General features: G+C 67.5%; 53 protein-coding genes and 1 pseudogene. 9 read left to right on the forward strand and 45 right to left on the reverse strand.

Annotated features, from left to right (window positions below; all coding sequences use genetic code 11):
• Window positions 1–161: pseudogene (locus GOALK_RS24565) on the forward strand (TetR/AcrR family transcriptional regulator); the annotation flags it as partial.
• A gap of 1 nt (window position 162) precedes the next feature.
• Here the strand turns inward: GOALK_RS24565 and dprA are convergent.
• The 3 genes from dprA to GOALK_RS24020 all read right to left on the reverse strand — a co-directional run bounded on the left by dprA (window position 163) and on the right by GOALK_RS24020 (window position 3,056).
• Window positions 163–1,275: a DNA-processing protein DprA gene (gene dprA, locus GOALK_RS05970; protein WP_196222050.1), complete on the reverse strand. Its 1,113-nt coding sequence runs from the start codon at window positions 1,273–1,275 to the stop codon at window positions 163–165.
• 20 nt (window positions 1,276–1,295) lie between these two features.
• Window positions 1,296–2,804 (reverse strand): YifB family Mg chelatase-like AAA ATPase, encoded by a 1,509-nt coding sequence (locus GOALK_RS05975; protein WP_006357904.1) that lies wholly within the window; start codon window positions 2,802–2,804, stop codon window positions 1,296–1,298.
• A gap of 96 nt (window positions 2,805–2,900) precedes the next feature.
• Window positions 2,901–3,056 carry a hypothetical protein gene (locus GOALK_RS24020; protein ID WP_006357905.1) on the reverse strand — a complete coding sequence of 52 codons (156 nt, stop codon included), beginning with the start codon at window positions 3,054–3,056 and terminating at the stop codon, window positions 2,901–2,903.
• 200 nt (window positions 3,057–3,256) lie between these two features.
• On the opposite strand from GOALK_RS24020, the gene GOALK_RS05980 reads away from it, so the two are divergent.
• From GOALK_RS05980 to GOALK_RS05990, 3 genes are all read left to right on the forward strand, one after another.
• Window positions 3,257–4,876, forward strand: coding sequence for a DUF222 domain-containing protein (locus GOALK_RS05980; RefSeq protein WP_006357906.1), 1,620 nt, complete (start codon window positions 3,257–3,259; stop codon window positions 4,874–4,876).
• 29 nt (window positions 4,877–4,905) lie between these two features.
• Window positions 4,906–5,544, forward strand: a complete 639-nt coding sequence (gene bluB, locus GOALK_RS05985) for a 5,6-dimethylbenzimidazole synthase (protein ID WP_006357907.1) — start codon at window positions 4,906–4,908, stop codon at window positions 5,542–5,544.
• A 98-nt stretch (window positions 5,545–5,642) separates the two neighbouring features.
• Window positions 5,643–6,950, forward strand: coding sequence for a glycoside hydrolase family 183 protein (locus GOALK_RS05990; protein WP_006357908.1), 1,308 nt, complete (start codon window positions 5,643–5,645; stop codon window positions 6,948–6,950).
• A gap of 16 nt (window positions 6,951–6,966) precedes the next feature.
• Here GOALK_RS05990 and GOALK_RS05995 read toward each other — a convergent pair whose 3' ends face one another.
• The 29 genes from GOALK_RS05995 to rsmD all read right to left on the reverse strand — a co-directional run bounded on the left by GOALK_RS05995 (window position 6,967) and on the right by rsmD (window position 35,672).
• On the reverse strand, window positions 6,967–7,359 hold the full coding sequence (locus GOALK_RS05995) for a YraN family protein (protein WP_006357909.1): 393 nt from the start codon (window positions 7,357–7,359) through the stop codon (window positions 6,967–6,969).
• A gap of 114 nt (window positions 7,360–7,473) precedes the next feature.
• Entirely contained in the window at window positions 7,474–7,785 is a 312-nt protein-coding gene (locus GOALK_RS06000; protein ID WP_005198978.1) for a DUF2469 domain-containing protein, read from the reverse strand.
• Window positions 7,782–8,468, reverse strand: coding sequence for a ribonuclease HII (locus GOALK_RS06005; RefSeq protein WP_035754153.1), 687 nt, complete (start codon window positions 8,466–8,468; stop codon window positions 7,782–7,784). The genes GOALK_RS06000 and GOALK_RS06005 overlap by 4 nt, the downstream gene beginning before the upstream one ends.
• Window positions 8,469–8,490: 22 nt before the next feature.
• Window positions 8,491–9,342 carry a signal peptidase I gene (lepB, locus tag GOALK_RS06010; protein WP_006357911.1) on the reverse strand — a complete coding sequence of 284 codons (852 nt, stop codon included), beginning with the start codon at window positions 9,340–9,342 and terminating at the stop codon, window positions 8,491–8,493.
• An 18-nt stretch (window positions 9,343–9,360) separates the two neighbouring features.
• Entirely contained in the window at window positions 9,361–9,702 is a 342-nt protein-coding gene (rplS, locus tag GOALK_RS06015) for a 50S ribosomal protein L19 (protein ID WP_005198975.1), read from the reverse strand.
• 156 nt (window positions 9,703–9,858) lie between these two features.
• Window positions 9,859–10,860: a hypothetical protein gene (locus GOALK_RS06020; RefSeq protein WP_006357912.1), complete on the reverse strand. Its 1,002-nt coding sequence runs from the start codon at window positions 10,858–10,860 to the stop codon at window positions 9,859–9,861.
• A complete protein-coding gene (locus tag GOALK_RS06025; RefSeq protein ID WP_006357913.1) occupies window positions 10,857–11,192 on the reverse strand; it encodes a hypothetical protein in 336 nt (111 codons plus the stop codon). The genes GOALK_RS06020 and GOALK_RS06025 overlap by 4 nt, the downstream gene beginning before the upstream one ends.
• Window positions 11,189–11,527 (reverse strand): YbaB/EbfC family nucleoid-associated protein, encoded by a 339-nt coding sequence (locus GOALK_RS06030; protein WP_006357914.1) that lies wholly within the window; start codon window positions 11,525–11,527, stop codon window positions 11,189–11,191. The genes GOALK_RS06025 and GOALK_RS06030 overlap by 4 nt, the downstream gene beginning before the upstream one ends.
• Window positions 11,528–11,562: 35 nt before the next feature.
• Window positions 11,563–12,282, reverse strand: coding sequence for a tRNA (guanosine(37)-N1)-methyltransferase TrmD (gene trmD / locus GOALK_RS06035; protein WP_006357915.1), 720 nt, complete (start codon window positions 12,280–12,282; stop codon window positions 11,563–11,565).
• Complete coding sequence (gene rimM, locus GOALK_RS06040; RefSeq protein WP_006357916.1) at window positions 12,282–12,815, reverse strand: ribosome maturation factor RimM; 534 nt, start codon at window positions 12,813–12,815, stop codon at window positions 12,282–12,284. The genes trmD and rimM overlap by 1 nt, the downstream gene beginning before the upstream one ends.
• Window positions 12,816–12,841: 26 nt before the next feature.
• Complete coding sequence (locus GOALK_RS06045) at window positions 12,842–13,084, reverse strand: RNA-binding protein (protein ID WP_006357917.1); 243 nt, start codon at window positions 13,082–13,084, stop codon at window positions 12,842–12,844.
• Window positions 13,081–13,533 carry a 30S ribosomal protein S16 gene (rpsP, locus tag GOALK_RS06050; protein WP_006357918.1) on the reverse strand — a complete coding sequence of 151 codons (453 nt, stop codon included), beginning with the start codon at window positions 13,531–13,533 and terminating at the stop codon, window positions 13,081–13,083. The genes GOALK_RS06045 and rpsP overlap by 4 nt, the downstream gene beginning before the upstream one ends.
• 401 nt (window positions 13,534–13,934) lie before the next feature.
• Entirely contained in the window at window positions 13,935–15,029 is a 1,095-nt protein-coding gene (locus GOALK_RS06055) for an amidohydrolase family protein (protein ID WP_006357919.1), read from the reverse strand.
• A gap of 3 nt (window positions 15,030–15,032) precedes the next feature.
• Window positions 15,033–16,592 (reverse strand): signal recognition particle protein, encoded by a 1,560-nt coding sequence (ffh, locus tag GOALK_RS06060; RefSeq protein WP_006357920.1) that lies wholly within the window; start codon window positions 16,590–16,592, stop codon window positions 15,033–15,035.
• Window positions 16,593–16,630: 38 nt separating this feature from the next.
• On the reverse strand, window positions 16,631–19,171 hold the full coding sequence (locus GOALK_RS06065) for a [protein-PII] uridylyltransferase (RefSeq protein ID WP_075862614.1): 2,541 nt from the start codon (window positions 19,169–19,171) through the stop codon (window positions 16,631–16,633).
• A gap of 115 nt (window positions 19,172–19,286) precedes the next feature.
• Window positions 19,287–19,625 (reverse strand): P-II family nitrogen regulator, encoded by a 339-nt coding sequence (locus GOALK_RS06070; protein ID WP_005198965.1) that lies wholly within the window; start codon window positions 19,623–19,625, stop codon window positions 19,287–19,289.
• A 50-nt stretch (window positions 19,626–19,675) separates the two neighbouring features.
• Window positions 19,676–21,025 carry an ammonium transporter gene (locus GOALK_RS06075; protein WP_006357922.1) on the reverse strand — a complete coding sequence of 450 codons (1,350 nt, stop codon included), beginning with the start codon at window positions 21,023–21,025 and terminating at the stop codon, window positions 19,676–19,678.
• Window positions 21,026–21,235: 210 nt separating this feature from the next.
• Complete coding sequence (gene ftsY / locus GOALK_RS06080) at window positions 21,236–22,783, reverse strand: signal recognition particle-docking protein FtsY (protein WP_006357923.1); 1,548 nt, start codon at window positions 22,781–22,783, stop codon at window positions 21,236–21,238.
• Entirely contained in the window at window positions 22,780–26,388 is a 3,609-nt protein-coding gene (gene smc / locus GOALK_RS06085; RefSeq protein WP_006357924.1) for a chromosome segregation protein SMC, read from the reverse strand. The genes ftsY and smc overlap by 4 nt, the downstream gene beginning before the upstream one ends.
• Before the next feature lie 58 nt (window positions 26,389–26,446).
• The gene (locus tag GOALK_RS06090) at window positions 26,447–26,728 is read right to left on the reverse strand and encodes an acylphosphatase (RefSeq protein ID WP_006357925.1); all 282 of its coding nucleotides are present in this window, start codon (window positions 26,726–26,728) and stop codon (window positions 26,447–26,449) included.
• A gap of 4 nt (window positions 26,729–26,732) precedes the next feature.
• Window positions 26,733–27,191, reverse strand: a complete 459-nt coding sequence (locus tag GOALK_RS06095; RefSeq protein WP_035754092.1) for an OsmC family protein — start codon at window positions 27,189–27,191, stop codon at window positions 26,733–26,735.
• 474 nt (window positions 27,192–27,665) lie between these two features.
• Complete coding sequence (locus GOALK_RS24630) at window positions 27,666–30,158, reverse strand: S8 family peptidase (RefSeq protein ID WP_081474322.1); 2,493 nt, start codon at window positions 30,156–30,158, stop codon at window positions 27,666–27,668.
• Window positions 30,151–31,128: an AAA family ATPase gene (locus GOALK_RS06110; protein ID WP_006357929.1), complete on the reverse strand. Its 978-nt coding sequence runs from the start codon at window positions 31,126–31,128 to the stop codon at window positions 30,151–30,153. The genes GOALK_RS24630 and GOALK_RS06110 overlap by 8 nt, the downstream gene beginning before the upstream one ends.
• A 235-nt stretch (window positions 31,129–31,363) precedes the next feature.
• Window positions 31,364–32,215 carry a bifunctional DNA-formamidopyrimidine glycosylase/DNA-(apurinic or apyrimidinic site) lyase gene (gene mutM, locus GOALK_RS06115; RefSeq protein WP_006357930.1) on the reverse strand — a complete coding sequence of 284 codons (852 nt, stop codon included), beginning with the start codon at window positions 32,213–32,215 and terminating at the stop codon, window positions 31,364–31,366.
• 26 nt (window positions 32,216–32,241) lie between these two features.
• Window positions 32,242–32,967, reverse strand: coding sequence for a ribonuclease III (gene rnc / locus GOALK_RS06120; RefSeq protein WP_006357931.1), 726 nt, complete (start codon window positions 32,965–32,967; stop codon window positions 32,242–32,244).
• A complete protein-coding gene (locus tag GOALK_RS06125) occupies window positions 32,960–33,616 on the reverse strand; it encodes a YceD family protein (RefSeq protein WP_006357932.1) in 657 nt (218 codons plus the stop codon). Before GOALK_RS06125 ends, rnc begins: the two co-directional genes overlap by 8 nt.
• A gap of 42 nt (window positions 33,617–33,658) precedes the next feature.
• Window positions 33,659–34,462, reverse strand: coding sequence for a DivIVA domain-containing protein (locus GOALK_RS06130; protein ID WP_006357933.1), 804 nt, complete (start codon window positions 34,460–34,462; stop codon window positions 33,659–33,661).
• A 122-nt stretch (window positions 34,463–34,584) separates the two neighbouring features.
• Window positions 34,585–35,073 carry a pantetheine-phosphate adenylyltransferase gene (gene coaD / locus GOALK_RS06135; protein WP_006357934.1) on the reverse strand — a complete coding sequence of 163 codons (489 nt, stop codon included), beginning with the start codon at window positions 35,071–35,073 and terminating at the stop codon, window positions 34,585–34,587.
• 38 nt (window positions 35,074–35,111) lie between these two features.
• Entirely contained in the window at window positions 35,112–35,672 is a 561-nt protein-coding gene (gene rsmD / locus GOALK_RS06140) for a 16S rRNA (guanine(966)-N(2))-methyltransferase RsmD (RefSeq protein ID WP_006357935.1), read from the reverse strand.
• Window positions 35,673–35,836: 164 nt separating this feature from the next.
• On the opposite strand from rsmD, the gene ectA reads away from it, so the two are divergent.
• From ectA to GOALK_RS06155, 3 genes are all read left to right on the forward strand, one after another.
• A complete protein-coding gene (gene ectA, locus GOALK_RS06145) occupies window positions 35,837–36,364 on the forward strand; it encodes a diaminobutyrate acetyltransferase (protein WP_040004039.1) in 528 nt (175 codons plus the stop codon).
• A 218-nt stretch (window positions 36,365–36,582) separates the two neighbouring features.
• Entirely contained in the window at window positions 36,583–37,872 is a 1,290-nt protein-coding gene (ectB, locus tag GOALK_RS06150; RefSeq protein ID WP_006357937.1) for a diaminobutyrate--2-oxoglutarate transaminase, read from the forward strand.
• Window positions 37,869–38,309, forward strand: coding sequence for an ectoine synthase (locus GOALK_RS06155; protein ID WP_006357938.1), 441 nt, complete (start codon window positions 37,869–37,871; stop codon window positions 38,307–38,309). The genes ectB and GOALK_RS06155 overlap by 4 nt, the downstream gene beginning before the upstream one ends.
• A gap of 49 nt (window positions 38,310–38,358) precedes the next feature.
• On the opposite strand, the gene GOALK_RS06160 is transcribed toward GOALK_RS06155, so the two are convergent.
• On the reverse strand, window positions 38,359–39,210 hold the full coding sequence (locus GOALK_RS06160; RefSeq protein WP_006357939.1) for an alpha/beta fold hydrolase: 852 nt from the start codon (window positions 39,208–39,210) through the stop codon (window positions 38,359–38,361).
• Window positions 39,211–39,330: 120 nt separating this feature from the next.
• Here GOALK_RS06160 and GOALK_RS06165 point away from each other — a divergent pair, with 120 nt between their 5' ends.
• Both GOALK_RS06165 and GOALK_RS06170 read left to right on the forward strand, forming a co-directional pair.
• Window positions 39,331–39,918 (forward strand): TetR/AcrR family transcriptional regulator, encoded by a 588-nt coding sequence (locus GOALK_RS06165; protein WP_006357940.1) that lies wholly within the window; start codon window positions 39,331–39,333, stop codon window positions 39,916–39,918.
• Between the two features lie 21 nt (window positions 39,919–39,939).
• Window positions 39,940–40,818, forward strand: a complete 879-nt coding sequence (locus tag GOALK_RS06170) for a Sir2 family NAD-dependent protein deacetylase (RefSeq protein ID WP_006357941.1) — start codon at window positions 39,940–39,942, stop codon at window positions 40,816–40,818.
• Window positions 40,819–40,837: 19 nt separating this feature from the next.
• Here the strand turns inward: GOALK_RS06170 and proB are convergent, their stop codons facing one another.
• The 12 genes from proB to mobA all read right to left on the reverse strand — a co-directional run.
• The gene (gene proB / locus GOALK_RS06175; protein WP_006357942.1) at window positions 40,838–41,983 is read right to left on the reverse strand and encodes a glutamate 5-kinase; all 1,146 of its coding nucleotides are present in this window, start codon (window positions 41,981–41,983) and stop codon (window positions 40,838–40,840) included.
• Window positions 41,980–43,446, reverse strand: a complete 1,467-nt coding sequence (gene obgE, locus GOALK_RS06180) for a GTPase ObgE (RefSeq protein WP_006357943.1) — start codon at window positions 43,444–43,446, stop codon at window positions 41,980–41,982. Before obgE ends, proB begins: the two co-directional genes overlap by 4 nt.
• Window positions 43,447–43,541: 95 nt before the next feature.
• Entirely contained in the window at window positions 43,542–43,805 is a 264-nt protein-coding gene (gene rpmA / locus GOALK_RS06185; protein ID WP_005198946.1) for a 50S ribosomal protein L27, read from the reverse strand.
• 38 nt (window positions 43,806–43,843) lie between these two features.
• Entirely contained in the window at window positions 43,844–44,155 is a 312-nt protein-coding gene (rplU, locus tag GOALK_RS06190) for a 50S ribosomal protein L21 (RefSeq protein WP_006357944.1), read from the reverse strand.
• 281 nt (window positions 44,156–44,436) lie between these two features.
• Window positions 44,437–47,784 (reverse strand): translation initiation factor IF-2 N-terminal domain-containing protein, encoded by a 3,348-nt coding sequence (locus GOALK_RS06195; protein ID WP_006357945.1) that lies wholly within the window; start codon window positions 47,782–47,784, stop codon window positions 44,437–44,439.
• Between the two features lie 436 nt (window positions 47,785–48,220).
• Window positions 48,221–48,637 carry a nucleoside-diphosphate kinase gene (ndk, locus tag GOALK_RS06200; protein ID WP_006357946.1) on the reverse strand — a complete coding sequence of 139 codons (417 nt, stop codon included), beginning with the start codon at window positions 48,635–48,637 and terminating at the stop codon, window positions 48,221–48,223.
• A 38-nt stretch (window positions 48,638–48,675) separates the two neighbouring features.
• Complete coding sequence (locus tag GOALK_RS06205; protein ID WP_006357947.1) at window positions 48,676–49,152, reverse strand: hypothetical protein; 477 nt, start codon at window positions 49,150–49,152, stop codon at window positions 48,676–48,678.
• A 206-nt stretch (window positions 49,153–49,358) separates the two neighbouring features.
• Entirely contained in the window at window positions 49,359–49,748 is a 390-nt protein-coding gene (locus GOALK_RS06210; RefSeq protein WP_006357948.1) for a DUF4233 domain-containing protein, read from the reverse strand.
• Window positions 49,745–51,271 carry a bifunctional tetrahydrofolate synthase/dihydrofolate synthase gene (gene folC / locus GOALK_RS06215; protein ID WP_006357949.1) on the reverse strand — a complete coding sequence of 509 codons (1,527 nt, stop codon included), beginning with the start codon at window positions 51,269–51,271 and terminating at the stop codon, window positions 49,745–49,747. The genes GOALK_RS06210 and folC overlap by 4 nt, the downstream gene beginning before the upstream one ends.
• Window positions 51,268–53,940, reverse strand: coding sequence for a valine--tRNA ligase (locus GOALK_RS06220; RefSeq protein ID WP_006357950.1), 2,673 nt, complete (start codon window positions 53,938–53,940; stop codon window positions 51,268–51,270). The genes folC and GOALK_RS06220 overlap by 4 nt, the downstream gene beginning before the upstream one ends.
• A 52-nt stretch (window positions 53,941–53,992) precedes the next feature.
• Entirely contained in the window at window positions 53,993–54,160 is a 168-nt protein-coding gene (locus GOALK_RS06225) for an SDR family oxidoreductase (protein ID WP_006357951.1), read from the reverse strand.
• A 36-nt stretch (window positions 54,161–54,196) separates the two neighbouring features.
• Window positions 54,197–54,497, reverse strand: a 301-nt coding sequence (gene mobA, locus GOALK_RS06230) for a molybdenum cofactor guanylyltransferase (protein ID WP_040004040.1), incomplete at its 5' end; no start/stop codon positions are given.

Raw genomic sequence — 54,497 nt, forward strand, 5'->3', positions numbered from 1 at the left:
ATCAGGCGATGCGGGAACTCGGCTTCGACGAGGCCGAGGCCCACGCCCGCGCCACCACGCTGCTCTACGCAGGTATCGGCTTCGTGCACGCTCACGGACGGCTCGGCGAGGCAACGGCCGACGATCTGCGCATCTTCCTGGACATCCTGACGCGGAAGTGAGTCACCCGGTGGCCAGCCGCCACTGACCGCCGACGTTTTCCACCAGCCCGTCGATGTCCAGCCGTGCCAACGCCGCCCGGACGGCCGGCACCTCGAGCCCCGCCGCGAAGGCGATCTCCTGAATACCCACGCCACCCCTACCCGGAATCGCGTCGTGCACGCGCAACTGCTCGGCGCTGAGCCCGTCGGTCGGTTTCGCCCTCCCCCGACCGATGTCTCCCCCGCCGTCGGGCCGGACGAGGTTCACCGCCGACGCGACGTCGGAGACCAGCACCGCCAGTCCGTCGGCGATCATCCGATGACACCCGACCGACGTCGCCGACGTCACCGGCCCGGGCACCGCACCCAGCGGTCGGCCGAGTTTCCGCGCCCAGGCGGCCGTGTTCGCCGCGCCCGAACGTCTGCCGGCCTCTACGACGACGGTCGCACCCGACAGTGACGCGACCAGCCGGTTACGGGTGAGGAAGCGATGTTTGGCGGCGGTCGTGCCCGGCGGGTACTCGCTGATGATCGCGCCGGTCCGGGCGATCTCCGCCAACAGCGCGGAGTGCGCAGCCGGATAGTCGCGGTCGATACCACAGGCCATCACGGCCGCGGTCACCCCACCGGCCGCGACGACGGCGCGGTGCGCCACCCCGTCTATGCCGAAGGCGCCACCGGAGATCACCGCGAAGCCCTCGCCCGAGAGCCCCGATGCCAACATCTGCGTGACGTGCCCGCCGTACGGCGACGCCGCGCGGGACCCGATGAGCGCGACCGATGCGGTGGCGAGGTCGTCGAGCCGGGCGGGGCCACGCACCCAGAGCGCCAGTGGCTCGCCGCCGCGTGCGGCGGTGTCGGCCTGGCCGAGGGCGAGGAGCGCCCAGGCCGGCCACTCCGGATCGGATCTGGTGACCAGCCGTGCACCGATCGCGGCGGCCGCGTCGAGATCCTCGGTCGCACGGTCGGATTCGTGTCGGGCTGCCGTCGCGGCCAGGACCGGTTCGTGACCGTCCGGGACAGCCCGGTTGCGGATCGCCGATGCTGCGTCCACCGGACCGACCTGATCCACCAGCGCGATCACGTCCGCACACGGCGGCTCGGCCACGCGCGCCAGGTACGCCCATGCCGTCATCTCCGCCGGGTACTTGCCACTCACCACGTTGCTCCTCGGTCTCGGTACAGAAGTGCTTGCGCGACATCATCTTCGACGGGTTGATCAGTGCCGCGTAGATCGCTCAGGGTCCAGGCCAGTCGCAGCGCGCGGTCGGCGCCACGGGCCGTCACGCGCCCGTCGCGGAGAAACAACTCGATGGGCCGGAGAACATCGGGCGGGAGCCGGAACTTCTGCCGGAGTGCGGCTCCCGGCACCTCGGCGTTGGTTCGCCAGCCGAACTCGGACCATCGCTCGACCGCTGCCGCACGCGCCGCGGTGACCCGGGCACGGACCTCGGCACTCGACTCCCCCGTCCCGCTCATCAGCGCGGCGTTGCCCGGCGGATCCATGCGGACGCGGATGTCGACACGGTCGAGCAGCGGCCCCGACAGCTTGCCGAGGTACCGGCGTCGCACGACTGCGGTGCATACACAGTCGACATCGTGCGCGGGTGCGCATGGGCACGGATTCGCGGCGAGGATGAGCTGGAACCGCGCCGGGTACGACGCGACGCCGTCCCGCCTCGGCACCCGCACCTCGCCGTCTTCGAGGGGTTCCCGCAGGGATTCGAGGACTTTCGCGCTCATCTCGGCGCATTCGTCGAGGAACAAGACGCCCCGGTGTGCCTTGGAGACCGCGCCCGGCCGGGCGAATCCGGTTCCGCCGCCGAGCAGCGCCGTCGTCGAGGAACTGTGGTGCGGCGCGACGAACGGCGGCTCGGTGATCAGCGGGCGTCCCGGTGACAACTCCCCGACCAGCGAGTGGATCGCCGTCACTTCTAGCGAGTCCTCGATGCCCAGCGGTGGCAGTATGCCCGGGAGCCGACGTGCGAGCATGGTCTTCCCGATGCCGGGCGACCCGGTCATGAGAACGTGATGTGCTCCTGCCGCTGCGATCTCGAGTGCATGCCGCGCCTCGTGCTGACCCACCACGTCGGCCATGTCCGGTATCGGCGGCGGCTTCGTGGGCGGCGTCCGCTGAAAATTGTCCAGTACGAGGTCACCGGCGAGCCAGGCGGCCACCTCCTTGAGACTCGACGCTCCCCCGACGTCCACCCCCTCGACCAGCGTCGCCTCGGCCACGGTCTCGATCGGCACCACCGCACGTCGATAACCCGCCTGACGGGCGGCGATCACCGCGGGCAGTACTCCCGGGATCGGCCGGACGTTCCCGTCGAGCCCGAGCTCACCGAGGAAGATCGTCGACGTCAGCTTCTCCGACGACACCTGTTCTGTCGCAGCAAGAATCGCGACTGCCATGGACAGATCGAAACCCGAACCGACCTTCGGCATGTCCGCCGGCGACAACGCCACCGTCACCTTCAGGTCGGGGAATTTGAACCCCGAGTTCTTGACCGCCGCCCGCACCCGGTCGCGCGCCTCACGCACCGACGGGTCCGGGTTACCGGTCACCGCGAAACCCGGTAACCCCGACCCGACGCTCGCCTGCACGTCAACGACCCGCGCCGCAAAGGCATTGAGCCCCACCGACTGTGTTTGCCCCAACATGCGAGTCAGTCTCTTCGGGAATCGCGGATTGAAACGGCGTAGCGACTCCCCGACGCGCTATCTGTGGAAGGAAGACGGGTTGTCCACCGCCCCGGACTATGGCTTGGGATCGTCGACGAAGACCTTGAGCGTCCGGCCGTCGTCCTGATAGCTCAGTTCGATCGAGACGTCGTGCCTGCTGTAGACGCGACCGCGACCACCGGTCGTGTGATCGATGACCTCGAAGCGTGTGACCTTCTCGTACTCGGACATCGGGCAATTGTCGCGCCTGCATACCTCCGAGTCGAGCGGTTTTCTCCGACTCCGGCTCGGTGAATACCGTTGATGCACAACTCCGTAACGAGGAGACGGCTGTGGATCAGAATCGAATCTTGTCGGTGGCCGGGTTTACATTGGTTGTCAGCAGGTGAGGCGGCCGACCAGGCCGGTACTGCAACACTTCTGGGGGCAGGGTGTCGGGGAAGCGGATTGATCCATCGGGCGAGGTTCTCGCCGGGATCGATTCTGCCCACCCCTACGACCCCGCCCACCCCTACGACGCCGACATGTACTCCCTTATGGACGAACTCAAAGCGTCCCAGCGTCGCGAATCTCACGAGCAGTGGATCCGCTATCAGACGGTGCACGCGATCGCCGAACGCTGCATAAGCACCCGCAACACCTTCGACGGCGGGATCGTCGTCACCGGTGAGGCCGACTGCGTCCAGCGGGTGTCGCGCCAGTTGTCTTTGACACGACGCCAAGCCGAGATCCTCATCGACGAAACCATCACCCTGCACGAGAACCTGCCCGAGGTACTCGACACCCTGCGCGATGGCATCACGACCCGTTGGCAGCTGCAGGTGATCGCATCCCGCACCGCACTCATCCCCGCCGACTCGTCGATCATCCCGATCCTCGACGCCGACATCGCCGCCAACCTCCGCACCAAGAAGGGCGCGTGGAGCCGCGCACGCCTGCGAGACATGGTCGACCGCCTGGTGTTCCGCCACGACCCCGACCTGGTACGCGAACGCCGCAAAGAAGCCCTCGACAACCGGGGCATGTGGATCGACATCCTCGACGACGGCACCGGCGTGTTCTCCGCGGTCATGTCCGCGGAAAACACCCGCATCGCTGCCAAAGCCGTCCGCGCACTCGCGGACTCGGTGTGCAAACACGACGGCCGCACCGTCGGGCAACGCAACTCCGATGCGGTATTCGCCCTGTGTACGGGCACCGCGTTCGAATGCCTCTGCGGTCGCGACGACTGCACCGCCCAGGTCCGTGACCTCGGGGACGTCGTCGCGTCGGTTAGCTCCGAGGTCCGCATCCACGTGGTCACCGACGCAGCCACACTGAACGGCGCACCCGGGATCGGCTGGATGGACGGACACGGCGTCGTCATCGACGAACATGTCCGTGACCTCGCCGCCCGACCCGATGCCGTCATCACACCGCTGACCCCGGTCAGGACCCCTCCGATGGGCGTGGTCGCCGAGACCGACGGTCCCGACACAGACGACACTCCCGCGCCGTCGACCGAGCTGGTCATCGTCTACCCGGGCTCCCTGCCGTCAGATCCGTACCGGCCAACCCAAGCGTGCGCGGATTTCGTGCGCAGCCGGCACGGCTACTGTGGCGAACCCTTCTGCGACCACTCGGCATTCGACTCAGACCTCGACCACGTCGCCGAATTCGACCGCCAGAACCCCTCCCGGGGCGGCGCGACTTCGAGCGAGAACCTCAACCCAAAATGCCGGTACGGGCACCTGCACAAGACCTTCGGCGACTGGATCGACGTCCAGTACCGCGACGAAGACGGCCGCCTGATCACCGAGTGCATCACCCCCGAGGGACACCGCATCCTCGGTGACGCCGAAACCCTGGAAGACCTCTTCCCCAACCTGCGCCGCATCCGCTTCGAGCAACCCGCCCAGGCCCCACCCACCCCGCGGGTCATCACCGGTGACGACACCCCGCCACCGAACAACCGAACCGCCGCGAAGCACGCCCGGCGGAGGGCCGAACGTGCCCGTAACCGGCGCGAACGCGAACGCCGCGGGCAAATCGACGGACCGGCGCCGTTCTGATCGATCGCCCTCGCTAGGCTCGACAACCGATGAGTGACGGAACTTTCGACGACGCGTTCGTCGACGACCTGAACCGACTCTTCCGTTGGCGCCGCGACGTCCGCCGGTTCAGTCGTGAACCGCTCGAGCCGCATCTCCTCCCCCAGATCCTCGAAGCGGCAGAGCTCTCACCGTCCGTCGGCAACAGTCAGCCCTGGCGGTGGGTCGAGGTGCAGACCTGGTCGGCGCGGGAGGCCGTGCGCGACAGCTTCGTCCGCTGCAACGCCGAAGCGCTCGACGGGTACACCGGCGAACGCGCACAGCTGTACTCGTCACTCAAACTCGCCGGCCTCGACGACGCTCCGGTCCACCTGGCCGTGTTCTGCGAGCCCGATGCCGACCAGGGCCACGGCTTGGGTCGCCAGACCGTGCCGGAGACACTCGAGTACTCCGTCGTCACAGCAATCACCACGATGTGGCTGGCGGCTCGGGCCCGTGGCGTCGGCATCGGGTGGGTGTCCATCCTCGAGCCCGACGAGGTGGCCGCCGCCCTCGCGGTCCCGTCCACCTGGAAGCTCGTGGCCTACCTCTGCGTCGGATATCCCGAACAGAAGAACGACATTCCAGAACTCGAACGCGTCGGCTGGCAGTCGCGCACCGAGTCGGAGAAGCGGCACCTCATCCGCTGACACCGGATCGTGACCCATCTCGGGGCCTTCTGTGACACAACTCTAGTAACAATAGTCACGTCCACAACTTCAGCAACACCTGTCACACGGAGGTCTGAGTGCCCAGCCGTTTCACCAAGGGTGTCCGACTGGCGCTGGCGGGAGCTTTCGCACTCGGTACCTCCGCGATCGTCCTGACCGCCGGTACCGGCGTCGCCGAGGCCGCACCGTGCGGCAACCCCGGTGCGGGGTCCGGCTTGTTCGGTTCCTCGGGTTCGTCCGGAAGTTCCACCAGCCCCGAGCGTGGGCCGCAGGGCCCGCTCCCCGTCTACAACGGGAACATCTCGAAGGTTCTCAGCTGGGTCACCGGGCCGCGCAGCAACAACGACACCTACGACCGCTTCGGCATCAGCGGCACCGACCTCGGCATCGCCTGGGACAACGGCCGGGGGCAGACGTTGATGGCGTTCGGCGACACCTTCGGCAATTGCAGTGTCGCCGGTCAGGAATGGCGGCACAACGTCCTGCTGCGCACGAACGACGACGACTTCACCGACGGGAAGATCACCATCCCCGACGGCGTCGCCGGCGACGTGAACTCGGGCACCGTGATCAGGGGTCGAGCGAACTACGCCGAGGAACTCATCCCCTCGCTGGGCATCGCGAACATCGAGGTCACCACGATCCCCACCGCGGCCATCTCGCTCCCCCACGACAACGGATTCCGGCAGTACATCAACTACATGTCGGTACGGTCCTGGGGCTCGGCAGGCAACTGGATCACCAACTACTCGGGTATCGCCTACTCCGACGACAACGGTCAGACGTGGAACAGCGACCCTGACACCATCCTCATCAACGCGCCGATCGACCTCGCCCTCCCCGGCAACCTCCGCGCGATCGACGTCAACAACGGAAAGTTCCAGCAGAACGCGTACATGCGCGGACGCCCCGACACCGCCAACGAAGCGAAGTACGTCTACCAGTTCGGTACGCCCAACGGCCGTTTCGGCGCCGCATTCCTGGCGCGGTTCGAACCCGGCGACATCCGCAACCTGGACAACTACGAGTATTGGTCGGGCGAGCGGATCGGATGGGTTGACGACATCAGCAAGATCCATGACACCGAAGGGGTCGTCGTCCGCCAGCCGGTCAGCGAACTGTCCGTGGCGTGGAGCCCCTCCCTGAACAAATACCTCATGCTCGACGGGGACAACGGGATCCGGCTCCGCACCGCGGACCATCCGGAAGGCCCATGGAGCTCGCCGCGCAACATCGTGGCCCCCGGCAACCCGGTGGTCTACGGACCGATGATGTTGCCGAGCTCGCCGGCACTGACGGGCACGGGAAAAGAGTTGTACTTCAACGCCTCCCGCTGGAGCGACTACAACGTCATGCTGATCCGCTCCGACCTCGGCAAGTTGTAGCCCACGCTTCGAAGACTCACTCGTGGACTCCGCGGTGGTGCCTCACACGCACCGCCGCGGCGTCGTCGGGAGTGAAGCCATCCAATTGCACGCTGATGACGTCGAACCGGATCTGATGCCATCGTCGTTCCTGCCCCGTGAGCCAGGTCCGGGCGAGCCGGCGCATCCGGGCGAGCTTGTCCGGGGTCACGGCCATCACGGCGTCGTCGAAGGTGCGGCTGGCACGCGTCTTCACCTCGACGACCACCAGCGTGGGACCGGCCCGGTCTTGCGGGTCGACGGCGATCAGGTCGAGCTCGCCATACCGGTTGCGCCAGTTGCGCTCCAGCACAACCCAACCGAGTGAGCCGACGAACTCGGCGGCGATGTCCTCCCCCAGCTTGCCCACGTGCGCGCGGCGATTGCTCATGCGCTGAAGGTTCCCCGAACACGACTCGGCCGCGGCGGGAACACACCCGCCGCGGCCGAATCTGTGGAGAACCACCCCACCACGCACAGGGTGGCCGGATCACCCCATGAGAGTTCAGGGCTCGTCGGGAAGCCGTAGCTCCGGCTTCTCGAGCTCCTCGATGTTGACGTCCTTGAAGGTGATCACCCGAACCTGCTTGACGAAACGCGCCGGCCGGTACATGTCCCAGACCCAGGCGTCACTCATCCGAAGCTCGAAGTACACCTCGCCGTCGGTGTTGCGGGGAATCATCTCGACCGCGTTGGCAAGGTAGAAGCGCCGCTCGGTCTCCACCACATAGGTGAACTGGCCGACAATGTCCTTGTACTCGCGGTACAGAGAGAGTTCCATCTCGGTTTCGTACTTCTCGAGATCCTCAGCACTCATCCTGTAAGCCTATCTCTGTCGTCGTTTGCGCTGGAGACCACTCGTGCCGCGACGTTCCGGTACGACATGCGGTGTTGTGGTGACGGTCCCGCCGCATCGATGCGGGACATGTGAAGAGCAGTGCTGTATCCCTTGTGGATCGCGAAATCATAGCCGGGCAGGTCGGCGTCCATCGCGACCATGATCCGATCCCGCGTCACCTTCGCGATGATGCTCGCGGCCGCGATGCAGGCCGCGGCCCCGTCACCGCCGATCACGGGGAGTGACGGCGCGGTCAGACCGGGGACCACGAATCCGTCGGACAGCACGTATCCGGGAGTCACGTCGAGTGCGGCGACCGCTCGGCGCATCCCCTCGATGTTCGCGACATGGATGCCGATCCGGTCGATCTCGGCGGCGTCGATGATCACCGCGCTCCAGGCGTGCGCGTACCGGGTCACCGACTGGTACAGCGTCTCACGGGTCTTCTCGGTGAGCCGCTTGGAGTCGTCGAGGTCGGCGAGGGAGGCCAGCTGCGTCGGTTTCAGCACGCATGCCGCGACCACCAGCGGCCCGGCGCACGCACCGCGACCGGCCTCGTCGACCCCCGCGACCGGGCCGAGGCCCTGCCGGTGGAGCGCGAACTCGAAGGTCCGCAGTCCGGCTGCCCGACGGACGGGCGAACGCGGTGGCCAGCGGCTCATGGTGTCTGCAATCCCCACACGGTCATTGCTGAGGATTGATCGACCCGACACCACCGATCCGCGAGAAGGGATAGATGATGGTCCGGACCTTGCCGCGAATGTCGCTGACCGGAACGGTGCCCTGGTACTGGTCGTCGACGTGGTACCGCGAGTCCTGCGAGTTGAGGCGGTTGTCGCCCATCACCCACACGTTGCCCTCGGGCACCTTGATCGGACCGAAGTCGGGGCCGAGGCACGGCGGCAGCTTGTCGCTGACCCCGGAAGCGGGCCCGAAGGCCGCCAGGGTCTCGCGCTGCAGCTCCATGTTGATGTACGGCTCGCGCAACGGCTTGCCGTCGACCTTCACGCCGACACCCTCGTCGTTGCGGCACTCGATGGTCTGCCCGCCGGTCGCGATCACGCGCTTGACCAGATTGTTCTCGTCGGGCGGTGCGAAACCGAACCACGACAGCGCATCCTGCATCTTGTGCATGACCGGGTTGGTCGATCGCGGGGACACCCAGGCACCGTTCCATGATTCCGACGGTCCCTTGAAGACGACGACGTCACCGGGCTCGGGGTCCCCGAAGCGGTAGACCAACTTGTCGATGACGATGCGATCGTTGGTGCACCCGTCGCAACCGATCAGAGTCGACTCCATCGACTCCGACGGGATGACGTACTGCCGGCCGATGAAGGTCTGCAGCAGCCAGGTGAGGAGCAGGACGCACCCCACGATGATCGCGACCTCGCGCAAGAACGAGCCGGAACCCGACTTGCGATTGCCGTCCTCGGCCTCGTCCGGATCGGACTTCAACCGCCAGGGACGCTTCTCACCGTCGTTGCCTTCGGTGTCAAGGTCGCGATCGTCGCTGGGTCGCTGTGTGTCGGCCACCTCGTCAGGGTAGACGCGTCAGCGCTTTTCCTTGATCTTTGCGGCCTTGCCGCGCAGATCACGCAGGTAGTAGAGCTTGGCGCGACGGACGTCACCGCGGGTGAGGACGTCGATCTTGGCGATGTTCGGGCTGTGCACCGGGAAGGTGCGCTCAACGCCGACGCCGAAGGACACCTTGCGGACGGTGAAGGTCTCGCGGACGCCGCCACCCTGGCGACGGATCACGACACCCTTGAACACCTGGACGCGTTCCTTGCTGCCCTCGATGACCTTGACGTGGACGTCGAGGGTGTCGCCGGGGCCGAACTCCGGGACATCGTCGCGAAGGGACTGCTTGTCGAGGAAGTCGAGCGTGTTCATTGGTTGGGTCCTATTCTGGCGTGAACGTTGAGCAGAGGAACCTGGCGGGCCTTGCGGCTTCGGACCGGTTCATACTCCGAGTCGTCGGTGCCCGTCACACGGGACAGGCAACCCGACTATTGTGCCAGAGACACCCCGGTCGGACGAAATCGCCGGTCAGCGCTGTGAACCGGGCGCCATCGCGACCACGTCGGCGGCCCGCAGCGCCGACACGGTGGCCGAGTCCATCGGGGTGGCTGCGGCGATCGCCGTGGGAGTGATCCCCGAGCTCGTCATGTGTTCGACGATCGCGAGTTCGGGTGCGCGCCCGTTCGCGGTCAGCGCCTCGTCGTCGGCGAGTTCGAGCCCCGCGCGCTGGTACGGCTGCGGATCGTTGGTCCCGACGACGACCACGCGGCGCCCACGGGCTCCGACGCCGACGCCGACCGCGGTCCGGAACCAGCCCGCGATGGTCGGCGGCACCGTCGACTGCAGGGCGTCGGCGCGGCGGCGCAACCAGGTGAGGTCTCCCCCGGCGGTGTCCCGGTCGGCGCCCGACGCGGCGGCGCCCACTGCGGCACCCAGGCCCGCGGCCATCGCTCCGGCACCGCCCATCGCACCCATCGGGGCGAACGGCATCATCCCGCTGGTCGCCGCGGGCGGGGTTCCGCCGGCGGATTGTCCGGCCTCCTCGGATCGTTGGGTGTAGTCGTCGCCGGCAGCCGTCAGGGCCAGACGTCCGGCGCTTGCCGCACTCACCCGCCACGAATCGTCCCCGACCTCGGCGAAGACCTCCGCACGATGCCGGTCACGGTCGGCGACGAGGGCGATCGTCGTCAGCTGCTGCTCGGTCTCCACGACGACATCGGCATAGGTGTCCAATGACGCGGCCATGGCGCGAAGCCGTTCGGCGACGTGGGGCAGGGACTGTGGTCCGGCGCCGGTGACCTCGGCCAGCCCGTCGACGACGGCGTCGCCGAACTCCCCCTCGACGGCCGCGCCGCCGGCGGCCGGCGATGAGTACGCGGCGGTGGCCGAGACGACCACGTCGGTCACCCGTTCCACGGATTCGGCGAGGGCGCGTGCCCGTCGTGCGGCCTCACGGAGCGACCTCGGGTCCGCGCCCGGCCACACCCCCGGTGCGAGTTCGTCCGCGATCTGTCGGGGCGCAGAGTTCACCGCGGGTCACCGAGTTCGAAGGCTGCTGCGGCGTCGGTATCGGCGGCGGCGAGCGACTCGACACCGGAGGTCAGCGCCCGCCGATGTTCGGCGAGGCGCGCGACCGCGGTCCGCAGCAGGTCACTCGACTCGATGCTCGCGGGACCGAAACCCCGGCGGAAGGCCATCGCCCCCTCCCCGACCCCGACCGCGGTGTCGATGTCGGCGAGCAGTTCGACGAGTTCGGAGTGCACCGCACCCAGCCGCGACTCGGCGTTGGCCAGGCGCGCGGACAGATCCGCCGCGGTGCCCACGTCCGCGGCGATCCGGTTCCGGCGCCCTCCGGCCGTCATCGGGTGGTCCGGGCGGTGTCGAGACGGGCGTCGGCGTAGTCCACTCCGGAACCCGTTGCGGCAGCGAGAAGTTCACTGCGCCGGGTACTCAGCGCATGATCGGCTTCGGCGATGAGGGTGGTGAGGAGTTCGGAGAGCTGATCCGCACGGTAGCGACGCAACGCGGTGGGATCGATCGAGATGTCGACGGCGAGGCCGCGTGCATTGACGGTGACGGCGACGAGCCGGTCGCGACTGATCGCACGGGAGGTCAACGCCGACAGCGCGGCACGGGTCTGCGCGAGTTCGGCACGTTGACGGTCGAGTTCGTCGACCATGGCCTCATAGCCCTGCATCTGCCCTCCCCCGTGCGCTCGAGTTGTGCCGAATCCTAGCGGGGATCGGACTCGGGGCCATCGTGGGGATTCACAGGCTCGGAGAGAAGATCCGGCCGGCGGGCACGGGTCCGTTCGAGAGCCTGCTCGTGCCGCCACCGCGCGACCTTCGCATGATCGCCGCTGAGCAGCACCGGCGGGACGTCGAGCCCGCGCCAGCTCACCGGGCGCGTGTAGCTTGGCCCTTCGAGGAGCCCGTCGGAGAACGAATCCTCTTGGTGCGAGCGAGGATTCCCGAGGACACCGTCGATCAGCCGGACCGTCGCCTCGATCATCGCCATGACCGCGACCTCGCCGCCGATGAGGACGAAGTCGCCGAGAGACACCTCTTCGACACGCACCCGGCGCGCCGCGTCGTCGAAGACACGCTGGTCGATGCCCTCATAGCGGCCGCAGGCGAAGACGAGATGTCTCTCGGCGCTCCACCGCTGAGCGGTCGCCTGGGTGAACGGCACACCGGCCGGGGTCGGGACGACGAGAAGCGCGCCGTCGGGGCACACGTCGTCGAGACACGGCCCCCACACCTCGGGCTTCATGACCATGCCGGGTCCGCCGCCGTACGGCGAGTCGTCGACGCTGCGGTGCACATCGTGTGTCCAGTCGCGCAGGTCGTGGACGTCGACGCTGATGCGGCCGGCGTCGATTGCCTTGCCCAGCAATGCAACCCGGAGCGGATCGAGATATTCGGGGAAGATCGAGACGACGTCGAGGCGCATCACTGCGCGCCGTCGGCCGAGTCCGGATCGAGGAGACCCTCGGGCGGGTCGATCACGATGAGTTCGCGGGTCACCGTCGGGACGATCTGCCGCACGAACGGGATGAGGACCTCACGTCTGTCGGGGGTGCGCACCGACAACAGTTCGCCGCCGGGCATGTGCAGGACCGATTCGACGACACCCACCTCGGTCCCGTCGGTGAGCTGCACGGGAACGCCTTCGAGTTCATGGTCGTAGAACTCGTCCGGATCGTCGGACGGTTCGACCTCCGAGGAGTCGATGAGAAACAGGGTGCCGCGCAGGGCGTCGGCCGCATCGCGGCCGGCGACGCCCTCGAGAGACACCAACAGCCGCCCGGAATGTTCCCGGGCGGCTGTCACGGTGAATCCACGTTCTCCGCCACCGCGCGGCAGTCGGCCGCGCAGCACCGAGCCGCGAGCGAAACGCAGTTCGGGTTCGTCGGTACGGACGTCGACGACGAGTTCGCCACGAATGCCGTGCGACTTCACGACGCGTCCGACGACGAGATCCACGATGCGTTCGTCCTGCGAGTCGGCCGTCAGCGGTCGGTGTCGACGATGTCGACGCGCATGCCGCGTCCGCCGATACCGGAGACGAGGGTGCGCAGGGCGGTGGCCGTCCGACCGTTGCGGCCGATGACCTTACCCAGATCGTCGGGGCTCACGTGGACCTCGACGAGCCGGCCGCGACGACCGGTGACGAGGTCGACCCGGACGTCGTCAGGGTTCGAGACGATTCCGCGGACGAGATGCTCGACCGCGTCGGCGACCACAGCGCTCACGCGTCACCCTCGGCGGCAGGAGCCTCGGCGGCAGCTTCCTCTGCCGGGGCCTCGTCCTTCTTGGCGGCCTTCTTCTTCGGGGTGGTGGCCGCGGCGACCGGCTCGTTCTCGGCGGCGGCGAGCGCAGCGTTGAACACGTCGAGCTTGGACGGCTTCGCCTCGGCGGTCTTCAGGGTGCCCTCGGCGCCCGGCAGGCCCTTGAACTTCTGCCAGTCACCGGTGACCTTGAGGATCGCGGCCACAGGCTCGGTCGGCTGTGCGCCGACACCCAGCCAGTACTGGGCGCGCTCGGAGTCGACCTCGATCAGCGAGGGCTCTTCCTTCGGGTGGTACTTGCCGATGGTCTCGATCACCCGGCCGTTGCGGCGGGTCCGAGCGTCGGCGACGACGATGCGGTACTGCGGGTTGCGGATCTTGCCGAGCCGCGTGAGCTTGATCTTGACAGCCATGACTTCTTCTACTTTCGTGTGGTCACTGCGCAATTCTGCGACCCACCCGGAATGGTGGACCCGGTTTTGCGTCTGTTTCGGTGTGACCGTCGGGCGGCCGTGACCGCATCCGACGAACCGTCGAGCCATTCTGCCAGACCAGAGGCTCCGGAAAGAAATCCGGCATGTGGTTGTCCACCCCGCGAGAACAACCACATGCCGTACGTCGCCAACGCCACTTGCCTACCGATGAATTCGGCCCCCAGGCTTGCGCGACCCTCACCGAAACCCCGTTTTCACCCCCGGTTTCGGCGGGGTCTGCACTGAGCTGATCGGTTCGTCCCCTTACGAACCTGTGCAACGCGGTTGCTACCTTACGCGGCAGTAGGTAAACGCAACCAGCAGTCACCTTGTGGCGTTGCTCACAGAATGTTTCGGCCCGACGACACCACTGCCTGCGGATGACGCAGGACCCCCAGGTCATCGCAAGGGTTCTCGCCGTAGACCACGAAATCGGCGCGGTCGCCGTCGGCCAGGAGGTCGGCGCCGAGCCACTGTCGAGGTTGCACGGACGCTGCTGCGATCGCCCCGGCGTTGCCCAGACCGACCTTCGAGAGCGCCTCGATCTCGTCGACGATGCGCCCGTGCTCGACGAACCCGCCGGCGTCGGTCCCGGCGAAGATCGCGACCCCGGCCTCGCGGGCGGATTCGAACACCTTCGGCGCGTCGGCGTGCAACCGGCGCATGTGGGCGGCGTAGGTCGGGAACCGCTCGGCGCCGTCGGCGATGCCCGGGAAGTTCTCCACCTGGATCATGGTGGGCACCAACGCGATCGAGCGTTCGACGAGCTGATCGATCAGATCGGCGGTGAGCCCGGTGCCGTGTTCGATGCAGTCGACACCGGCTCCGATGAGGTCGACGAGGGCGTCGGTGCCGAAGACGTGCGCGGTGATCCGGGCGCCGTGTTCGTGTGCGACGGCGACGGCGGCCTCGATCTGGTCCCGCGTCCACAGCGGCGCGAGGTCGCCGGCGTCGCGGTCGATCCAGTCCCCCACGATCTTCACCCAGCCGTCGCCGGCCCGCGCCTGGCGTGCCACCTCGGCGGCCAGCTCGTCTGGGTCGTCGAGGTCGACTCCGTAGTCGCGCAGATAGCGCTTGGGCCGGGCGATGTGCTTGCCGGAGCGGATGAACCGCGGACACGCCGGATCATCGTCGAGCGGGTGGGTGTCGAGCGGTGAGCCGACCTCGCGGATCAGGAGCGTCCCGGCCCGGGCGTCGGCGTACGCGAAACCGCGGGCCTGCTCGATGTCGACGCCGAGGCCGGGTGCGATGCCGACGTGATTGTGGGCGTCGACGAGACCGGGCAGAATCCAGCCGCCGTCGACAGCGGTCTCGGCATCGGCGATGGCCGTGTGGCTGATGGTCTCACCGGACACCCAGAACTCGATCGGTTCGCCGGTGAGCGGATCGGTGCCGCGGTAGTGGCGGGCCGTGTCACCCTCCGCCGTGCCGCCCATCGGCTACTTCTTCTTCTTGGGCTGGAACTGGGAGACGTCGATGCCCTCGAGGCCCGGCGGCAGCTGGTCGAGTCCGGCGGGCATGTTGGACAGGTCCGGGAAGCCGGCGGGCATACCACCCGGCATCCCCGGGAAGCCACCGCGCACCTTCGGCGGCGTGGGACCGCGTCCCTTGCCCTTCTTCCCCTTCTTGCCCTTGCGGTTGGACTTCCGGTTCATCCCGCCCATGCCCATGCGCCCCGACATCTGGGCCATCATCTTGCGGGCCTCGAAAAAGCGGTCGACGAGCTGGTTGACCTCACTGACGGTCACGCCCGAACCGTTGGCGATACGCAGGCGGCGCGAGGCGTTGATGATCTTCGGGTTGTCCCGCTCGGCGGGGGTCATGCCGCGGATGATCGCCTGGACCCGGTCGAGCTGCTTGTCGTCGACCTGCGACAGCGCGTCCTTCATCTGGCCCGCGCCGGGGAGCATGCCCAGGATGTTGCCGATGGGTCCCATCTTGCGGATCATCAGCATCTGTTCGAGGAAGTCCTCGAGGGTCAGCTCACCCTGCGTGATCTTGGCCGCGGCGGCCTCGGCCTGCTCGGCGTCCCAGTGCTGCTCGGCCTGCTCGATGAGGCTGAGCACGTCGCCCATGCCGAGGATCCGGCTGGCCATGCGGTCGGGGTGGAAAACGTCGAAGTCCTCGAGCTTCTCGCCGGAGGACGCGAACATGATCGGCTGACCGGTGACCTCGCGTACCGACAGGGCGGCACCGCCGCGGGCGTCGCCGTCGAGTTTGGTCAGCACGACACCGGTGAAACCGACGCCGTCGGCGAAGGCCTCGGCGGTGGTGACCGCGTCCTGACCGATCATCGCGTCGACGACGAACAGCACTTCGTCGGGCGTGGTGGCGTCGCGGATGTCGGAGGCCTGCTTCATAAGCTCGGCGTCGATACCGAGGCGGCCCGCGGTGTCGATGACGACGACGTCGTAGTGCTTGGCCTTCGCCTCCTCGACACCGGCTCGGGCGACCGAGACCGGGTCGCCGGAGGTGACGCCGAGTGTTCCCTCGCCGCCGACGCCCGTGCCGGGGTGCGGCGCGAAGACCGGCACGCCCGCACGCTCGCCGACGATCTGCAGCTGCGAGACCGCGCCCGGACGCTGGAGGTCACAGGCCACCAGCAGCGGCGTGTGTCCCTGCTGCTTGAGCCAGTTGCCCAGCTTGCCGGCGAGGGTCGTCTTACCGGCGCCCTGCAGACCGGCCAACATGATGACCGTGGGCGGGTTCTTCGCGAACCGCACCCGGCGGGTCTCGCCGCCGAGGATGCCGATGAGTTCCTCGTTGACGATCTTGACGACCGTCTGGGCCGGGTTCAGCGCCGCGGAGACCTCCGCACCCTTCGCCCGTTCCTTGATCCGCGCGATGAAGGCGCGCACCACCGGCAGCGAGACGTCGGCCTCGAGCAGGGCGAGCCGGATCTCGCGGCAGGTGCGGTCGATGTCGGCATCGGAGAGCCGCCCCTTGCCGCGGAGGTCCTTCAGGGCACCGGTCAACCGGTCGGAGAGGGAATCGAACATGGGTCCCATCCTTCCATGTGGTTCCCCGGTCATTCCATTTAGGAGATCGGCACTCCGGACCGTCCCGTCCCGCCGGGCGTCTGCGGGCCGTCCTCCTCGTCACGCTTGGGCTGCGGCGGCGGGCACACCGCGATGATCGCGTCGGTGATCGTCGCACGCAACTGCTCGGTGTCGGCGGTTTCGGCATTCGGGGCCAACCGCAGGCTGAAGATGTCGACGACGGTCGCACCCAGGGTCGAGACCTTCGCCCACCGGATGTCGGCACCGAACTTCTCCAGCACCGAACTCACTCGGCTCAGCAACCCGATCCGGTCGTCGGACCGGACCTCGAGCAGCACCGCACCCTCGGCGGCGTCGGGCTCCGGGGCATCGAGCCAGGTCACCCGCGGCGGCGCGACCGCGAACAGTGCGGGCACGGCGTTCTTCGGGTGACCCGCCCCGTCGACGTCGGGATCGGTGCTGCCGGCACTCGCCCCGAGGCTCACCATCGTCCCAGGGAGAGTGCTGACCGAGGCGATCGTGGGTATCGGCGAATCCCGCTCGCGCGCGTCGAGACGCGCGAGGACGTCGAGCTTGCCGTTCACCGCGGCGATGAGCTGCTGGCGGAGCAGACCCGCGTCGGGCGGACTGCCGAACATCGGCACGACGATGAAGGAGTTGATCGCCTTGCCGTCGACGCTCTGGGCGCAGGCCTTGTGCGAGCGCAGACCGCCGAGCGCGAGCACCCCGGCCATCTTCGACAGCAGACCGGGCTGGTCCGGTGCCACCATCGTGACGTCGTAGGTGTGCTGACCGTCGGCGCGGACGAGCCGGACCGCGTAGTCCCCCTCGGCGGCGATCGCCAACTGCTCGGGGGTGAGCGGCTCGGGCACCGCGGGCGGGATGCCGTCGATGTGGCGCATGGACCGCCGGACGAGCTCGCCGATGAGTGAGGCCTTCCATTCTCCCCACACGCCGGGACCCGTTGCCAGCGAATCCGCTTCGGCCAGTGCCGCAAGGAGTTCCAGCAGCACCCGGTTGTGACCCAGGGTGGTGGCGACGAATTCGGCGGTGGCCGGGTCGTCGAGGTCGCGGCGCGTCGCGACCTGCGGCAGCAGCAGGTGGTGCCGCACCATGTCGGACAGGATCGTCACATCCTGCGGCCACAGGCCGAAGCGATTGCCGATCTGGACGGCGAGCTCGGCGCCGACGATGCTGTGGTCGGCGCCGCGCCCCTTCCCGAGGTCGTGGATGAGCGCGCCGAGAACGAGGAGATCGGGCCGCGAGACCCGCGTCGTCATCGAACTCGCATATGCCGCCGTCTCCACGAGGTGACGGTCGACTGTCCAGGTGTGGATCGCGTCGCGCGGCGGGAGGTCGCGAACCGCACCCCATTCCGGGAGCAGTCTGCCCCACAGTCCGGTGCGGTCGAGCGCCTCGATCGGGTCGACCATGTGGTGACCCGAGCTGAGCAGGACCAGCAGGTCGCTCAACGCCTCGACCGGCCACGGCTCCCGCAGTTCCGGTGCGTAGTCGGCCAGTCGGCTCAGGGTCGATGCGCTGATCGGCAGACCCGTCCGCGCCGACGCGGCGGCCACCCGGAGGATGAGTCCGGGGTCCTTGCTCGGAATCGCGTTGCGCGCCAACACGATCTCACCGTTGTGCTCGACCACGCCCTCGTCGAGCGGCCGACGCAGCGGTGAACGGCGCAGCTTGGCCAGCCCGCGACGCGGGAGAGCATTCCCCGCGGTCCGCAGACCGACGTCGATGGAATAGCTGATGGTTCGGGCGGAGTCGCTGATGACGCGCGCCAGGTCGAACCGGTCCCCGATCCGCAGCGCGGCACCGATCTCGTCGGCGTCCTGGGCGCGGACCTGCTCGCGCGGGCGACCAGCTATGCGGTGCAGCTCGGTCCGGATGTCGAGGAGACGCTCGTACGCGACCTGCGGTCCGGCGCCGGGGGAATCCGGCCGCAGATTCGCCATTCCGTCGGTGAGCTGGGCGATCGCCAGGGCACCGAGGAGCTGGACGTCGCGCAGCCCTCCTCGACCGTTCTTCAGGTCGGGTTCCGCGCGGTGCGCGATGTCGCCGGCACGACGCCAGCGATCCTGCGCATGGGCGACCACGTCGGGGAAACGATTACGGATGTCGTTGCGCCACTGCTGGCGTACGCCACCGATCAGCAGGCTCGACAGGTCCTCGTCGCCTGCGATGTGGCGGGCCTCGAGCAGGCCGAGGGCGGCGGTCACGTCCTCGCCTGCGACCTGCAGCGCCTGCGGCACGGTCCGGACGCTGTGGTCAAGGGGAATGTTGGCGTCCCACAACGGATACCAGAGCCCGTCGGCGACCTCGGACACCCGCTCGACGGGCATGTCGTCGTGCAGCAGGATCAGGTCGAGGTCGGAGTACGGCAGCAGTTCGCCGCGTCCCAGACCGCCGACCGCGACGATCGCGAATCCGCTGTGGGACTTGATGCCGAGCTCGGCGCCCTTGCTGGTGAGCCAGAACTCGTGCAGGTCGACGAGCACCTGGCGGAGCGCCGGTGCGTCGAGTTTCCCGTTCCGGCTCGACTCGGTGAGCTGCCGGCGGGTCTTGGCCAGGTCGGTGGCGGCTACGGGAGGCTCCTCGGTCTCGGGGGTTGAACGGTGCGGCCCCGCGCCCGACTCGTCGTCGGACGCGGGGCCGCGCTGGGGTTCAGAAAGGGCACGAGCTCACTTACAGAGCGTCGCCGCCGCGCTCGCCGGTGCGGACGCGCACCACCGACTCGACCGGCGAGACCCACACCTTGCCGTCACCGATCTTGCCGGTACGGGCGGCCTCGACAATCACGTCGACGACCTTGTCCACGGCCGAGTCGTCGACGACGACCTCGACGCGGACCTTCGGCACGAAGTCGACCGAGTACTCGGCGCCGCGGTAGACCTCGGTGTGGCCCTTCTGGCGTCCGTAACCCTGGACCTCGCTGACGGTCATACCCAGGATTCCCGCCTGCTCCAGGCCGGCTTTGACGTCCTCGAGCGTGAACGGCTTGACGATTGCAGTGATCAGCTTCATTTGTTATCCCTCTCCACGGGTGTCAGCGTAGTAGCGATTTGGCGTGAGCGTCATGCCAGCTCGTAGGCAGTCTCGGCGTGTTCTGCCTCGTCGATGCCGCTCTTCTCGTCCTCATCGCTGACACGCCAGCCGAGCGGCTTGAGGGCGAAGGCGATGATCGCGGTGAGCACAGCGGTGAAGGCCAGCGCGAAGAAGGCGATGACCGCCTGCACCACGAGCTGCTTGTAATCGCCACCCCAGAGGAGACCGACGTCCTTGCCCAGGAGACCGATGGCGAGGGTGCCCCACAGGCCGGCGACCAGGTGGACGCCGACGACGTCGAGCGAGTCGTCGTAGCCGAACTTGTTCTTCATGCCGATGGCGAGGGCAGCCAGAGCACCGGCGATGACACCCAGGATCAGCGAGCCGACCGGGGTCAGCGCACCACAGGCCGGGGTGATCGCGACCAGGCCGGCCACGATGCCCGACGCGGCGCCGACGCTGGTGGCGTGCTTGTCGCGGATGAGTTCGACTGCGAGCCAGCCGATGATCGCGGCGGCGGTCGCTGCGGTCGTGTTGACCCACACCTGGCCGGCGAGAAGGTCGGCACCCAGCTCGGACCCGACGTTGAAACCGAACCAGCCGAACCACAGGAGTGCCGCGCCGAGCATCACGAACGGGATGTTGTGCGGGCGGTAGGCGGTGCGACCGAAGCCGACTCGCTTGCCGATGATGAGGACCAGCACCAGCGCCGCGATACCGGCGTTGATGTGCACGACGGTGCCACCCGCGAAGTCGATCGGTGCGACATTCGCCTCACCGTCGGTGGTTCCGAACAGTTTCGCCGCGATGCTGTCCTCGCCGGCGCCGAGGAGTCCGCCACCACCGACGAGTCCGCCCCACACCATGTGGGACAGCGGGAAGTAGACGATCGTCGACCAGATGACGGTGAAGACCATCCAGGTCGAGAACTTGACGCGCTCGGCGAGCGCACCGGAGATGAGGGCGACGGTGATGACCGCGAAGGTCAGCTGGAATCCCATGAAGATGACGGCGGGCACCGACAGTCCGGCAGTGACGTACTGCTCGGTGTCTCCCTCGCCGATCGTGCTCATGAGCTGATCTGAGCCGAACAGCGCGAACGGGTTGGCGAAGAGACCGAGAATATCGCTCTCACCGGTGATGCCGTCGCTGAACGACATCGAGAAGCCCCACAGGACGTAGACGACGCTGATCGACGCCAACGCACCGAACGACATCATCATCATGTTCAGGACGGACTTGCCGCGCGCCAACCCCCCGTAGAAGAACGCGAGACCTGGGGCCATCAGCAACACAAGCGCGGCCGACACAAGCATGAATGCCGTGTTGCCCGTGTCGATCGGGCCAAACGATTCGTTTGGCAACTGAGCCAAAACCACTGTGAAAACCTCCTCAGGATGCGCCGACGGCTCGGCGCCTCCCAAGACTTTGTCGGCACTCGGTTTCGGCAGTGGTGCCTTGACGTTTCGGGCACGTAACCCGATGAACGATTTATATTTCGCTCAGGTAAAATACGAGGTTGCCTCTGAGGCCTGTCTCAGTTTCATCCCGGCACTACTGCGCCCCGGTTTGCCGATCGTGAATCGACTTCACAGCAGTGCGTCGACGAACGCCTCCGGCTCGAACGGTGCCAGATCGTCCGCGCCCTCGCCCAGACCCACCAGTTTCACCGGCACCCCGAGCTCCTTCTGGACATGGAAGACGATGCCGCCCTTGGCCGTGCCGTCGAGCTTGGTCAGCACCACGCCGGTGATGTCGACGACCTCGGCGAACACCCGCGCCTGCATCAGACCGTTCTGGCCGACGGTGGCGTCGAGCACGAGCAGCACCTCGTCGACGGGCGCCTTCTTCTCCACCACTCGCTTGACCTTGCCCAGCTCGTCCATCAGGCCGGTCTTGGTGTGCAGTCGGCCCGCGGTGTCGATCATGACGACGTCGACACCCGTGGCGATCCCGCGGTCGACCGCGTCGAATGCCACGGCGGCCGGATCGGCCTGCTCCTTGCCGCGCACGATCTCCGCTCCGACCCGCTCACCCCAGGTCTGCAGCTGATCGGCGGCGGCCGCACGGAAGGTGTCGGCGGCCCCCAGCAGTACGCGACGCCCGTCGGCGACGAGAACACGGGCCAGCTTGCCGGTGGTCGTGGTCTTTCCGGTGCCGTTGACCCCGACCACCAGCACGACGGCCGGACGCCCCGCATGCGGCAGCGCGCGGATCGACCGGTCCAGGGTCGGATCGAGCTGCTCGACGAGCACCCGTTTCAGGAGAGCCCGCGCCTCCCCCGCGTTCTTCACCGGGTTGGCGGCCAGTTCCGTACGGAGGTTCTCGACGACGGTCATGGTGGTGGCCGTACCGAGGTCGGCCATCAGCAGGGTGTCCTCGATCTCCTCCCAGCTGTCCTCGTCGAGGTCACCCGCGCCGAGCAGACCGAGCACGCTCTTGCCGATCGCACCCTGCGACCGCGACAGCCGTCCGCGCAGCTTGCCCAGACGCCCCGCAGTCGGCGCGATCTCCTCGCGCGGCGGTGCCGCCACCGCGCCCGACGCGTCGTCGGGAGTCTCGACCACCGGCTCCTCGACCACCGGCTCTTCGACCGCCGGGGCCTGGGCTGCCTCCGGCGCCGCCGTCTCGGGTTCTGCGGCCAGCGCCTCCGGCTCGGTCGTCTCCGGCTCGGTCGTCTCCGGTTGGGTCGTCTCCGGTTGGGCGGCTTCCGGTTCTGCCTCGGCCGGTTCGATCACGTCCGGGAGGGACACCTCGGTGATCCCGCGGCGATGGGAGTCACGCGGCACCGCGGCGTCGTCGCCGATCGCTGGCTGGCCGTCGACGTCGGTGCGCTCCGCCACCGGCTGGACCGGCGCTTCCGGCTTGGGCTGCGGTTCCGGCTCACGCGGTGGTTCCGGCTTGCGGGCCGGCGGTTCGGCCAGAGCCGTGTCACCGCGACTGAAGCTGAAGCCCGACCCCGCCTGGTATCCCCCGGACCGGTCGACCTGACGGGTGGTGCCGTCGACGATCTCCGGCTGCGTCGTCGTGTCGGACAGCGAGATGCGACGACGACGCGCCAGCACCAGTCCGAGCACGATCAGCGCGGCGATGACGACCACCGCGATGACGATCCCGATGATGATTCCGGTGTTCACTGGCTGGTGTCCTCCTGTTGAGCCACGGGCATGTTCACGCCGCGCATGCGCTGCGAGATGACGGTCGTGATGCCGTCCCCGCGCATGCTGACGCCGTAGAGGGCGTCGGCGATCTGCATCGTGGGCTTCTGATGTGTGATGACGATCAGCTGCGATTTCTCCCGCAGCTGCTCGAACAGCTTGATGAGTCGGCGCAGGTTGGTGTCGTCGAGCGCCGCCTCGACCTCGTCCATGACGTAGAACGGCGACGGGCGGGCGCGGAAGATCGCCACGAGCATCGCGACCGCGGTCAGGGACTTCTCCCCGCCCGACAGCAGCGACAGCCTCTTCACCTTCTTACCCGGCGGCCGGGCCTCCACCTCGATGCCGGTGGTGAGCATGTCGTTGGGCTCGGTCAGCACCAGGCGGCCCTCACCGCCGGGGAACAGCGTCTGGAAGACCTGGCCGAACTCTCGCTCGACATCGGCGTAGGCCTCGGTGAACACCTGCAGGATGCGGGCGTCCACCTCCTCGATGACGTCGAGCAGGTCCTTGCGGGCGGCCTTGATGTCCTCGAGCTGCGAGGACAGGAAGTTGTAGCGCTCCTCCAGCGCCGCGAACTCCTCGAGCGCGAGCGGGTTGACCCGGCCGAGGGTGTTGAGGTCCTTCTGCGCCTTCTTCGCGCGCGCCTCCTGGGTGGCGCGGTCGTACGGCATCGGCGCCGGGGCCACCACCTGGTCGCCGCGCGCCTTGGCCTCCTCGTACTCCTGCATCTCCAGTGCCGAGGGCGGCATCGGTACGTCGGGACCGTATTCGGCGATCAGGTCGTCGGGTGACATCGCGAACGTCTCGAGGATCTGCTCCTCGAGCTGCTCGATGCGCAGTGCCACCTGGGCGCGGGCCACCTCGTCGCGATGCACGGTGTCGCGCAACGAGTTCAGCGTGGTGGTCAGTTCACCGGCCCGCACGCGCAGCTCGTCGAGAGTCGCCGACCGCGCGATCCGGATCTCCTCGAGTTCGTCGCGACCCGCCTGCGCCGACGCGACCGCCGCCGCGAGACGTTCGGCGACCCGGGCACCGGCCCGCTCGACCGCCGCCGCGACACCCGCGGCCTGCCGGCGGATCTCGTCCTGACGACGCGCCCGTTCCCGTGCTTCCCGCTCACGCTGGGCGGCTCGACGCAACGAGTCGGCCTTCCCACGCACCGAGGCGAGACGTTCCTCGGCGGTGCGCAGTGCCAGACGGGCCTCCATCTCGGTGCCGCGGGCGATCCCGACCGCTGCCGCGGCCGTGGACCGCTCGGAGTCGTCGGCCGCCATCTCCGGTCCGGAATCCGACTCGTCGCGGGCCAGCCGCAACCGTTCCTCGAGTTCGTGCAGGGATTCCAGGGTCTCGGCGCGACCCTTTTCCAAGAGGTTGCGTTGACGCGTGAAGCGATCGGCCTCCGCACGGGCGGTGCGGATCTCGTGGCCGAGCCGGGCCATCTGCTCATAGGCGGCGCCGACACTGGAATCCGATTCGTGCAGCGCGGCGAGCGCTTCCTCCGCCGCTTCGCGGCGTTCGCGCTGTTCGGTGAGAGCACCGTCGAGTGCCGCCTCCAGCTCTTCGACGCGGCGGCGGGTGGCGGCGAGTTCCTCGGTCGCGGCGTCGATGGCCGACTGCACCTCGAGCGTCGACGGGCGACGCGACGAGCCACCCTCGATCGACGCGGGGCCGATGCGGTCGCCGGCGTGGGTGACCACGCGCACGCCGTGGCGACGGGCGATCTCGAGTCCCTGGGCCGGATCGTCGACGACGACGGTGTCGGCGAGGACGGTGTCGATCGCGTTGCGGATCTCCGGCCCGCAGGTCACCGCCGAAGCCGCCCACCGCACACCGTCGGGCAGTGCGACGTCTCGTGGTCGGACGGATTCGGTGAGGCCACCGCAGATCAGCGCGGCCCGTCCCCCGTCGCCGGATTTGAGGGCCTCGAGCGCACGGATGGCCGCCATGCCGTCAACGGTGACGATGCCGTCGACCGCGGGGCCGAGGGCGCCGGCGATCGCGGTCTCGAAACCGGGCTCGACGGTGAGCAGTTCCGACATCGGTCCGAGTAACCCGTCGGGCGCGTTGTCGAGCAGCCAGGCACCGCCGTCGTTGCGCTCGAGACCCATGGCGAGGGCTTCCACGCGCGCCGACAGCGAGGCGATGGACTGCTCGGCTTCGCGGTGCTCGGCCTGCAGGGTCGCGACGCGTTCGTTGGACAGGTTCAGCGCGGCGACGCACCGTTCGTGGTGTTCGTCGAGGGCCTGCTCGGAGGATTCCAGCTGCGCGAGTTCACTGGCCGCCGAATCTTGTTGTGAGGCAGCATTTTCCGCACGCTCGGTGGCGTGGGCGATGGCAGCGGTCAAGCGGTCGGCCTCGGCGTCGACCGATTCCGACCGCGTCCGCAGGTTGTCGACCTGGCCCTCCAGACGGGCCAGACCCTCCCGACGGTCGGCGATGGCCTGGACGGCGGCCAGGTGTGCCGCTTCCGCGGCCTCGGCGATCGATTCGCGCTCGCGGAGCACCTCGCGTGCCGTCTCGAGCTGTTCGGCGGCGATCTCGACGCCCTCGGTCAGTTCGGCCTCGAGTTCGGCGGCTTCGAGGGCCTGTTCCTCGAGTTCCTCGGGATCGGGTCCGGTGGCCTCGGTGGCGGTCTCGCTGAGGTAGCGGCTGCGTTCGGCGGCGACCCGGCGGGTCGCGTCGACGCGTTCGGCCAGCGCCGACAGCCGGAACCAGGCGCGGCTCGCCGCCGCGGCGGCCGGGGTGACCTCGGCGAGATGCTGTTCGTGTTCGGTGACCTGCGCGTTGGCCTCGTCGAGTTGCTCGGCCACCTCGTCCTGGCGGCGCCGGACCTCGTCCTCGACGGCGGCGTGTTCGGCCATCTCGGCTCGGCGGATCACCAGGTCGTCGGCGGCGAGGCGCAGCCGGGCGTCGCGGAGATCGGCCTGCACGGTCTGCGCCCGGCGGGCGACCTCGGCCTGTCGGCCGAGCGGCTTGAGCTGACGCCGTAGCTCGGCGGTGAGGTCGGTGAGGCGCGCCAGGTTGGCCTGCATCGCGTCGAGCTTGCGGACCGCTTTTTCCTTGCGTTTGCGGTGTTTGAGGACGCCTGCGGCCTCCTCGATGAACGCGCGACGGTCCTCGGGACGCGACTCCAGGATCGCCGACAGGCGGCCCTGGCCGACGATGACGTGCATCTCGCGGCCGATACCGGAGTCGGAGAGCAGTTCCTGCACGTCCATGAGGCGGCAGGTGCTGCCGTTGATCTCGTACTCGCCGGCGCCGTCGCGGAACATGCGGCGGGTGATCGAGACCTCGGAGTATTCGATGGGCAGCGCACCGTCGGCGTTGTCGATGGTGAGCGTGACCTCCGCACGTCCCAGCGGCGGACGTCCGGAGGTGCCGGCGAAGATCACGTCCTGCATCTTCCCGCCGCGCAGCGCCTTGGCGCCTTGTTCGCCCATGACCCAGGTCAGGGCGTCGACGACGTTGGACTTACCCGAGCCGTTGGGACCGACGACGCACGTGATACCCGGCTCGAAGCGCAGGGTCGTCGCCGAGGCGAACGACTTGAAGCCCTTCAGGGTCAGGCTTTTGAGGTGCACGACGGTACAGAGTACTCACCATCGCGATGCGTTTCGGGCAACGCTCACCGTTCAGCGCTCACCGTTCGAGGAAGCCGGTCAGGTCTCCGCGTGCCGACTCGAGACTGTCGACGACCAGATCCACCCGGCCCGGGGTCTCTCCGGACCGGAGCGCGTCGAGCAACGCCGCCACTGTGTCGCGGGGCCCCTCGGCCACGACGTGCACCCGTCCGTCGGCCTGATTGGACGCGTAGCCGACCAGACCGAGTTCTAGGGCCCGCGACCGCGTCCACCATCGGAAGCCCACACCCTGGACGTGGCCGTGCACGAACGCCGACAGTCGGACCCGGTCGGTCGTCATGGTGTCAGTCCGTCTCGATCTTCAGGTCGACCTCGGCGCCGGCCTTGATGGTGCGGCCGACCGTGCACACCGCGTCGATGGCGCGCTCGACGACGACGAGCAGGCGCTGCGCGGCATCGGGGTCGAGTTCGGAGAGGTCGACCTCGAGGATCTCGGAGATCCGCGGGTACACCTCGTTCTCACGGTCGGCGTCACCGCTGACGCGGATCGTCGCGTCGTAGTCGTCGCCGAGGCGGCGCGAAAGCGGACGGTCCGACGACATGCCGGTGCACGCCGCGAGCGCGATCTTGAGCAGTTCGCCCGGGGTGAAGACCCCGTCGACGTCCTGCGAACCGATTTTCACCTCGGCACCCCGTGAACTGCGCCCCGTGTAGAGCCGGGTCCCGGTGCGCTCGACCCAGAGGTCGGTGTGCGCGGGCTCCGCGGTCGCGGCCGGGGCGGCGGTGTTCTGTTCGATCGTCATGCTGGGATGAGTCCTCTCAGGCGGCGGGGCGGCGCTGACACCGCTGACCATTGTAAGAGCCGTGGATCATGGAAGATTCCCTGCAGGCACGAGTAGGAGACCGTCGCTACCGCCTTCGGCATGGTTCGCAGAACGGGACACACTACCGTGACCCGCCGGCCGGTGACCCCGATGTGGGCGCCCTGCAGCATCGGTGACTGCGGACCGTCCATCGACCCGCCAACCCGGGCTCGGGTTCCTGGCGACGCCGGACACGACAGGCACCGAGGTTGGTGATCGTGATTGCACGAACACGAGGAGCTGCGGCTCGTCACTCTGCAGTGACCGACCGCCAGCATGGTCGACGACATGGCCAGACTGTCGGAAGGCAGCCCGCCCGACAACGACGACACAGCAAGTCCCTCGAGTCCATACGCGTTAAGTGAGTACTCGACGCACCTCGACTGGCCCTGGATCTTTGACGCCCGACGTATCTTACGGGCCCGGGGCGATCACGACGGGCGCAGCGACCTGTTGCTGTACCTGGTTGTATACGTCCACGCCGAGCTCAGGCGCGACCCACAGCGACAACGCAACGGCGAAATCCACGCGATTTCCGGACAGTCCGCCAGCCTGTTCCTTGCAGTGCACCGTGAGGTCTATGGTGTTTCCCACTCCCACGCCAATCGCTCGGTTTACCTCCCAGACGGCGTGCTGCAGCGTTCCGCGCTTCGAACGTTCGCTGTTGACGTCGATCGCTACACCGAGTTCGGTGAAGCCCGTCGGCTTTGAAAAATCGAGCGCAGCTTGCCTGTACTGTCGGTGCAGCCAGTTCACCGGCGACATCCAGGCGAGAGTCGCGGTTACTCGTTTCAATCCGAGTTGTTCCAAACCGTTTGGTAGCGGGAAAGACAAAGTCACCTGTTCATTTGCGGCGATATTTCCGACGAATAGGACGCTGGCCTCGTGTGACTCGCATCCGTCTGCGAGCGTCCGGACCGATGCACCATAGCCGTGGGCATATGGACGCAACCCTTCGTCTACCCGGAGACCATCCGGAACACGGGTCGAATGCGCGACGATAGCCTTTGTTGCGACAGCAATTTCGGAGCGCGTCAAAGCTCGATCCGCGATACCGAGGATCGTGTCGACGACTCGCGCCGCCTCCCGAGCGACCATCGCTGAGGCCGGACTGGTGCCCATTGTGAAAGCTTCATCTGCACCGCCCGGCGCCGCGACTCTGACACCAGGACCCAGGGCGCTCTGGGGCGCAGGACGGAGTTCAGTCTCACTAGCCATCATCGGGGTCTGGAACAAGGCTCGACCGCCCGGTGCGAGCAGATCGGGCTTTACTGACCGGCGGAGTCCCGGGCCTAAGGCGCTCAGAGGATTGACGATGAGCTGACCATCGGCTGGGTCAAACCGGTACCCACCACTCATGGATCCCGCTCCGTCTACGTTCAACGCTCCGGCAGTAAGGGCGTTGATAGATTCCGCTGGCGAGAGCAAACTGCGACGCGGAATCGTGTTAGCGACAACAGCGTTGACGGAATCGGCACGATCACTGCCGCTCCGCCCAGTCAGCATCTCAACTCCAGAAGGGACCGGAAGTGAACGGTGGTTCCCTGCAGAGACCACGACGACCACACCATATTCCGCTGACAGCCAGTCGATGGTCCTCGCCCAGGACGAAATAATGCCGTCGAACGGAGATGACGGATCGCCCACAGACAAGTTCAATACAACGATCGATGAACCAACAGGGTCAACGCTTTCGGTTCCTTCGAACAGTTCACGGAACACCCTGCGCATAAGATCCGGTACAAGGTCGTTGTTTCGGATCTCCTCGAACTTGTCCACTGTGTCGTCCGCCGGGGTAAGGATGGGACGGACCAGCACCGGCCTAGCCGCTGGGGGCTCGCTGGCTGAGAGGTCGCCCCACACGCACACAGACGTCATCGCCGTCCCGTGACGACGTAGGTGGGTTTCAGACGCTGTACTTGCTGCTAGATCATCCGGATCATGGACTATGACCCGCCCGGCGAGCCGAGGATGATTAGCTGCAGGGACGCCGTCCAGCACGCACAGGACGGGTTCACCTTCCGGGGGCGCACCGTGAGTCGCGGCTCCCCCGGGCACTCCATCGGAGAAGGAGTACGACTGGCCCGTGGCCCTCATGTACATCACGTGGCTCGATTTCACGGCCATGACCGCATCTACATCGCCGTCCGCCAAGCGCTGGAGCAGTTCGAGCGGTACTAGACACTTCATGCCGTGATACCCGATTTCGTCGACCCGCGCGACTGCAAGTACTTCGCCACCGCTTCGTTCGACGAGAGCCGCGACTTCGTCCTGAGCCTTCTTGCGCATTGCCTCGGAGCGTCGGTACCACAATTCAATTTCAATCGAGTGGTCCCCGGGCAGCATTCCCGACAGGGCCTGAGCAAGCTCGCTAGTTCGGAGCCTGTCCTGAGGCCCCCAGGGTCTCACATCCCGCAAGTGAGCAAAGATGTCTCGGAGAGGCGCGTAGCCACGGCCAACTTCTCCGGTGCGACTCCATCGCCGCCACTGTCCCAGGATGTTGTCTCGGGACTGCTCGGTGATACAGACTGCGTGCAAGCACCCTGTGACCGGCAAATTCTTATTGACAGTCCTTCTTGGAAAGTTGGGGTCCGCCTCGAAGCTCTCTTCGGTCTCTGTCAGGACTTCCAAACCAGCGAGTTCAGCCACTCTCGATAATTCAGCACGCTCATCGATTGCTTCAAACACGACTACTAACTGCGGGTCGGTCGCCCCAAGTGACTGTGTGAGGGTCACCTGTTCTGTGAACGCGTCGTCAAGATCGCGGAATCGACCCCCTAACCTCTCCCCCTGAGCGCTGTGAGAGGGCACATCTACGGTCGGCTGCCCCCCGTTTGGAGCTCTGTATGGAACAGGGGCCTTCAAGGCACCCCATAACACGGGCCGTTCAATCGGACCGTCAGCCATCGGTGTCCGGCCGCGCTCGGTTCACCCATGCCTTCAGCACACCTTCGGTCACCGAGGCGGGATCGCTGTCGAAACCGCCGAGGATCTGGCGGCGCTGCACGTCAGTTGCGAAGTCCTCCAGTTCTGCGTAGCTCACATCCCGTAGACGGTCTGCGATCGTCCGCTCTGTCTTCCCAAATACGACGCCTGTACGGGTAGACCACGCTCTAAGCCATTCGATCTTTCCAGAACGACTTGCGCTCGGAAGGGACAACCGAATCTGCATCCGCCGCCACACCGCACGATCAAGCAGCTCAGCATGGTTGGTCGCTGCGATCACGATGACGTGACTGGGCAATCTGTCGACCTGCAGCAGCAACGAGCTGACGACGCGTTTGATTTCGCCAGTCTCATGGGTGTCGCCTCGTTCCTTTGCGACCGCATCAAACTCATCGAAGAAGAGCACACACGGGCGCGTACGTACCGCTGAAAAAAGTGCGTCAAGTCTGGACGCAGTCTCGCCCAGGAACGATCCGATCAGCCCTTCGTAGCGGACTGTCAGCAGTGGGACCGCGATTTCAGACGCGATCGCCTCGGCTAGCGTCGTCTTGCCACTTCCGGGCGGTCCTTCGAGGAGAACCCTATGCCGTGGCTCGACACCGTGACTCCTTAGCAGATCGCGCCGGTGGTGCTCCTCGACAAGTCCATTCGCGGACTGGCGCACTAGTGACGGCAGGACTAGGTCAGTGAGACGCCGCATGGGCTCGATCTCGTGGAACAGACCGGCAGATTCCTGGGGTCGGGACAGCGGCGAGACCGTCGCCCCTGACGCCCTTCTTTTAGTCAGGGCGTCACTTAGTTGCGACGCTAAGACCTTGTGCTTCTTAGCATTTTCCTCAGCGATGAGAGCCTCCGCGGCACGACGAAAGGCCAGTTCGTCCCCACCAGCGCCGGATCGGACCAACGCGAGAAGTAGGTCTGCACGCGCCATTCACGTTCCTCTCGTCGCTGACGATTCTCGCAGACCTATCCGTCACTTGGACTCGGCACGCCAGATCGGATCACCACGAACCATCGAGCTCGACCGGTGTTAGACGTGCCGAAGTCTAGTCGGTCACCACCACCGCCTTCGACACCCCGCTGAGGATCGGCCGGCGTCCCCACTATGGAGGTAATGGCCCCTCGAGGTGCGGGATTCGTGTCGGCGAGGGTCTCGTTACGCGCGTCTAGCGTGATTGGCGACGCTGGCACCGCGGACAATAGTACGAGCTGCGGTTCATGAACGATTCCCGTCGCATGATCGCCCCGCAGCGACGGCACGGCTGCCCTTCGCGCCCATAGGCGTTGAGCGACCGTTCGAAGTACCCCGACTGACCGTTGACGTTCACGTACAGGGCGTCGAAGGACGTGCCCCCCACCTCCACCGCTTCGCTCATCACCGCAGTGGCCGCGTCGATCAGTTCGAGGATCTTCTTTCGCGAGATCGTCTCGGCGATGCGTGCACCGTGCAGCCGGGCGCGCCACAGCGCCTCGTCGGCGTAGATGTTGCCGACGCCGGAGATGACGGTCTGGTCGAGCAGGACCCGCTTGATCTCGGAGTGCTTGGCGCGCATACGCGTTACGACGGCCGCCGCGTCGAAAGCCGGATCGAACGGGTCGGGAGCGATGTGCGCCACCGACACCGGGATGTCATCCACATAGTCGTCGAGGTGCCAGCCGCCGAAGGTGCGCTGGTCGACGAACCGCAGTTCGTTGTCGTCGTCGAGGTGTGCGCGGATGCGGAGATGGGTGTGGTCGGGCGCCCCGTCGCGGGCGATCAGCATCTGCCCGCTCATGCCGAGATGCACGACGAGAGCGGCACGGTCGGTGTCGTCGGCGACGTCGATCCACATGTACTTGCCGCGACGCCGCACTCCGGTGACGTGTTTGCCCGCGAGGCGACCGATGAGGTCGGGCTCGCCGCCGAGGTGGCGGCGGGCCGCACGCGGATGCAGCACCTCGACCGCGGTCACGGTCCGTCCGGTCAGATGCTTCTCGAGACCCATGCGGACGGTCTCGACCTCGGGCAGTTCAGGCATGAAGAGTTGTTGTCACGACGCTGTTGTCACGACGACGCTTCGGCGCGTTCGGTGAGCGCCTTCCACGCGTGGGCCGCCGCCTGCTGCTCGGCCTCTTTCTTGGTGCGTCCGACGCCCTCGCCGAGGTTCTCCCCCGCGATCATCGCGATCGCGGTGAACTCTTTGTTGTGATCCGGGCCGGTGGACGAGATCTGGTACTGCGGTGGGCCATAGCCGCGTTCGGAGCTCAGCTCCTGCAGCGAGGTCTTCCAGTCCAGACCGGCGCCGAGCTGTCCGGCCTTCTCGATGCGTTCGTCGAAGAGGCGCAGGATGATCCGCTGCGAGGTCTCCAGGCCGTGGCTGAGAAACACCGCGCCGAACAGGGATTCGAGACCGTCGGCGAGGATCGAGTCCTTGTCTCGACCGCCCGTCATCTCCTCGCCACGGCCGAGATACAGGTACTTGCCCAGGCCACCCTCGTCGCCGAGACCGCGTGCCACGTCGGCGAGCGCGTGCATGTTGACCACGCTCGCACGGATCTTCGCGAGTTCACCCTCGGGACGGTCGGGGAAATGCAGGTACAGGCGCTCGGTGATCACCACGCCCAGGACGGAGTCACCGAGGAACTCGAGGCGCTCGTTGGTCGGCAGACCGCCGTGCTCGTAGGCGTACGAGCGGTGCGTGAGCGCCAGCGTCAGAAGGTCTTCGGGGATGTCGGTGTCGAGTGCGGCGAGCAGCGCCCGCCGACCCTCCTCACGTGTGCTTTCAGTCACGACTTTCCTGGTCGTCCGGGTTCCCGTCTTCTGCGAGTTCGGAGAACTTGTTCTCGAGACCGGCCCAGCGGGGATCGATCAGTTCGTGCGCATGGCCCGGTTCGGCGACCGCGAGACGGATGCCACACACCTGGCACAGTCCCGGGCAGTCCTCCGAGCACAGCGGGGACATCGGCAGTTCCAGCGCGACCGCGTCGATGATCGACTGCTCGAGGTCGATGCGGTCGTCGACGATGCGATGCACGTCGTCTTCCTCGGTGGTCTGCTCGGTCACACTGTCGGGGTACGCGAAGAGCTCGGTCAGGAAGACAGTCACCGTGCCGTCGATCGGTTCGATGCAGCGCGAACACTGACCGGCGGTCTCACCGCACGCGGTGCCGGTCACCAGGATTCCCTCGCTCACCGACTCGAGCCGGAGGTCGAGATCGACATCCGAGCCGGCCGGGATGCCGATCATCTCGACCCCGAGCTTGTCGGGGGTCGTGACCGTCCGGTGCACCTCGGACATGGTGCCCGGGCGCCGACCCAGCGGCCGGACGTCGAGGACGAAGGGATCGCGACGCGACGCCGAATCGGGACCGTGCGACGCTTCTGATGTCACAGCATGATCAGACACAAACTGCACCATACGCTCGCGATCGCGAATCATCGACTGACGCCACGGTATGCGCCGGATCGGCCGTCGGGCAGGTCACACCGCCAGCGGGGATCCCTGGTCGCGGTCGTAGGAGTTGCGGGTCGCTTCGTCGACGCTGCGGGGGTATTCGACGTAGTCGTGCATGCCCGCACCGGTGCGCAGCTGGTGACGTCCACGGTTCACCGAACGCAGTGTGCCGGTGAGGATCTCCTCGAACTGGGCCAGCTTCTCGTCCACGTACACGTCGCAGTCGCCGCGCAGGCGATCCGCCTCCGCGTGGGCCGCGTCGATGATGCGTTCGGCCTCGGACTTGGCCGCACCGACGACCTCGGTCTCCGACACCAGGCGCTGCTGCTCGGCGATGCCGTCGGCCACCGACTTGTCGTAGGTGTTGTTCGCCGCATCGACGGTGCGCTGCGCCTCGGCGCGGGCGCGACCGGTGACGGCCTCGAACTCGCGGGCGGCACTGGTCTGCAGCCGGCGCGCCTCCTCGGTGGCGTCCTCGACGAGCGAGTGCGAGTGCGAGCTCGCCTCGTCGACCATGCGGTCGGCCTGCGCCTTGGCCTCGGACAGGATGCGGTCGGCCTCGGCGCGGGCGTGCGCCAGCACGGCCTCGGACTCGGAGTCGGCCTTGGCCACCGTCGTCTCGGCGTGCTCGCGCGCATCGCCGATGAGGGTGTCGCGCTGATCGAGGACGTCCTGCGCGTCGTCGAGTTCGCCCGGGATGGAGTCCTTGATGTCGTCGAGGAGTTCGAGCACGTCACCGCGCGGCACGACACAGCCCGCGGTCATCGGCACACTCCGCGCCTCCTCGACAATCGCCACGAGTTCGTCGAGAGCCTCAAATACCCGGTACACAGCCACCCCAATCCGGCGCTTGCCTGTTTGCAACAGTTGGTGAATCTGTGACTATTGTGCCGAATGTTGCGCCTGTGATTAGTGAAGCGCGTGGGGTGTGTCGCAATTCCCGCAGGTGGGTCCTAGACGGAACGCTCCCCGGTGAGCTTCGCGGTCAGGTTCTTGTGGATGTGCGGCGACAGGAAGGGCGTGACGTCACCGCCGAGCTTGGCCACCTCTTTGACGAGCGAGCTGGACACATGCGCGAACCGGGGGTCGGTGAGCAGAAAGACCGTCTCGACGTCGGCGAGTGCGCGGTTCATCTGGGCCATCGGGACCTCGTAGTCGAAGTCGACCGCCGAACGCAGGCCCTTGACGATGGTGTGGATCGACTCCTGCTTCAGATAGTCGACGAGAAGGCCTTCCCAGCGATCGACCCGCACGCCGGGCAGATCCGCGCAGTCCTCCTCGATGAGCGCGATCCGCTCGTCGACACCGAACATGCCTCGCTTGTTCGGATTGACCACCACGGTGATGACCACCTCGTCGAAACACGCCGCGGCGCGTTCGACCACATAGCGGTGGCCGAGGGTGAAGGGATCGAAGGAACCGGGACACACTGCCGTCGTCATGGCCTGAACTTACCGTCCGGCCCCACACATCAGGCGCGTCAGGAGCCGATGAACTCCCCGACCTCGACGCGGGTGTCACCGTAGTTCTTGTCGACGACGACCTCGAAGTCGCGGGGCCAGATGTCACCGGTCGAGCGCGCCGAGCGCTCCACCACCACCAGCGCGCCGTCGGCGAGCCGGGACGCGGCCAGCTTGGTCAGATCCTCGGACAGTGCGGCCGCATCGACCGCGTACGGCGGGTCGGAGAACACGAGGTCGTATCTCCGCTCGGGCGGCGAGGACAGGTAGGCGGACACCGGTCGTGTCAGTACGGTGGCCGACGAGGCGATCCCGCAGGCCTTCACATTCGCGCCGATGACGGTGGCGGCCTTCCGTGCGGAATCGACGAACGTCGCGCCGGCCGCACCACGCGAGACCGCCTCGATGCCGAGGGCCCCGGACCCGGCGTACAGATCGAGGACCCAGAGCCCGCCGAGATCGAATCGGGCGTCGAGCATGTTGAAGACCGACTCCCGCACACGGTCGGAAGTGGGACGAGTTCCCTCGTCCGGAACGCGGAGCCGTCGACCCCGTAGCTCGCCCGCGATGATCCTCGTCATGGGGCCATTCTGCTCCCCCGGGAACCCCCGAATCGACGCGTGGGTGACACTCTTGTGACCCACTTCACATTGCATGTCTGAACAGGTAGAAGGTAGGGGTTCGATGAGGCAATTTCCGCTGGTGGGTGACTTCCCGGATACCCGTTGTTAACGTCGAGAGCGTTATGAGCCCTTCACAAGCAGGAACGGCCCCAACAACTGTCCTCACCGTCGACTATCGGATGCCGACTGTCGCCGACGGTACCCGCCTCTGGGAAATCGCCTCGGACTCAAAGGTTCTCGACGTCAACTCGTCGTACTCCTACGTCTTGTGGTGCCACGACTTCGCCGACACCTCGATCGTCGCCGAAGTAGACGGCCGTCCGGTCGGCTTCGTCACCGGATATCGCCGCCAGAGCGACCCCTCCACACTCATGGTGTGGCAGGTCGCCGTGGACGATTTGATGCGTGGACACGGCGTCGCCGGGTCCATGCTGCACCACCTGTTCGATCGTGCGAACCGCCACGGAATGGTGGCGATGCACACCACGATCAGTCCCGACAACATCCCGTCGCAGCGACTGTTCGAGTCGGTCGCGAAGGCCCGCGGTCTCCGCTTCGAGCGCCGTGACCTGTTCGCCGCCAACACTTTTCCGGACTCGCACGAGCCCGAGGACCTCTACATGCTCGAACCGGAGATCCCCGAGCCCTGAGCGCTCGCGCGTGATCCCGGCACACCCGTGTCGAGGGTTGTAAGTCCGATCACCATCGAAATACGCAGTGCCCCAACGTCGTTGGCACTAGTCAGAAAAAGTTGCCGACAACCGGCATAAATTTCCGAGTTCTGGGTACACGCGGTCGTCGAACCGCACCGGAACTCCTGCGCTCACATAGCTGTAGCGCGGTTATACCAAGAAGAAGGAAGCAGGTCATGCAACTTCTCGACACCACCCCTGTTCTCGACAAGACTTTCGACGACTCTGTGTTCACCACGCACGAGTCCGAGGTCCGCAGCTACTGCCGCAACTGGCCGGCGGTCTTCACCACCGCCAAGGGCTCCTACATCACCGACCAGAACGGTCGGGAGTACCTGGACTTCTTCGCCGGCGCAGGTTCGCTGAACTACGGCCACAACAACGACGAGCTCAAGAAAGCTCTGATCGAGTACATCCAGTCCGACGGCATCACCCATGGACTGGACATGGCCACCGTCGCCAAGGGCAACTTCATCGAGAAGTTCACCAAGCACATTCTCGAGCCCCGCGGACTCGACTACAAGATCCAGTTCCCCGGACCGACGGGCACCAATGCCGTCGAGTCGGCACTCAAGCTGGCCCGCAAGGTGACCGGGCGCGAGTCGATCATCAGCTTCACCAACGCCTTCCACGGCATGACGCTGGGCTCGCTGTCGGTGACCGGCAACTCGATGAAGCGTGCCGGCGCCGGCATCCCCCTGGTCCATGCGACCCCGATGCCGTTCGACAACTACTTCGGCGGCGTCATGGAAGACTTCGCCTGGTTCGAGCGCGTCCTCGACGACTCGGGCAGTGGCCTCAACCGCCCCGCCGCAGTCATCGTCGAGACCGTGCAGGGCGAGGGCGGCGTCAACGTCGCACGCGCCGAATGGCTGCGCGCCCTGGCCGACCTGTGTGAGCGCCGCGACATCCTGCTCATCGTCGACGACGTCCAGATGGGTTGCGGCCGCACCGGCGACTTCTTCTCCTTCGAGGAAGCCGGCATCAAGCCCGACATCGTCACCCTGTCGAAGTCGATCAGCGGCTACGGTCTGCCGTTAGCCCTGACGCTGTTCAAGCCGGAGCTCGACGTCTGGACCCCCGGGGAGCACAACGGAACCTTCCGCGGCAACAACCCCGCGTTCGTCACCGCCGCCAAGGCCATCGAGGCCTACTGGTCCGACGACACCCTGAGCCGTGACATCCACGCGAAGGGTGAGCGCATCCACGAGGTCTTCTCCGACCTCTGCAACCGCTACGAGGGAATCTCGACGCGCGGTCGCGGCATGGTCCGCGGCCTGGCGTTCGAGGACCACACGGCAGCAGGCAAGGTCTGCGCGCTGGCCTTCGGCGCAGGTTTGCTGGCCGAGACGTCGGGTCCGTCCGACGAGGTCGTCAAGCTGCTCCCGCCGCTGACCATCTCGCGCGAGGACCTCGACCGCGGCCTGTCCATCCTTTCCGACGCAGTCAAGGAGGTGATCGGATGATCGTCCGAACCACCGAAGAGATCACCGGAACCGAGCGTGACGTGGCCGACGGCCACTGGCGCTCCAAGCGAATCGTCCTCGGCGGCGACGGTGTGGGGTTCTCGTTCCACGAGACCACCATCGAAGCCGGCAGCGTCAACGAGTTCCACTACGCCAACCACATCGAGGCCGTCTGGCTCGTCGAGGGCACCGGCACCCTGCTCAACCGGGAGACCGGTGAGACCCATCCCCTGGCCCCCGGCACGATGTATCTGCTGGACGGCCACGAACGCCACACGGTCACCGCCGACACGCAGATGCGCATGCTGTGCGTGTTCAATCCCCCGGTGGTCGGCACCGAGGTCCACGACGAGAACGGCGTGTACCCCCTGGTCGCCGTCCCGCAGCCGACCGGCAAGCATGCCGAGGATGCCATCGAGGAGACCGCGGCCTCCTGATCGGCCCCCTGAGAAGACCCACCAGGATCGCCACTTCCGGTGACAATCGCTAGCTATCAGCGGTTGTCGCCGGGAGTGGCGATTCTTCTGCCTTCTGCGCCCAGAAGTCCAGCACCGCGTCAACGGTCTGGCCCGGCTGCTCGAGAGCCGGGATCACCCGGGCCTCCCGGATGGTGACCTCACGGGCATCGAGCATGGTGGCCGCGACCTCGCGGGCCTCCTCGGGTGTCCACTCGCCGCGGTCGTCGGTCGTCACGAACAGCACCGGACAGGTGATCCGCGCAGCCGCCCACGTGAGGTCCGTGCGGTTCAGAATGGCTGTGCGGATGGCCGGGATCATCGACCGCCCGGAAGCCCGGAGTCCGCGCCGCAACACCGCGATCGCCTCCGGATCGTCGCTGCGTGTCCGGTCGGTGAACAGCGTGGTCGAGATCGCCGACCACACCGGGCCTCGCGCACCGATGACGCGGTACATCGGCAACAGGAGTCCGATCCGGCGCCGCAGTGCCCGGTCGATCGGACGGGTCGGCGCACTCATCGCGACCAGTGTGTTGATCCGCTCCGGCTCGACGGCGGCCAGATGCATGCCGACGTGACCGCCCCACGCGTTGCCCACCCAGTCGACGGCCTCGGCACCGCACACATCCCCCACCGTCGCGATGATCTCCCGCGCGGCATCCGCACACGCCTCGATGTCGGCGGCGGCGGCTGACTTCTCGCTCGCACCGCACCACGGGGCGTCGACGATGAACAGCCGTCGTCGGCCCGCGAGCCCGGGAACGATCCGATCCCAGCTACCCGAATCGACGAACATGCTGTGCCACAGGACCGCCGGCGGCCCCTCGCCGACGTCGCGAACGCGTATGCGCCCCAAACGCGTCGGTACATCGAATTCGGTCATGGCCGCTCCCGCCCGTGGTGGTCACCCGGAGCGGGTCACCCATAATTGGCATTACACCGTGTATTTCGAATTATGTCTAGACTGATCCCCGTGGTCAGGTCCTACTCGTCGGCTTTACGAATGACACGCGCCCGCGAGAATCGCGCCCTGGTCATCGACACCGCCACCACCATGTTCTGCCAGGAAGGCTGGGTGACGACGACGATGGCCGCCGTCGCGGCCCGCGCCGGGCTGACACGGCCCACCGTCTACCGGCAGTTCGCCGACAAACTCGACCTGCTCGACGCGTGCATCGTCTCGGCACTGCGCCGCGACGAGACCGTTCCGGTCCGCGAGACCACTGAATACCAGGCGATGGGACACGGCGATCGAGCCACACGCATCCGGGCTGCCGCGAGCTGGCTCAGTGCCGCGCACCTCCGGTCGGCCGCCATCCAGCACGTTCTCGACCAGGCCGCGGTCACCGACGACGACGCGGCGATCCTGCGGGACCAGCGTGAACAGACCCGCTGGGCCGAGGTGCGCTGGGCGCTCACGCTGATCCTCGGAGAAGAGCCGGCCGACGAGCACGTGGACTCGATGTGGATGCTCGCCTCGCGCACCGCCTGGCTCCGCCTCGTCGGAGATCGGGGGTGGACCCCCGACCGGTGGGAACGATGGTTTGTCGCGCAGACCACCGCGGCGCTGGACCAGGTCGACGCGGTCTGAGTCGCGCCTATCCTGGGCAGGGTGCGCACTCGTCTTCAGCTCGGCCACGCCCCGGCCGACCACACACCTCTCGACGACGACGTCGCCGAGCGTATCGATCTCGCGTCGGACATCCTGGCCGGCCGCCGAACCGCGGTCCTGACCGGCGCCGGCATCTCCACCGACTCGGGCATCCCCGACTACCGCAGCCCGGGGTCGCCGCCGCGCACGCCGATGACCCTGGAGATGTTCCTGTCCTCCCCCGAGTTCCGGCGGCACTACTGGGCACGCAACCACGTCGGCTGGCGCCACATGGACGCCGCCCTCCCCAACCCGGCACACCTCGCACTCACCGGCCTGCAGGACCAGGGCCGGGTGTCCGCGGTGATCACCCAGAACGTCGACATGCTGCACACCAAGGCCGGGACGAGGGGCGTGCTGGAGCTGCACGGCTGCTACGGCCGCGTGCGCTGCCTGCGGTGTGACTGGCGGATCTCCCGGCACCGTCTCGCGCAACAGCTCGAGGAGATCAACACCGGATTCGCCGAACGCGTGGCTGGGCGTGGGGCCATCGAGGTGGCGCCAGACGCCGACGCGATGCTCGCCGACACCACGGACTTCCGGATGATCGACTGCCCGCACTGCGGCGGCATCCTCAAACCCGACATCGTCTACTTCGGCGAGACGGTTCCCAAACCTCTTGTCGAGCAATCATTCTCGGCGGTTGACGAGGCGGATGCCCTACTCGTGGTCGGATCGTCGCTGACGGTCATGTCGGGCCTTCGGTTCGCTCGGAGGGCGCATCGCGCCGGCAAACCGTTGATCATCGTCAATCGCGGCCACACCCGCGCCGACGAGCTGGCATCGCTCAAGATCGACCACCGGGCCGGGGTGGTGCTACCGGCGCTCGCGAACCGCTAGGTCCGCGAGCGGGCAACGCTCAGCGCGAGACGACGACGAGGTCGTCGGCGTGCACCACGGGACGCTGCAGTTCGGGCGGGAGTTCGTCGGTCTGACGGCCGATCATCGACGTGATGTCGTCGAAGTCATAGGATGCCACCCCGCGCGCCTTCACGACGCCCCGCTGGTCCACCAGCTCGACGACGTCGCCGTCGAAGAACCGGCCCTCGACGCCGACCACGCCGGCTGCGAGAAGCGAACGGCGCCTGCGGGATACGGCTGCCACCGCACCGTCGTCGAGGACGATCCTCCCCCGCGCGTCGGCGGCGTGACGCACCCAGAAGCGACGTGCGGACAACCGCTCCTCGCGGGCAGCGAACACCGTGCCCACCGAGGCATCGGCCAGCGCCTGCGCGGCGGACGACGCGGCGGCGAGCAGAACCGGGACACCGGCGTCCGCGGACAGACGGGCCGCGGCGAGCTTCGAGGCCATCCCGCCGGTGCCGAGCGCTCCCCCGGATCCGGCGATGACGCCGTCGAGGTCCTCGGGCCCGTTCACCTCAGGGATCAGACGCGCCCGCCGACCGTCCACGCCGACCTTGCGCGGGTCGCCGTCGTACAGGCCGTCGACGTCGGAGAGGAGCACCAGGGCGTCCGCCCCGCTGAGGTGGGCGACGAGCGCGGCGAGCCGGTCGTTGTCGCCGAACCGGATCTCGTTGGTCGCGACCGTGTCGTTCTCGTTGACCACGGCAACCGCACCGAGCGACCGCAGACGGTCAAGTGTGCGTTGGGCATTGGCGTGATGCGAGCGGTTCGAGATGTCGTCGGCGGTCAGCAGGACCTGCCCGACGGTGCGACCGTACCGAGCGAAGGAAGTACCCCATGCGTGCGCCAGGGCGAGCTGTCCGACGCTGGCCGCGGCCTGCTTGGTGGCGAGGTCGGTCGGACGCTTCTTGAGACCGAGCGGGGCGATGCCCGCGCCGATCGCACCCGACGACACGACGATGACGTCGGAGCCGGCGCGCATCCGCGCCTCGAGCGCGTCCGCCAGGGCGTCGAGCCGGTCCCGGTCGAGTCCCTCGGCCAGGTCGGTCAGCGCCGACGAGCCGATCTTCACCACCACGCTGCGCGCGTGCGCGATCTGTTCCCGCACGCCGCGCACCTCGATGCCGACCTCCGCGGTCACGACTGGTCCTGCTCTCCGTCCTCGATGGGCAGTCCGCGCCGCAACCGGCGGGCCTGCTTGCGTTCGGCGGCACCCACACGGTCGTTGCGGTCGAGTCGGATGTCGGTGCCACGCCCGGTGACCGGGACGTCGTCGCCCATGGGCGTGCTCGGCTCCCAGTCGAAGGTGACCGCACCGATGGTGACCGGGGCGCCGGGTTCGGCACCCATCTTCACCAGTTCGTCCTCGACGCCGAGGCGGTTGAGACGATCGGCCAGGTAACCGACGGCCTCGTCGTTGTCGAACTGCGTCTGGGCGATCCAGCGCTCCGGCCGCGTGCCGTAGACGATGAAGCCGCCCTCGATCTCGGGGTCGCGGACGATGGTGAAACCGGTGTCGTCGACGGCCTTCGGACGGATGATCGCCCGGCGAGGTGTCTTGGCGGGCTGGGCTTCCCGGTACTCGCGGACCATCTTCGCCAGCGCGAAGGTCAGTTCCCGCAGACCCTCGTGGGCCACTGCCGAGATCCGGAACACGGGCCAACCGCGTTCGGCGAGTTCGGGTTCCACGAGATCGGCGAGTTCGGCGGCGTCGGGGACGTCCACCTTGTTGAGGATCACCACACGCGGCCGCTCGGCCAGGTCACCGAGACCGTGATCGGCGTCGAGTGCCGGCTTGTAGGCGGCGAGTTCGGCTTCGAGGGCGTCGATGTCGGACACCGGGTCGCGTCCGGGCTCGAGGGTCGCGCAGTCGACGACGTGCGCGAGGACAGCACACCGCTCGAGATGGCGCAGGAACTCCAGGCCGAGACCACGACCGGTCGAGGCGCCCGGGATCAGACCCGGCACATCGGCGATGGTGAACACGTCACCGGCGGTCTGGACCACACCGAGGTTCGGCACGAGCGTGGTGAACGGGTAGTCGGCGATCTTCGGCTTGGCCGCCGACAGCACCGAGACCAGCGACGACTTGCCCGCCGACGGGAAGCCGACGAGGCCGACGTCGGCCACCGACTTCAGCTCGAGGACGAGCGAACGCTGCTGGCCCTCCTCACCCAGGAGTGCGAACCCGGGAGCCTTACGGGCTTTCGACGCGAGCGAGGCGTTGCCGAGACCACCGCGGCCACCCTGAGCGGCTTCGAAGGTCGTACCGGTGCCGACGAGGTCGGCGAGGATCGTGCCGTTCTCGTCGAGGACGACCGTACCGTCGGGCACGTTGAGGACCAGGTCCTCACCCATGGCACCGTCGCGGTTGTCACCGGCGCCGGGCTTGCCGTTGCCCGCCTTGGCATGCGGACGGAAGTGGAAATCGAGCAGGGTGTGCACCTGCGGGTCGACGACGAGTCGCACCGACCCGCCGTTACCGCCGTTGCCGCCGTCCGGGCCGCCGAGAGGTTTGAACTTCTCCCGGTGAACCGAGGCGCAACCGTGGCCACCGTTGCCCGCCGCGACGTGAATGGTCACGCGGTCGACGAACCGTGACATCGAATCCTTCTTCCGTCAAAAAAGAACAGAGCGGGCCGGGTACGTGATGACCCTGCCCGCCCTGCGAAAAGGCTTGTCGTGCCGGAGTGCTCGGGTCAGACCTGAGCGGTTTCCGGGACGATGTTGACCGTCTTGCGGCCACGCTTGCTGCCGAACTCCACCGCGCCCGCGGCGAGCGCGAACAGGGTGTCGTCGCCACCGCGACCGACGTTCACGCCGGGGTGGAACTTGGTGCCACGCTGACGAACGAGGATCTCTCCTGCGCTCACCTGCTGGCCACCGAAGCGCTTCACGCCGAGTCGCTGGGCATTGGAATCGCGACCGTTGCGGGAGCTGGATGCGCCCTTCTTATGTGCCATGTGTCAGTCCTCCTGAGGTCTTCGCGAAGCTTGTCGAACTACTTGATGCCGGTGACCTTCAGGACCGTCAGCTTCTGACGGTGACCCTGGCGCTTGTGGTAGCCGGTCTTGTTCTTGAACTTGTGAATGCGGATCTTGGGGCCCTTGACGTGCTCCACGACCTCGCCGGTGACCGAGATCTTGGCCAGCTTGTCGGCGTCGGTGGTCAGGTTCGATCCGTCGACGACAAGCGCGACCGGCAGGCTCACCGTGGCGCCGATCTCTCCGTCGATCTTCTCGACCTTGACAATGTCGCCCTCAGCGACCTTGTACTGCTTACCGCCGGTCTTGACGATCGCGTACGTTGCCATCGAAGTTCTTCCTCTTACTCGTCTGGTCGGGCCCTTCGCCAGCGCCGAGGCGCTCTCGAAGGCGTTCGTTGTGTGCATGCCGGTGCGGGCCGCAGTCGACCCAGTCAGCTGACCGGGAGTGGCTGTAGATCACACCAGAGGGCCTGCCACGGGATTCGCGCCGCTGCCGGTGCACGTGGCACGCAGAACAGCGCAGACCCTCCGCGGGAGGCGACTTTCCAAGGTTACGGGAACGGCGGTGGCCGGGTCAAACTCGCCCCGCCGGTCCCTCACCTCGGACCTCAGCTTTCTGCCGGCGGCGGTCCGGCGGGCCTGCCCGCCGTCCGCTTCCGTGGGCGTCGACGCACCGCAACCACCGGCTCTCCCGTGGAGACGGGACCGAAGGTGGTCTTGGGCGCTTCCGGAGCCGCGTCCACGGCCGTCATCACCACGTTCTCCGGTGCGGTCGTCGTCTGCGCCGGACGCCGGACCACCCGTCGGCGACGCTTCGCCGCAGGCGCCTGGCCGTCGGTCGACGCGGCCGGTTCCGCGGCCTCGGCGGGTTCTTCGACCTTGATGGGTTCGTCGGCCTTGGTGGGTTCGTCAGCCCTGGTGGGTTCCTGGGCCTGCGCTGGCTCCGTCTCCGGCGGGGTCTCGGCGGCAGTCGCGACAGCCTGCTCGACCTCGACGTGCTCACCCTCGTGGTGCTCGCCCTCGGGATGTTCGTCGTCGTGGTGATTCGCGGCCATCGCCCGGAACAACGGGTGCTCGGCGGCGGGCTTGTGCGGCGGGATCGCCGGAGGAGCCGCCTTGGGCGCCGCCACCTCGGCGGGGGCCTCCGACTTCTTCTTGCCGCGGCGCGAACGCTTGGAGCCCGCGCCGTCCGACTTCGCCGAATCGTCGCCGCGCACCTCGACCGGATTCGCGTGCACGATGAGTCCACGCCCGCCACACGAGGTGCACGGGGTCGAGAATGCTTCGAGCAGACCGGTTCCGAGACGCTTGCGGGTCATCTGGACCAGGCCGAGCGAGGTCACCTCGGACACCTGGTGACGGGTGCGGTCCCGCGCCAGCGCCTCGGTGAGGCGACGCAGCACCAGGTCCCGGTTCGACTCGAGGACCATGTCGATGAAGTCGACGATGATCATGCCGCCGATGTCGCGCAGACGCATCTGCCGCACGATCTCCTCGGCCGCCTCGAGGTTGTTACGGGTGACCGTCTCCTCGAGGTTTCCGCCCGAACCGGTGAACTTGCCGGTGTTGACGTCAACGACCGTCATCGCCTCGGTGTGCTCGATGATCAGCGTGCCGCCCGAGGGCAGCCACACCTTGCGGTCGAGCGCCTTCGCGAGCTGCTCGTCGATGCGGTGGACCACAAACGAGTCCGGGGCATCCGCATGCGGCTTGCTGAACTTCTCCACCCGCTCCATGAGGTCGGGCGCAACCGAGCTGACGTAGCCCTCGACGAGGTTCCACGCCTTGTCGCCCTCGACGACGAGCTTCTTGAAATCCTCGTTGAACAGGTCGCGAACCACGCGGACCAGCAGGTCGGGCTCCTCGTAGAGGGCCTTCGGCGCGCCGGAGCCGGACTTCTTGACGCTCTCGACCGACTCCTCGATCGACTTCCACTTCGCCTCGAGGCGGGCGATGTCGGCACCGAGCTCCTCGGCGCTCACTCCCTCGGAGGCGGTGCGGATGATCACGCCGGCGTCCTCGGGGACCAGCTTCGACAGGATCTGCTTGAGACGCTTGCGCTCGACGTCGGGCAGCTTGCGGCTGATACCGGTCGACGACCCGCCGGGCACGTAGACGAGGTACCGGCCGGCCAGCGAGATCTGCGTGGTCAGGCGGGCACCCTTGTGTCCCACCGGGTCCTTGCTGACCTGTACAAGCACGTGGTCGCCGGGCTTGAGCGCCTGCTCGATCTTCCGCGAGCCGCCGTCGAGTCCGGCGGCGTCCCAGTTGACCTCGCCGGCGTACAACACGCCGTTGCGACCGCGACCGATGTCGACGAACGCCGCCTCCATGCCGGGCAGCACGTTCTGGACGCGGCCGAGGTAGATGTTGCCGACCATCGACGACGACGTCGCCGTGGTGACGAAGTGTTCGACGAGGACACCGTCCTCGAGGACCGCGACCTGGGTGTAGTCCTCCACCGCGGCATGGTCGTGGCCGTCGCTGTCGGTGATGCTGCTGTTGGCGCTGCGCTCGCGCACCACCATCACGCGGTCCACGGCCTCACGACGGGCCAGGAACTCCGACTCGGTCAGGATCGGCGGACGCCGGCGACCGGCGTCGCGGCCGTCGCGGCGGCGCTGACGCTTGGCCTCGAGTCGCGTCGAACCGGAGATGCCCTGCACCTCGTCGCGCGCCCGCTTGCTGCGGGGTTCACGCTCGTGGACGACGGTGTTCGGCGGATCGTCCGGCGAACCCTCGTCGGGCTCTCCCCCGCCCTTGCGGCGGCGACGCCGACGCCGGCGGCGGGTCGAGGACGCCTCACCCGAATCGTCACCGGACTCGTCGTCGTTGTCGTCCGAGTCGTCATCGGAATCGTCGTCCTTCGACTCGCCCTTCGACGAGTCGTCGGAGGCAGAGTCCTTGCGGTCGGCCTCCTCCGAGGTGTCCGACCCCGACCGACGACGGCGTCGGCGGCGAGAAGTCGGCTCGTCCGACTTCGAATCGTCTGCAGCCTCGTCCGTCGTCGTCTCGCCGGACTCGGTCGAGGAGTCGACGTCGGGGGTCGTGTCCTCGGCCTTGTCGTCGGTGTCGTCGTCGTCCGAGGCATCGCCCGACTCGCCGTCACCGCCCTGGTCACCGCGACCGCGGCCGCGACCACGACGTCCGCGACGCCGACGACGGTTACGACCCGATCCCGAGTCGTCGGTGTCGGAGTTGTCACCGCTCTCGGAGTCGGAGCTGTCGGTGTTCTCCGCGCCGGTCTCGTCGGAGACATCCGAGTCGACGGTCTCCGCTTCGGGAGCCTTCGTCTCGGCAATCTTCGTCTCGGGTGCCTTGGCTTCCTGAGTCGTCGCGCCGGAATCGGCGTCGGTGGACGACGCTTCCTCCGGCTTGTCCGAGTCGTCGGCCTTCGCGGGCTTGTCGACCTGCTCGGTCTTCTCCGCCTGCTTGGCCGCGCGGGTTGCCTTCGGCTTGTCGGCCGGGGCCTGCGGCTGCAGGAACAGCGGCTGGGTGCCGTAGGACGCGTCGGACTCGGCGGCGGGCGTGGCAACCGGCTCGTCGTATCGCGTCGAGGCGGCCGAGAACAGGCTCGGCGGTTCGTCGGCCTTCGGGGCCTCCGCCTCGGGGGCGGGCTCCTGGGCGGCCGGTTCCTCGGCGACCGGTTCTGCCGTCGTGGCGGCTACGTCGGCTGCCGCCTCGGGGGCGGCCTCCTCGGCGGCGGCCGGCGTCACGCCGGGCTCGTCCGCATCGACGTTCGCCCGCACCCGTTCGGCCACGGCCTGCGCCAACTCACGGTCGACGCTCGATTGGGGGCTGCGTGTCTGCACCCCGAGATTGGCCAGGTGCGCAAGCACCTGCCGACTCGTCAGGCCCAGGAAGCGGGCCAGTGCGTGCACACGAAGTTTGCTGGGAAATTCTTCCACCGGTTCTGGCGCTGCGTTCGCGTCAGCCGGTGACCCGTTGTCGGTCACTCAGTCTCCTCGAACCCCCGGGCGCGTCGGGCTGACGCGGCCACGCGAGGGTCTGCTCTGTGTCCCGGTCCACGTATGGCCGGTGTTGTGTGGTCTGCGCGTCATCACGCTGAGCCGAGTGTCGGTTCAGCAGAGAACGCTCTTGCTGTGTCGATGACCGCATCCCGGGCGCCTTCCACGACACCGGGCACAGGGCGAAGCCTGAGTGTTCGGCTGCTGGCAGCAGTACGAACCTCGGCGGGGTCAGCTGTGGTTGTGGGCGTCGCGGTGCGAGACTGCCGCACCGCGACGCGCCGAACCAAGGCGCGTCATCCGGCCATCGTCGACAAAGTGTGTCGGCGATAACCCTGCAAGTATCCCACACGGGGGTCGGATGACCGCAAAGTATGCGCGTTTGACACGCGCGTCGAACCGAGTCGAACCGAGGTGACCCCGGTCAGCCAGCGAGTTCGGGGAACCAGATGGCGATCTCACGCTCGGCCGATTCCGGGGAGTCCGAGCCGTGGACCAGGTTGTACTGCGTGTTCAGGGCGAGGTCGCCGCGGATGGTGCCGGGCACTGCCTTCTCCACGGGATCGGTGCCGCCGGCGATCTGGCGGAAGGCCGCGATGGCGCGCGGACCCTCCAGGACGGCGGCGACCAGCGGGCCGGAGGTGATGAACTCCAGCAGCGAGGGGAAGAAGGGCTTGTCCGCGTGTTCGGCGTAGTGGCCGCGGGCGACCTCGTCGCTTGCGGTCTTGAGCTCGAGAGCGACGAGGGTAAGCCCCTTGCGCTCGATACGGCTGATGATGTCGCCGACGAGCGAGCGTTCGACGCCGTCCGGCTTGATGAGTACGAGAGTGCGTTCAGTCACGACTGACACCTTATCGACCGGCCGGAGGATTCCGACGGTCAGGAGCAGTACTCACCGGCGACCGGGAAGAACCCGTAGTTGAACAGGCTGCCGGAGCGCGCCTGCGGGTCGACGACGATCTGCAGACACCCACCGGGTGACGCGAGCGCACCGGCGAGAGCGAGGTCGAACTGTTGCGCCAGAGCGAGATTCGCCGGACGGTACTGGGCGGGCACCGGCATGGTCGCGATGGCCTCAGGCGCCTTCATCCCCGCTGCGCGCTTGGTGATGGCATGGGTCGCGACGTAGCTGAACTCACCCTGCGAGACGGGGACCGGCGCGCCTGCCTCGGGCACCGCGAACGCCTCGAGCGCCGGGGGCGTCTGCTGGGGCGCGGGTTCCGCCGACGCGACGGCGGGAGCGCTCAGCGCGAAGGCGGCCGCCCCGAGCAGCGCCGTTCCGGCCGTGCGGCCGAGACGGGCGGAGGTGCGGGGGCGATCGATACCGGCGGGTGTCCGGGAAAACAGGAACTGCACGTACGTCCTCACGTTGGATGGCGCTGCGATTGCGGGTCGCGATGAAAAGGAAGCCGGGCGGGAACCGGTCCGCTCCCCCTCGGCTTGCGCCATTGTTGCAGCAACTCCCGCAGTCCGCTCCGCTTCGCCGATAACGGTCCGGCCACAGGTCTTGCGACCACCAAACCGTGGTCTCCGACAGCGTTGACCACCCAGGTGGGGGCCGGTCAGTCGATCGGTTCCTGACCGGGGAGCATGCCCATTTCGACGCGCTTCTCCACATCCCGCTTGATGTAGACGATGTAGAGCCAAACCGACCCGAAGACCACGCCGACCGCGGCGATGGACCAATGGAAGACACCACCGGCGATCACCGCCACCTGTAGGGCGAGGTCGAGTTTGAGCGCATACGGGCGGCCCTGCATCCCGGCGGCCACGATCATCGCGAGCACGAGGAGGATCAGGTATCCGCCGGACACCCAGGTCAGACCGCCGCCGAGACGCCAGACGATGGGGAACGCCAGGATGACGACGATGACCTCGAGGATCATCGTCCCGGCCATCACCCCGCGCAGGCCCTTCCACGGGTCGTTGGCGGGTGGGGTGTACCGGGTCATGAGGGTTCCTTACCGAACAGGGTGCGCGCGGCACCGGCGGTCACGACCGAGCCGGTGATGACGACGCCCGCACCCGAGACTCGTTGGCCCTCGGCTTCCTCCGCGAGGGCGATGGCTTCTTCGACGGCGTCGGGCAGGAACGGCTGGACGACGACCCGTTCCTCGCCGAACACCTCGGTCGCGTACTCCGCGAGCGTCTCGGCGTCGAGGGCACGCGGCGAACCGTTGTTGGTGACGACGACGGTGTCGAGCACCGGCTCGAGCGCCTCGAGCAGTCCCCGTGCGTCCTTGTCACCGAGCACGCCGACCACGCCGATGAGGCGCCGGAAGTCGAACTCCTCGGCCAGCGCCTGGGCCAGTGCGTTCGCGCCGTGCGGATTGTGCGCGGCGTCGGCGAAGACCGTCGGTGCGCTGCGGAGCCGCTCGAGGCGGCCGGGATTACCGACCGTGGCGAAGCCGCTCCGGATCGCGTCGATGTCGAGCTGACGGTCCTGACCGGCACCGAAGAACGCCTCGACCGCGGCGAGCGCCAGCGACGCGTTGGCGGCCTGATGCGCACCGTGCAGCGGGAGGAACACCTCGTCGTAGACGCCGCCCAACCCCTGAATCGTGAGCATCTGGCCACCGACGGCGGTGGCCGATCCGAGGACCGCGAACTCCGAACCCTGACGGGCCACGACCGTGCCCGCATCGACCGCCGCGCGCAGCAGCACCTCCATGACCTCGGGGTTCTGCTCGGCGATGATCGTGACCGGGTCGACGGCACCGACGGCATCCGGCTCACCGGGCTTGATGATGCCGGCCTTCTCCCCCGCGATGGCGGAGAGCGTGTCACCGAGATAGTCGGCGTGGTCCATGGCGATCGGCGTGATGACCGAGACGATGCCGTCGATGACGTTGGTGGCGTCCCAGCGTCCGCCCATGCCGGTCTCGACCACCGCGACGTCGACCGGCGCCTCGGCGAAGACCGCATAGGCCATCGCGGTCAGCACCTCGAACTTGCTCATGCGCGGCCCGCCGGCCGCGGTAGAGCTGTCGTCGACCATCGTGATGTACGGCTCGAGCTCGCGGTAGGTGTCGATGTAGGTCCGGGCACGAATCGGCTTGCCGTCCACCGAGATCCGCTCGGTGACGCGCTGGAGGTGCGGGCTGGTGATGCGTCCGGTCCGCCGGTGCAGCGCGGTCATCAGCGCATCGATCATCCGCGTCACCGACGTCTTGCCGTTGGTGCCCGCGACGTGGATCGCCGGATAACTGTGCTGCGGCGAGCCGAGCAGATCCATGAGCGCCGCGATACGTGTCAGCGACGGTTCGATCCTGGTCTCGGGCCAGCGGGTGTCGAGTTCGGCCTCGACCTCGGCGAGTTCGGCGAGATCGTCGGCGCTGTCGTGGACGGTCAGCGGTGGGCGGTCGGTCTCGGCGTCCGCCGCCCGCTCCTCCGCGTCGAGCAGTTCCGACAATCCCAGCGGATCCTCGCCGACGACGGCGGGATCCTCTTCGGGGAAGCCGGTCTCGTCGCTCACGCGCCGCCGGCCAGACTCGCCAGTTTCGCGTTCAGACGCTCGACCTCTTCGGTCGCGATCCGCTGGCGATCACGGATCTTGCTGACCACGTGGTCGGGGGCCTTGGACAGGAACTGCTCGTTGCCGAGCTTGGCCGAGGTGGTCGCCAGCTCCTTCTCGGCGACCGCCAGGTCCTTGGTGAGACGCTTCCGCTCGGCCTCGACGTCCACGGTTCCCGACGTGTCGATCGCGACGGTGACGGTCGCGACGGACAGCCGGACCTCGATGGTCGCGGTGGCCCCGAAGCCGGGCCCGGCGGGATCGAGACGTGCCAGCGACTGCACATAGGGCAGCAGCGGCTCGATGCCCGACTCCCCCAGTCCGTCGAACTGTGCGGCCACCCGCTGACCGGGGCGGAGTCCCTGGTCGCTGCGGAAGCGGCGGACCTCGGTGATGAGTCGCTGCAGGTCGGCGACACGGGCCGCCGAATCGGCGGACCAGTCCTGCCCGGACGGCGTCGGCCACTCGGCGATCACCAGCGACTCGCCCCCGGTGAGCGTCTTCCAGAGCACCTCGGTGACGAACGGCATCACCGGCGACAGCGCCCGCAGCAGCGGCTCGAGGACCGCGCCGAGCACGATGGAGGTCGTCTCCGAACGCTTCTCGTCGTTCTCGGCGAACTGGACCTTGGCCAGCTCGAGGTACCAGTCGCACACCTCGTCCCAGGCGAAGTGGTAGAGCGACTCGCACGCCTTGGAGAACTCGTAGGACTCGAAACCGGCGTCGACCTCGGCGAGCACCTCGCCGAGGCGCCGGAGAATCCAGCGGTCGGCGTCGGTCAGTGCCTCCGCGGCGGGCAGCTCGGCAACCTTGGCGCCGTTCATCAGCGCGAACTTCGTCGCGTTGTACAGCTTGGTCGCGAAGTTCCGCGACGACTGGGCATGGTCCTCGCCCACCGAGATGTCGGCACCCGGGTTGGCGCCGCGCGCCAGCGTGAAGCGCAGTGCGTCCGCGCCGAAGCGCTCCACCCAGTCGAGTGGGTCGATGCCGTTGCCCTTCGACTTCGACATCTTGCGGCCGTGCTCGTCGCGGACCAAGCCGTGCAGGAACAGGTTGTGGAACGGGATCTCGCGGCCCGGGCCCAGGTCCTTGCCGACGTAGGTGCCGAACATCATCATCCGCGCCACCCAGAAGAACAGGATGTCGTATCCGGTGACGAGAACCGAAGTGGGATAGAACTTCTCGAGATCGTCGGTCTCATCCGGCCAGCCCATCGTGGAGAACGGCCACAGGCCCGAGGAGAACCAGGTGTCGAGGACGTCGGTCTCCTGGACGTAACCCTCCGGCGCCTTCTCGTCGGGTCCGACGCAGACGACCTCGCCGTCGGGGCCGTACCAGATCGGGATGCGATGGCCCCACCACAGCTGCCGCGAGATGCACCAGTCGTGCATGTCGTCGACCCAACCGAACCAGCGCGGCTCCATCGACTTCGGATGGATCACGGTCGAGCCGTCTCGGACGGCGTCGCCGGCGGACTTCGCCAGCGACGAGACGTCGACCCACCACTGCATCGACAGGCGCGGTTCGATCGGCTCACCGGTGCGCTCGGAGTGTCCGACGCTGTGCAGATACGGGCGCACCTCCTTGACGATGCGGCCCTGCTCGGCGAGCGCCTCGCGGACCTTGACGCGCGCCTCGAAACGGTCCATTCCGTCGAATTGCGTTCCGGTGTCGGCGATCCGGGCCGATTCGTCCATGATCGTCGGCATCGGCAGGTTGTGCCGCTGGCCGAGCGCGAAGTCGTTGGGGTCGTGCGCCGGGGTGATCTTGACTGCGCCGCTGCCGAATTCGGGGTCGACGTAGTCGTCGGCGACGATCGGGATGTTCCGGTCGAGGAACGGGTGCGGCAGTTCGGTGCCGATCAGGTGCCTGTACCGCTCGTCGTCGGGGTGCACGGCGATCGCGGTGTCGCCGAGCATGGTCTCCAGACGCGTCGTGGCGACCACGATGTGGGGTTCGGAGTCGTCGAGCGAGCCGTAACGGAAGCTGACGAGTTCGCCCTCGACGTCGGCGTAGCTGACCTCGATGTCGCTGACCGCCGTCTTGAGGACCGGCGACCAGTTGACCAGGCGCTCCGCCTGATAGATCAACCCGTCGTCGAACATCTTCTTGAAGACCGTGTGCACCGCACGCGACAGACCCTCGTCCATCGTGAAGCGCTCGCGCGACCAGTCGACGCTGTCGCCGAGCCGGCGCATCTGTTCACCGATGTTGCCGCCGATCTCGGCCTTCTCGGCCCAGACGCGCTCGATGAAGGCCTCGCGGCCGAGGTCGTCGCGGGTCTTGCCCTCGGCGGCCAGCTTGCGCTCGACCATCGTCTGCATGGCGATCGCGGCATGGTCCATGCCGGGCAGCCACAGCACCTCGTAGCCCTGCATCCGGCGACGACGCGACAACGCGTCCATGAGGACGTGCTCGTAGGCGTGACCCATGTGCAGCGACCCGTTGACATTGGGCGGCGGGATCACGATCGAGAACGGGGGCTTGTCACTCTTCGCGTCGGCGGTGAAGTAGCCGGCATCGACCCAGCCCTGGTAGAGCGTCGCCTCGTGCTGGGCGGGGTCCCAGGATTTCGGCAACTCGTTCTCGGGCGGCGCGGATGTCGGGTCGAGTGATGTCACGGCCGCCATTCTATGTTTCCGCCGGGTGTGACCTCGCCCCGGTCCTCACTCGCGGACGGGTTCATGCGGTCTCGGCCTGAAGTGCCGGACCGAGGAGGAGTCCGCCGTCGATGACGTACTCCGCCCCCGTGATGAACGACGCCTCCGGCGACGTGAGGAACAGCAGGAGCCGGGTCACGTCGACCGGCTCGCCGAGCCGATACGCCACGGCAACGCCGCGGACGCCCACCGGCGACTGAACTCCTCGGCCGGCGTTCAACTGCGCTCAGCCCGTCGTCACACGCAGACGATGCAGGTCCTCGGGCGCGTTCACGTTCACGAGCCACTCGGGGTCGGACACGCCCACGCGGTGGGTGTTGAGTGCCTCGACCGCACCGAGCATCCGGCGCTCACCACCGGCCACCAGATCGGCGATCACCGGTCCCGCGTCGGTCCGGTAGATCCCGGCCATCGGGTGGTCGCGCTGCGCGTCGCGCGCGATCACCGCCTGAGTGGAGTCGGTGAGCCCCAGTCGGAGTTCGTCGATGAGCTCGGGCGCGATCAGCGGCATGTCGGTGGCGCACACG

The sequence above is a fragment of the Gordonia alkanivorans NBRC 16433 genome, assembly GCF_000225505.1.
Lineage (GTDB): Bacteria > Actinomycetota > Actinomycetes > Mycobacteriales > Mycobacteriaceae > Gordonia > Gordonia alkanivorans.

Coding starts and splice junctions, on each gene's coding strand:
- GOALK_RS06160 (WP_006357939.1), bottom strand. CDS start 39,210: ATGACCGAATTCGATGTACCGACGCGTTTGGGGCGCATACGCGTTCGC.
- obgE (WP_006357943.1), bottom strand. CDS start 43,446: ATGTCACGGTTCGTCGACCGCGTGACCATTCACGTCGCGGCGGGCAAC.
- bluB (WP_006357907.1), top strand. CDS start 4,906: ATGAGTGACGGAACTTTCGACGACGCGTTCGTCGACGACCTGAACCGA.
- ectB (WP_006357937.1), top strand. CDS start 36,583: ATGCAACTTCTCGACACCACCCCTGTTCTCGACAAGACTTTCGACGAC.
- GOALK_RS06030 (WP_006357914.1), bottom strand. CDS start 11,527: ATGCAGGGCTATGAGGCCATGGTCGACGAACTCGACCGTCAACGTGCC.
- GOALK_RS24020 (WP_006357905.1), bottom strand. CDS start 3,056: ATGTCCGAGTACGAGAAGGTCACACGCTTCGAGGTCATCGATCACACG.
- rpsP (WP_006357918.1), bottom strand. CDS start 13,533: ATGGCTGTCAAGATCAAGCTCACGCGGCTCGGCAAGATCCGCAACCCG.
- ectA (WP_040004039.1), top strand. CDS start 35,837: ATGAGCCCTTCACAAGCAGGAACGGCCCCAACAACTGTCCTCACCGTC.
- GOALK_RS06110 (WP_006357929.1), bottom strand. CDS start 31,128: ATGGCGCGTGCAGACCTACTTCTCGCGTTGGTCCGATCCGGCGCTGGT.
- ffh (WP_006357920.1), bottom strand. CDS start 16,592: ATGTTCGATTCCCTCTCCGACCGGTTGACCGGTGCCCTGAAGGACCTC.
- GOALK_RS06000 (WP_005198978.1), bottom strand. CDS start 7,785: ATGAGTGCTGAGGATCTCGAGAAGTACGAAACCGAGATGGAACTCTCT.
- dprA (WP_196222050.1), bottom strand. CDS start 1,275: ATGACGGCATGGGCGTACCTGGCGCGCGTGGCCGAGCCGCCGTGTGCG.
- GOALK_RS06155 (WP_006357938.1), top strand. CDS start 37,869: ATGATCGTCCGAACCACCGAAGAGATCACCGGAACCGAGCGTGACGTG.
- rplU (WP_006357944.1), bottom strand. CDS start 44,155: ATGGCAACGTACGCGATCGTCAAGACCGGCGGTAAGCAGTACAAGGTC.
- GOALK_RS06070 (WP_005198965.1), bottom strand. CDS start 19,625: ATGAAGCTGATCACTGCAATCGTCAAGCCGTTCACGCTCGAGGACGTC.
- GOALK_RS06210 (WP_006357948.1), bottom strand. CDS start 49,748: ATGACCCGGTACACCCCACCCGCCAACGACCCGTGGAAGGGCCTGCGC.
- GOALK_RS06165 (WP_006357940.1), top strand. CDS start 39,331: ATGACACGCGCCCGCGAGAATCGCGCCCTGGTCATCGACACCGCCACC.
- GOALK_RS06005 (WP_035754153.1), bottom strand. CDS start 8,468: ATGAGCCGCTGGCCACCGCGTTCGCCCGTCCGTCGGGCAGCCGGACTG.
- rplS (WP_005198975.1), bottom strand. CDS start 9,702: ATGAACACGCTCGACTTCCTCGACAAGCAGTCCCTTCGCGACGATGTC.
- GOALK_RS06025 (WP_006357913.1), bottom strand. CDS start 11,192: ATGACGGCCGGAGGGCGCCGGAACCGGATCGCCGCGGACGTGGGCACC.
- GOALK_RS06095 (WP_035754092.1), bottom strand. CDS start 27,191: ATGACGATCGAACAGAACACCGCCGCCCCGGCCGCGACCGCGGAGCCC.
- coaD (WP_006357934.1), bottom strand. CDS start 35,073: ATGACGACGGCAGTGTGTCCCGGTTCCTTCGATCCCTTCACCCTCGGC.
- rsmD (WP_006357935.1), bottom strand. CDS start 35,672: ATGACGAGGATCATCGCGGGCGAGCTACGGGGTCGACGGCTCCGCGTT.
- rpmA (WP_005198946.1), bottom strand. CDS start 43,805: ATGGCACATAAGAAGGGCGCATCCAGCTCCCGCAACGGTCGCGATTCC.
- mutM (WP_006357930.1), bottom strand. CDS start 32,215: ATGCCTGAACTGCCCGAGGTCGAGACCGTCCGCATGGGTCTCGAGAAG.
- GOALK_RS24630 (WP_081474322.1), bottom strand. CDS start 30,158: ATGGCTGACGGTCCGATTGAACGGCCCGTGTTATGGGGTGCCTTGAAG.
- GOALK_RS05995 (WP_006357909.1), bottom strand. CDS start 7,359: ATGAGCAATCGCCGCGCGCACGTGGGCAAGCTGGGGGAGGACATCGCC.
- GOALK_RS06125 (WP_006357932.1), bottom strand. CDS start 33,616: ATGATTCGCGATCGCGAGCGTATGGTGCAGTTTGTGTCTGATCATGCT.
- GOALK_RS06090 (WP_006357925.1), bottom strand. CDS start 26,728: ATGACGACCGACCGGGTCCGACTGTCGGCGTTCGTGCACGGCCACGTC.
- GOALK_RS06220 (WP_006357950.1), bottom strand. CDS start 53,940: ATGGCGGCCGTGACATCACTCGACCCGACATCCGCGCCGCCCGAGAAC.
- trmD (WP_006357915.1), bottom strand. CDS start 12,282: ATGCGCCTCGACGTCGTCTCGATCTTCCCCGAATATCTCGATCCGCTC.
- GOALK_RS06055 (WP_006357919.1), bottom strand. CDS start 15,029: ATGGGCGGCACGGCGGAGGGTGACACGGCCCGCCACTACCGCGGCACC.
- GOALK_RS05975 (WP_006357904.1), bottom strand. CDS start 2,804: ATGTTGGGGCAAACACAGTCGGTGGGGCTCAATGCCTTTGCGGCGCGG.